Below are 43,711 nucleotides of genomic sequence, written 5' to 3' on the forward strand. Positions count from 1 at the left end.
GTAACTCATGCTGTAACCATTCCACTCCATAGCAATAGCCGAATGATTTTGTGGTGGTGAGGTAAACTCTTTCTAGCAGACTGATGGACAGTGGTGGAATGTCTTGGCCCCAGAGTGGGGAAATGTACCAGCACTCTTCTAAATTCTGAACAAGGTTAGTCATAATGCTTTTGCTCCTTTCAACATGCTTTGTGTGGCCATGAATAACTGGGCGGCAAAACTGGGAGGGACAGAGTAGCCGATAATTGATCCCGCCGTGGCCGCCTCGCTGGGAAAATCGTACCAATCGGGAAATCCTTGTAACTTTGCTGCTCCTTGAATAGATAGGGATTTGACTGTCCCATCAGGCAACCAAATGTCAGCAAATTTACTTCGGTTACAGCCTTTGTGATCTGTGAAGTGCGATCGCAGAATGGTGTTGCAAGGTAAATGCCCAGGCTTGTACTTCAGTCCGTTGCGCCCTCCAACTCTCTCTAGTAGCAATGGTGTGGGTACGCCCGTCGTTAAAAATTATTCTACCGCTTGCTGTTGTTTGGGGAGTAGTTGAGAATCGGTCATCATGGGAATAAGATGAGCGATCGCCTCATACCAACCACAAGATTCACTCTCCCTTGGTAGGGCAACTTGAGAACCCTTACTTGCAATCAGAACTAACCGCCGACGCGCTTGGGGTAGTCCAAAGTCAGCCATATTTACCACACTATAATTAATCAAGTATCTATAACTTCCGAGAGTTTCCAAAATAGCAGCGAAACTCTCACTTTCTTGATAGCGCGGGACATTCTCTAGCGTAAACACCCGTGGCTGCAACTGTCGGATGGCTTCTGCCACAGCAAGCGCAGATGTCAGGTCGTCAGCCGTTTCAATGCCCTTACCCGCTTTTGCTGTGTGGGCTTGACTGAAGTTAGCGCACACCGGGGAGGCATGGAGATAATCGGGGCGGCGCGGAAAACCCAGAAATCCCTCTTGTGCTACTTCTTGAACTATTTGCTGGACGACTTTACAACCGTATTCGCTGAAATTGCGGTGATGGGTAAGGGCGATCGCCTTACTCAAATCTGGTTTTGTGGGGTCGAACTCCACCGCGATGACTGGGCGGATACCAGCTTGCACCATCCCAGCTTCAATCCCACCGCCGCCAGCGAACAGTACTACAGCGATCAGTGCATCATCTGCTAAAACTGGCTTTGAAACTGGAGTATTTTGATTATTGCAGATATCGGATTTGAAAACTGGACTTTTAACTTTTGCTTTCTTGATGAAAGCGATAATATCTTCTTTTGTCGCTCCTTGTTGCTGCAAAGAGCGAATCATGGTAACAGCAGCGCAAGGAATCGAACCAATACTTCGCCCTTTCCATACCCCGTTGTGCTTCTCCTTCCAATTAAAACCCCAGCGCCAGTGAAAAAGGTTATTTGGGTCACGTTCACCTATAACTCGTGGGTAAAAAGCGTTTGAGCCATCGTGTAGCTTTTTGGTTTCTAAGTACGGATAAAGACATCCAACAGAATCATGTAATGCAGGTTTAAGTTCATTCTCTAAGAATTTTTCGGGTATCGCAGTTGACATAATTCTTACCGATTCAGTTCTGCTATGAAGCCCATGAAAAAAGACTGTCGTTATTTGTGGTCATGTTTGGGTTGTGAGCGATCGCTTCGCTGTTGGAGTCATACAGCAGTCGTCCTCCTCACCAAATCATCCGGCACTTCAAAAATCCCCAGTTGCCCAATGTATGGAATCGGTGTGATTTCTCGCGGGTTCTTAAGATGCCAATGGTACTGCCCAGGTATACCCCAACCCGACGCAATTTGTGAAAATTGGCAGTCTACTATTGTGACTACACCGATGACTTGACCACGACGGAGACTTTTTAGCTCTGGTATTGACACACCCAAACTTTGACAGAATATAGAGGCGATTTCATATTCCTTTTTGGTACACTTTTTTGCAGCGTGAATGAGAATATCGCCTCGATAATTGATGGGCCAACCGCGATTTTCTATATCTTTGGTGGAGTAAATGATTCCCCATGCCCAAGGCTGACGAACAGATATCGCTTTCATATACTACCCTCTAAAACTCCAGCGATTAAACATAAAAGTTGTTGATAAGTTTGAGACATATCTTTACTCCTTAAAATCCCCGATATTTAACCCACGACTTCCACACATTCAGCACTGGCTTCCGCTGGGTTTCGGCATAGTTAACACAGTTAGCAGTACCACTTGCTGTACCATCAAAAAGTGCTAGTAATTCATCGCAGTGATCAACCATATACTCGTTACGTTTTTGCATTTTTTCAGCGCTATATCCTATGTGTTCAGTAGAGTATTTTGTAGTCTTGTCTACATAGACAATCTGCTTTGCTCGAAACAGAATATCTTCGTAGCGTTCTTTATCCTGCTGTTGCCATTTGTCGTCTTGCCCTTTGAATGGGATTGCAGCAACTAAAGGAATTTCTAGCTCAATTGCAGCAATAGCTAGTGCTTGGTCAAATCCCAAAGCCATACCACTGATTACTTCTGTGGCTTGCATTTTCTTTAGAGATGCACTACATAAGGCTATCAAGCGGGTGAAGACCTCATCTTTATAGCCTCCAAGCTTTTCAGGTCTATGTCCTGTACCAGCGATGATTTTATTCATGAGATCTGTATCCATTTTTGGCAATTGTCAGCAACTTCTTCAAGGTCTTTAACACCAATTGCGTATTCAACTACTATGCCAACTTTTTGAAAATAAGAACAGTTGTTGAAATAAAGGTCTTCCTGAGAAAGTTGGTCTTTTTGATGTCGTATTTCTTTGCCAAATTCACAATTCAAACACGATTTATTTTTCATGTGATCGCTCATGTTGATGATCTAAATAGAATTCAGGAGTCAGGAGCTAGAATTCAGCATAAATTCTGTACAACTGGCGGATGAATAGGCGGGTTTAAGACCCCCGCTAAATCGAAAATTTAGCGGTCTTCAATTAGCGCAAAGTCTAAGCGGAGGCTTCCTCCGTTGGCGCAGCCCGCCGTAGGCATCAGAACTTTGTAAGAGGGTGGCGGGTTTAAATCCCTCACTCATTGATTCTGACGGATGTATTCTGACTTCTGGATTCTTCTTCAATTCAATTCTCATTCTCCGTTTTTCGGTTCACCATCCTCTGCCAATAGTCGTTTTAGCTCTTTTTGTACCCAGACTTTTGCTGATTCTTTCCAAGGTAGAGATAAGTGCATTCTTAAGTTTTTAATTTGTTCTTGTGAGGTAAGAATGTAAGGAGGGAGAGTGTTGAGGTTAGGGGTTTTCATACAAGCACTTTGTCTTTTTGGTGTTGTATCATCCACGTAGACGCAGCATTAAAAAACTCATCAATTACCTCTGGCGTACCCCAACGCTTCTCGCTTAAATGTTGTACCCATTGGCTCAATCTTTCTTCGGTGAAAATAAATTGTAAAGGGACATCGTAATCAAGCTCAATGTAAACAAGACAAGTCCCTTCAAGCCGCCAGTATTTCATCCTGTTTACCTCGCCATATTCAAAAATCGAGAAGTGGATAAATCACACAGCATAGTTGCAGTGCCGAGCTTACCGTAAAGGCGGTTTTTCTCGACAATCAACTCGATAGTGCGATCGCTGCTGTCATTGCTGTATACCGAGTTGCGATAGAGCATAATTAATTGGTCACAAACCTCGAAGATTTCGCCAGAGTTACGGAGTAAATGACGGTTGGGGCGTTTATCAGCAGAGTTTTGATTCCCGCGGTTAATCTGACAGCCTAGAAAAACGGGAATTTTGTGGGCTTTAGCGATGTCACGAATTTGACGGGTAATCTTGCCCACCTCATGTGCCATATTACCGCCCGATTCCAAAGGAATCTGCTGCAAATAATCAATAAAAACAGCACCAATAGAGCCGCCAAATTCGGCAATGGCACGACGAACGGCAGAGGCAATCATTGTTGGAGTAGGAGAAGAATGCTCGTAAATTTTCCAAGGCATTTCTGCCATCACTCCTACACCCTGTGCTATTTGTTGCCAATGGTGTTGAGCATTAGTTTGAATTGCGGCAGCATCTACACCTGTAATTCGAGCAAGCATTCGGGCATTAACTTGAGTTTTATCCATTTCTGGGGTGACATAAAGTACTGGTAGCCCCAGTTTGGTCATGATTTCGTAGGAGCATGAAATCATGAAATGGGTTTTACCCATGTGAGATTCAGCAGCGACTACGACTAAGCTCGAAGGATAAATACCGCCAGTGATTTCTTCAAGGTCATACCAACCAACTTTTTGTCCTGCCATGTTGCCCAACTCCAATTTTTGGTAAAGTTCAAGAGCCATGTCTTGTGCAGAGAAAACCTTGCAGCGTTCATCGTTTTGATTTTGAGTGACAGTGAAAACTTTCGCTTCAGCTTGTTCGAGGACTTGTGGTAGTTCAGTTTCGGTTTCGTAACCGAGTTTGACAATTTCGTTGCCAGTTTTGATTAATTGCCGCCGTTGGTATTTCTGCATGACCAAATCAGCTAAAGCATCAATGTTGACGGCTGACACAGTGCGGTCTACGAGAGTGGCCAGCTTATTTCTGCCACCAATGCGGTTGAGGAGATCATTATCAGCCAACCAAGCGGTTACTGAAAGTAAATCTGTGGGTTGACCTTGGGCATGAAGTCTGGTGGCAGCTTGATAAATACTTTTGTGGGCGCTGACGTAAAAAGCTTCACTGATTAGGATATCGTTGACCCTGGTTATTGCTTCCGGGTCAAGCATAATGCCACCCAGAATAGCCTCTTCGGCTTCGATATTTTGAGGTGGTAAGTTAACTTGATTGCGGTCAGGATCAAAAGAAATTACGTTGTCAAGATTTGTATACATGGTTACGCTCCAAGAGCTAGTTTCAATTGGGATTCAACTTCTTGCAAGTCAGCAGAAGAAAATCTGGGATTGGGGCGAACTTTTTTTGCATTCACTGCGGCTTGAAGTTTCGCTTTGAGATCAAAAGCAAGAGGTTGAGGGATTGGGACTGACGAGCGTCGTTGTTGTTCCAAGCGGCGGCGTTGTTCATCAGCGGCTATGGCTGTGGCTAGATCATCATTGCTGTTATGACGCGGTTGGTTTGGAAGGGTAAGCTGCTCACGTTCTTTCAACTCGTTGAAACTATCCCAGTGGTTCTGAATTTCTGCTATGCCGGAGTCAGTTTTCGACAGTCGAGTCAGGGCATTTCTAGCCTCGCCTGTTGTTGCCTGACGAACTAACTCTTTGGCATACCTGGGGGTACTGTTCAAATAAAGCCTGTAAGACTCCACGAATTCCGCCTTCCACCCGTTAGGGCCAGCTTTTTCCATCCAAGGGGGCAATCCAGGCTTTCGCAGGGCTTGCTCGGTCTTCTGGGTGGGGTGGACTGTGTAGCAAGCCGAATGGAGCAGCGAGGATTGATTAACACTTTCTGAACTTGGTGCTACTGGCTGATTATTCGCTTGTTCGATAACATCGAACGACCCCGCCGCAATAGAAGATCTGCATGAGAGGTTATCGGTTTGTTGCGAAGACTCGGATTTTTTTAACAACAAAGAAGAAGATTTGAGGGTTAATTCTTCAAGGTACGCAATTTCTACACTCGCGGCTTGTTGTGCAGCAATATCCCAGATTGATTCATCTTCACACGCACATTCTTGGGTGGGGGGTGCGCCGGGAGGTGGGGGCGCTTCTTGTGTTTGTTTTTCTTCTTTTTGGTTTTCTTTATATTGTTCTTCTTTTATATATGTACCCCCTGATCCACCAGTTACCGGATCAACCATCTGCCGGTTTAACCATCTACCGGATGAACCATGCGACGGATTATCAGGGCATGGTGTTGATACATTCTTTTTCTCCGTATTGTCTTGGTTGAGTGAATCAGACTTTTCGTTTTCTGGTAAGCTTTTTTTGAATGCAATCGCGTCTGTGGTGTCTTTGAAAATGTGATATTCCCAATCAAAACAGCCACTTTCGTCATGAACTCTGCGCCGCACTAAATAATTGTGAACTTCGGCAGTTTTCAGAATCTTTCTGAGCTTGTCTCTGCCGTAGCCAAGTGCTTGCTGAATGCTGCTAAAATTCATTTCAAAGCCTTCATCGTGTGAAGTCATCCAACAAATCAACCGAAAGGCTCCATCGTCTATACTGCTTGTGTCTCGGATTAGTAAGTTTGATATTTGAGTGTAGTGACTCCTGGGTGATTTCCCTGCTATTACTTTGCCCATTACTTACTCCTTTAAAGCGTTCGATTGTAGTGGTATTAATAACTTTGCAAAGTCCATATTTTCTCCATAGTTTGTGACAAGTTGAAGACTGATTGATTGCCAATGGCGCTCTTTGTATTTTAAGGTACACTAATAGTTTACAGTGTGTCAACTAGTAGTTTATAGTTTATAGTAAAACTAATAGTTAACGCTTTACTCTAAGGAGGAGGTAGTGTGGTTAGTGCAGGAATGCGGATAAGACAAGTCAAAGAAGTTGAAATTGAGGGATTAGGGGAGCGTATCAAGCAAGCTCGACTAAACTCCACCAAATCTCTAGAGCAAATATGTGAGGAGGTGGAGGTGTCGCGCACTTATTGGTATGACATTGAAAAGGAAACTCTTAAAGGAGCGCTGTCAGTTGAAAATCTTCGCAAAATCGAAGAAGTTTTGGGCGTTGATTTTGGTGTAAGCCTGAAGGGAGATAGCAATGATTAATTCTGTCAATATCAATCATTTTGTTCTATCCTCAGCCCTTCTAAGCGAGCGATCACAATACCGATATCTACCATATATTCCGCGTTCAGCATGACCAGCAACACTCCCCAAACCGAATTTGATTCGCCGTGGAAGCAGATACTAGAACTGTATTTTGCAGATTTTATGCATTTCTTTTTTCCGCAGGCGCACGGAGAAATTGACTGGAGCCGGGGCTTTGAATTTCTTGACAAGGAACTCCAGCAAGTAGTCCGGGATGCCGAGCTAGGAAAGCGATTTGCCGATAAGCTGGTGAAAGTCTATCGGACTGGCGGCGAAGAATCCTGGATACTTGCACATATTGAGGTGCAAAGCCAAGAAGAAACTGATTTCCCCAGGCGAATGTTTGTCTACAATTACAGGATATTTGACCGTTATGATCGTTCAGTTGCATCATTAGCGGTACTTGGTGACGAAAACATCAACTGGCAACCGTCGCAGTTTGGTTACAGCCTTTTCGGTTGTAGGGTTGATTTTCAGTTCCCTGTAATTAAGCTGATAGATTATCAACAAAGGCAGTCTGAACTAGAAGTCAACTGCAACCCGTTCGCTATCGTGGTCATGGCGCACTTAGCGGCGATACGAACTCGTAGCGACAGGTTACAAAGAAAACAATCAAAACTGGCCTTGGTGCGTCGGTTGTACGAGCAGGGGTTTGAAAGGTCAGATATCATTAACTTATTCGGGTTCATCGACTGGGTGATGACTCTGCCAGCCCAATTAGAGGCAGAGTTTTGGCAGGAATATAGAGCCTTTGAGGAGTCTAAAAGTATGCAGTATGTGACTTCGGTTGAACGATTTGGTATTCGCCAGGGATTGTTAGAAGGAATTGAATTAGGCTTAAAACTGAGATTTGGTACTGAAGGTTTAAGCCTACTACCCTCCATTTCAACGATTGAGGATGTCGAGCAATTAAGAGCAGTTCTTGCAGGCTTGGAAACGGCCAGTAACTTAGATGAGTTACGCCAAATAACTCGGCACTCGACAACCGACACCCAGTCAGAAAATTAACGTTGTTTGTTTAATATTTAGTTTTCAAGGTTCAGTTAACTAGCTTCAGCTTTAATAGTTTTACTTGTGTACTAGCACAGGAAATTCTCTGATTCTTAGTTGTTCAGGAAACTCGTCAATTTCTCCATCCTTCCTATCACGGGTTTGAAGTCGCTGTCCCTGGTGGTGAGCATTCGCCCCCAACTGTTTGACAAACACGGGTGTATTTGACTCGGTGCATTGTTGGACAATTGACTCTAACCATTCAATGTGGCATGGTCTAGAGCCGGGGCCAGACTCACCACCCAAAATGACCCAACTCAGTTGGGGTAGTGGATCGATAGTTCCCATTGGTTGCCCCGGATGCCAGCTAAGATTATGTTGCCAATTTGAATCTGCGATCGCTGATAATTGAATGTTTTCAAGCAGCGGTTCACAAGATAAAAACCGAACTGCTGCTGGAATTTGCAAGAGTATAGGTATGCGTTTATCAGCCATCGCTTGATTCTCTGTTGATATTCCTAACCACAGATTCGGCAAAGGAAATGGCTGTTCAATAAAGTACTGTTGAAGATTAATTAAACCGCCAAACTTTTCACCAATTTCGCACCGAAGATGTTCCTTAGCTGCTTCGTACCATTTAACCCATAGTTTGGGTTGGCTAAAATACTCTAATGCCCTCTCTGGTCGCTTTGTAAGAACTTGAAAAGTATGTTGAGGACACAGAGCAACAACAGCCATTACTTGGTCAATCCACTCAAAAGGGACATTGGCATGAAATAAATCAGCCATGCTACAAACGAATATCTTTTTGGGTTTTCTCCAGTGCAGTGGTTTAAGTAATTGGGATTCGACAAATTGCACTGTCCCATCCCATTTGCTAACAGCTTGGTACTGGGAGAATTGTTGAAGTCTTGGAGATTTGGCTGCGGTAGCTGCATAGCATCGCGCACACCCTGGGCTTTCAGGTACTCGTGAACAGCCTACAATTATATTCCAAGTTTCATCTGTCCATTCTATGTTTGTAGCCATAATTATCTCCTCAACTACCTAAATAAGAAACACCACTATCCACACGCCCAGGACGTATTTCAAACACCGCGTCACAACATTGCCGACGACTACGAGGTACACCCTCGGCATCAAGAAACGCCACCCGCCCCATGATGCGATACTCCTTGTGTATGTGTGCATTCAATCGCTGCCAGTGAGCGCCTCTGGCTTTCGAGCAGTTCCAATCAAGGGGTAATAGAAAGATTAACCGTGCTTCGGGATTGTCGGGGTTTAGTAACTCAAGCGATCGCTCAATGTACTCAACACATTTGCTAAAAGGCGGGTTAGTGATAATCAGATCAAATAAGGTGGCTGGCTCAATTTCGTCGCGCAAGAAATCTGCTACAAGCCAATTACAATCTGGAGCATTGTGCTGTCCTAAATTTACTCTTTGCTCGTTAATATCTAAGCAGAGAATATTTCGAGATTCTGGGTGCGGGATATATTTAGCAATCTGACCCGTCCCCGCTGCTGGCTCTAGGATAAAACTATCGCTCGGTATTACTAATTGGGTCATTAGTCGGGCAATCTCGTTGGGTGTTTGCCAATCGTCAGGAGTCCAGTTTATTGTTGATGCTGACTCTATAACAGTCATACATTTTCTCCTTGATATTGAATAATTCGTGCGCTAATTGATTCAAACTCAACTCCACAAATCTCGAAATCGTCATCTAATTCCCCAGCATTGTATTTGTCTACTAAGTATTGTTTAATAGCGTCTCTTTCCAATCCATCAGGAACTTCAACTGGCGTTTGTCGGGCTACTTTTTCTATGACTTCAACGATGACTTGCATGTTTTTAATTAGGCTTGGTGTATAGCGATCGCTCAACTTAATTACTGCATTTGAAATTGTCTGACAACAACTTCCTCTTTCGTATCAAACAATGACATTTGCGATCGCTGACCCTGAATATACGCCTCCGACTCCGCAAGCAGTTTGTTAATGCGTTCTTCCAACTGATTTGAAACTACAGCTTTGGAAATATGAGGCGTGTTCACCACTACAGCCAAATCATTAATCTTGCTCTGCACAGTAATGTTGATGCCTACGCCATCATCGGAGTGTTTGAGAGTTACACCTGTAACTTCTCCTTCTGACCAAGTATCAGGGTCTAACCCACAGAATTCTATTGCCTCATCTAAGAGTGCATTCATGGCATTGAAGAACGATACTCTAGGTTCTTCATCACACAAGAATTTAACTGTTTTACGCTCATTTGAGCTAGATTGTGGTGGTAAATCGTAGATGATTTCTATGTCGTTATCCTTGACTTTTATTTTGTTAATTTCCATAGAGTTGTGGGAAGATATAGAGTTTTGTTGTCACTAGAATTTCTAGATTTTCTCAGCTAAAAGCTGGTAAGTTGAACATGGATAATTACTCTAATTTGTTGCTCTCGGCGATCGCTACTGTCTCGGAAGCGATCGCTCTTACTTCCAGGGGGTAAAATTATTCCACTGGAACCAGCTTGAGCCAGATTGAGGGTATGCTTCTGTGCGATGAACGTCCATTGGATTTCCCCAGTAGCAGCAAGCGTTAATTGCGAAAACGGGTTCTTCTCGGCAAGTGCCATCCTGTAAAAGAACGGTGGAGATATAATCTTCAACCCAAATTTCTATCCACTCTCGCTGCAAGTATTGGGTGTAAAAGTCGCTCCACCTGCTGCAATTCCAGCGCTCGTCAGTTTCACGGTCGTAATGCCACACCTTGAAGACTTGATTCCAGTGAGCAAGGAAGTCAAGAGCCACAGGCTTGGATTGCATGAGAATCTGTTTATCTCCAGGCACACACTTCAAATCCTCATGCAGCCGGGGAAGCTCCGCCGTGATGCCACCGTACTCAACCGTGTACCATTCGATTCCGCTAATTTTCTGCTCTGCCTGAGATGCCCAGACACTCTCTCGTTCTCTAGCGGCTTGCTGCACTTTTCCCATGAACATATCGAAACGCAGGATACCTTCAACTAAGGAGAGGCCGCCGTGAGCTACATGATTTTGAAGAACTGGGTCGTAAGCTGACTCCCAACCGGACGTGTTGATAGAGTCGATTTGTTGGACTATTGCTGCTGCTCTTGGATCTTGGAATTTGGTCATTGTCAACTCCGGCTTGTTTATCTCACATAAATCCGATTTCAGTCTTGTTAGATAATTGCTCAAAGTAGAAGTCGTTTTGTAACAAATGGTGTTGTTAGCTTTCTAGTTGCTTGACTTAAAGAGAAAAAATCTTTTAATGTTACGATTAACAAACGATTCACCAGCAAAAGTTGTGAATTTTTATTGAGCGATCGCCTCTACATCCACAGATGCGGTCGCTTTCATTTAGCTCTGAAATAACTCTGTCACGCCAGGCAACCATCTCAGTTGAAACACTGTTTGGTTAGAACCTCGCGCAACGGCTGACACCATGCGCCCCCACTGCTTACCCGATTCCGTGGGACGATATGGTAGTTTGCGATCATCAGTACGGTATTGCAGTCCGGCTCCCGTTAGCCATTTGTTAACAGCAATCGCACTCTTGCCTACAATTTCCCCTATCTGCGTTGCGTTGAGATACGCATCATCGGAGGGGTCGGTGCAAGCGATCGCACTCTTGAGTTCATCAGCAGCAGGCTTGAGGGCTGGGTTAACTCTGGTGGCGGCGTTGACTGCTAACTGGGCGGTTAGGGATTTCTCTAGTCCGGCGAATTCTCCTAGTAGCAGCGCTAACTGAGCAGCTTCGTGAGCGATGGTTGATTTTGGCTGGTAAGAAGGACGGGTTTCTGCTTCGTGGGTTTTAAGTGAATAACTACCAGTTTTACGAATAGCTGGAAGGATTTCGTGAAATACCCAGCGCTGGAACCGTTTTGCAACTGGCTTACGCGACTTAAAGATGAGGCGGTATAGTCCAGGCTCAGTTACAGTAAGCATTTCTTGCTCCCCACCAGGGGTACGAACATTCTTCGTACCCTTTTCATCTGGTTCCAGAGTCTCTAATGCTTTGCTTGTATCGCTCAATTGTAAACAAGTACATACGTCAGCAGCTACCCATTCCGGTTTTTCTGCTGTGCCAACAAACCTGACTTCATTCCCTTCAAATGCAAAAACTGATAGGTTAGACATGGCTATTCCTCTGCTATGGCTGTGGTTTAGTCAGGCGATCGCACTCTTGGCGGGGGGTGATCGCTTTTAAGTTTTATGGATGAGTTAGGCTTGATCGTCCTTGAAGATTTCATCGAAGCTGACTTCTCTGCCAGCTAAATCGGATGCTAAATCTTTGAGTTTAAATAGTGTGTCAATTTGACATCTATCAAGTAAACCTTTTTTCGCAGATGATAAGGTTCTCCTGTTAAGCCCCGTTTTCTCATGTGCGGTTTCAATGGACAAATCTTTCTCCTCAGTCCAAAACTTTGACAAATCAATGTATTTAACCATTCTGTGAATCGGAATACGCCTAGACTTCTCAAGCATATTCCGATCGGCAGCATATTGATGTACCAACATATTGCTGTATTTCTTTGTTTCATAATCTTATAGTTGATGCGTCCGTATGTCAATATATGAGTATGTTGACATACGGACGCATTCAAGATATTGTTATAAACATAGGGAAAAGGAAAGCGAACCGCCTGCACCTGAACGCAATCAAGGGTTTGCAAATCAACTAAATCGAGCTAACATCCGAGTTTAAAAGTTCAGTGAATTATTTCAGCTAATTAAAATTAAAGTGCCGCCGGGAAAAGTAGCCGGAGCTAGCCCGGAGTGGCCGAAAGTAAACTTGTAACAGCTCAAGCCATCTGGGATGATCCTGATGACCTAACTAAGTCTAAAAAAACTGGTTATACGAATTTTGACCATGTAAAACCAAGGCGATCGCTGCTCCTTAGTAAGCGGTAAGCGGAGCCATGCCGTCAGGCTTATCGCCTTTGGATTCAGTATTGAGATTACGGCTTATAAACCACTGCCGCCGTTGCGGTCACGTAAGATACGCAGGATTTCAGCAACATCGGTTTTGAGTTGATTTAGATCATCTGTATGGTTAGAGAGGACAATTGTATGACTATTGAGAACATCTGTCTGGTTAGCCAGTCGAGTATTCGTAGTAGTTCTGAACTCCCGAAATTCTGAAGAAAGTGTAATCAGCAAGTTAAGAATTTCTGCGATCGCAACTTGACTTGTCCCGATAGTACCTGCTTGGATTTTCAGGGTGTTGACATCTTCAGTTAGGGAATTGAGCCGCCTGTAAATATCTTCGATTGCTGTATCAGTCATGGTTTTTTCCTTTGTAAATCGGCAGCAGGCAGTTGTCTCAATGCTTGTTTCTAATTTAAACCAAAAAAGGGAGAGTAAATTGTCTCACGGCTACACTCCAGGCTTCACCACTCCCTCTAAGGTTTAACGATTCCGGCTGCTTGTCCCGGCGGCGATGAGTTTTGTTGCTCGTCAATTACTCATTCAAGTTAGGGCACGAACATTGACCGCACTCTTTGATTTAGACATGGTTATTTTTCTCCATTAGTTTTGAAGGGATCGCCTATTTCTAGCAATGCGATCGCATTGGCATCTGTTGCTGTTACTACTTAATGTAGACAAAAGATGAACTCTTGTCAACATGGTGTTGATAAAATAGATAAGGATTAGATGACTAAAGAGGTGGTGCTGGTGGACATATCTTACATATCTCGCTTTGCATGGAATGAAAAAATGGCAAAGCGCCTCAAAGAGATGCGTGGGAAGATAAGCCGGGAAGCACTTGCAGCAAAAGCAGGTTGTAGCAGGTCTTTCATCCACAATTTGGAATGGGGAAATGCCGCGAATAGACCAGAGTCTATTGATAAGGAAGATGCGCTCGCTATTTGTAATGCACTGGAAGTACCTATTTGGCAGCTATATCCGGCACTTGCATTAGACATAAATAATCTTCAAAAAATTTGCTCTAATATCTTGACTGATGTCAACACCATGTAGTAAATTACTAATTATAAGGGAGGAAACAAGCGCCAGCCTCCCAGCTAAATATAGAGGTGCTTCAGTAATCTGAACCTTGAAAATGGAGCCAAAAACCAGCGACCTTGAAGTAACGGATGCAGTGGATAGCCAAAGCTGCGGAAGCGAGGTAAGGGTCAAGGAAGGTTCTCAATAAAAATTATCAGCAGGACGACTGCTAGCTTTGGAAACTGTTGAAGCTGTTTGTCGCCTGACACGCTGTGTCTCCTGCTTGGTAGCTCCAGTCACGGGCTAGGAGCATTAAATATGAGGCTTCGCCAAATCTAGATTGAGAGTGTTGTGCCTTCAGCACAACAAGCTGACCAATAAATAGGGCGATCGCTGTGTCGAGCAAACTTAGCGATCGCCCCTATGCCCCCCACTTACTAAAGAAGAGGCAATTTCTAATGATGACACAAGTTTTAGCCCCCGTGCCAACAAAAGATCCGCTGACGAGCCGCGATCGCACCATCATTGCAACCATCGTCAACCAGTCTGACTATCCTCACGATTGCCAGCCGCAGGATGTGGTCACCATCTGGATTAACTCTGATGATATCGTGTGGGTGAAGATGACCCACGGTTATGCTCGTTTCAATAAAGAACAGTTCAAGGCAGCAGTGGCAGAGGTCAAAGCAACGTTACCTGAAACGCCACGAGAACGCAACGAGCGCCTCAGTGTTGAATTAGAAGCAGCTTGCACCAAGTTTGGTCTGTGGCATGGACAGATTGACTGGTTGTCATTTAGCGTGAAAGTCTTTCGGGACAAGCAGTTGATTGCCTTCGTTAGTTGTAACGACGAAGGTTGGTATGTCCGACCCAGACAATACGGACAGAATCGGATTGCTGAAAGTGTAGAAGCTGCGATCGCATTGCTTGGAGTAAAAGTGGCAGTTGCGGCGTAATTGGTGGGCGATGATAGTTTCAACAAGAGCGCTGTTTTTAATCAACCAAATAGATGAAAAGTATGAAACTTAGCTACGACCAAGAAACAAGAAAATTTGTTGTCTCTGAACTGGGACGCATTCTTGACTCGGATATTGATTCAGATGCTCTAGTTGCGAGGTATGGATTTGCCGCTCCAAGGACAAATGAAGAAATGACGGATGAATCAGCGCAAGAGATGGTCGATGATTTCTTGAAGTGCGAGTAGTCAACTACAGTAGCTATCTAATGCTACGCCAATGTGACGTTGAAGTTACAAACAGGAATTTCAACCATGACAAATACTACTGCAAAAACCGCAGAGGAATTGATTGCAGACTTAGAACAATTCACAGGCTCGGAAGTCGTCTACAGACACTCGCTAGGTATGCTCCGATACACAGAGGGAACGAAATATTTAGCTCAAGCAACCCAATGTTACTGGCTGCTGGATGCGATTGGCTCCTATCAGCATCGGCTTGAGTCTAATCCTCGGCTGCGAGATTTTCAGGTGTGGCGGTTGGTGGTGAAGGATGAGTCAGGGGTGCTGATTTGTGAAGAAGATACGGACAAGGAAGTGCTACGACAGGGGATAGAGTATACTGCTTTTCCGCTGTCAGAAATCACGCTGTATTTGGCACAGAAGGTGTTGATGCTGCCAGGTGAGTATTGAGAATGTAGTGAAAACAAAGGTGATTGCATAGACTAAAATCTAATTGCAATCACCAAACAGTTAAATCCATAAGTGTCGTGAGTACTTAACTTCTTGAATAATATCAAATGAGTTTCTCCAATGATACTCATTTGCATCATGTATGCAACGGCATTTCACGTGTTCAACTATTTACTCGAAATCAAATGAGATGATTTACAAAGCGGTTTATTCTGTTTCAAAAATGAAAACCTCGTCATCAAGGTGAGACAAGGCTAATAGGTTAAATATCTACTATCAAGCTAAAACATAGCGCATAACATTCTAACTAATGCTTCCTTGGACAAAAGTAATGACGGGTTAACCGATTGCAAGGTTACAAGTTATACTTCACTTGCTGAGCAAACAAGTTTAACAATTGCTCAAATATTTCTTGAGACAAAACCAGTTAATTCTTGGGGCATTTTTCGGGACTTAAACATTTTTGGGGCATAAACAAGCCTAAAATCCATACAGGGCAAAGGAAATACACCAAAGGCTCAAAAATGCTTGAAACCCAGATATATCAAGCAATTAGGCAAATCGATGTTAAAGTCTCTTTGTATATACATTTGAGACTTTTTTCTGACTACTTTTTGTCTAAGTCTCATTAGACAAAAATAAAAGCCTCATCTCCAAAGCAGAACGAGGCTTGTTGTAAATTGATCATACTAGACTGTTAGTATAAAACCACTAACAGTATAACAAATGTTCTATTAGACAGAATAAACGGCAACACAACACTTTAGATAGTAGCAAATAATACAATCATCCCTCGCCATTATAAATTACTAAAGGCAGGATAGATCACTAAACTTAATAACAATAACCATGGTTACTAGGGCTGCGCCAACACGCTATGAATGTGCTATCTAAATCAAGATCATGACTCAAAAACATCAGAATTACGGTTCTTCGGTAATATGCCAGTTAGAACTACTTTTTAAGATAGTCGCTGATAGCGTAGACGCTTGCGGCTTGTCGTAGACATCGCTTGTCAGCTTTGATAACTGTAAAGCGGTCGCAAAAAAACTTTTACCTTAACTCGCTTGATTCCACTCTAAAAATAAAAACCTCGTCTCACTTTGATGACGAGGTTAATAACCAAAACAGTCCTTGCAAGGTTAATATACTGTATATGACAGCATATTTGATGTTCATTAGGCAGATAAATGGTAGTTTAACCTGTTATAAGGTTACAAGTTATACTTTCATTGGCTAGTAAACAAATTTAACAACTGCTCAAATATTTCTTGAGATAAAATCAGTTAACTTTTAAAGCAGTTCGTTCTAAACAGAAGTAAAAGCCTCATTCCCTCCAAGAGATGAGGCTTAGTGCAATTTATACTATGCAGTTAATATAAAGCAACTAACAGTTTAATAAATGTTCCGCTGGATAGAAGAAATAGCAGAGTAGAGCTTTAGATAGTAGCAAATAATACAACTATCCAGCGGAATTATAAATTATCAAAGGCAGCGTAGATCACCAAATCTAAGAACAATAACCCTGATTGCTGAGGCTGCGCCTAGCGTCGGTGAAATACATTGGTATCAAACGAATGAATTCTCAAGAAACATCAGAATTACTTGCTGCTTTGATGCGCCAAGAAGAATTGCTCAAGCAGTTAGTCGCTTCAATCAATAAGCCGAAACTGGGACTCCACAATGATGCTGGCAATTGCAAGATTTACTGCAATCGTCACAACGGTTATATGTGGTATACCTTATCTAACAGTGAACCAACTGCTGTTGCTGCTACTGCCCTGACTGGATATCTGCGAGAGTTGCGATTCGAGAAGTGCGAGCGGCGGGGCAAAGAAGTACACAAGCTGCTAGCTACAATTCAGGCTGAGCGAACATACATCTTGGAATCCGGGCATGATACTCAGTTTGCCAAAGGGTTATTAGCTGCCATTGCCAGTTTGACTCCACAACAGCTTTATTCACCCATAACTCTACAACCGCAGCCAGGGACAGATGATAGCGTCCTGTTCTGTAGGGTGTGGGTTGGGGCTGAATTCATCATGACATCCTACGGTGAAGAATCGAACTGGCGAGAAATCAGTAAACAAGCTTTGGCTGTTACGAAAGCGGCGGCTTCTATGGTGTTTTAGTCGGTTATGAATAAGGCTTGAGCGACTGATATTTAGTGTTGCTTAAGTCTTATGAAGCAGCTTATTATGCTGTCATTCCAATTACTCACAAATAATCAAATAACTAAAGCAATTGTTCAACCAAACTATGTCTGAAGAAATCATTGACCAAACAATTATTTCTGTGTCTCGTGCTTTAAACAAGCTGGCTCAACACAGCGAGAACAATCAATATGATGAAGATGTCGATAAAGCTTACGAATTAGTCAGCGAATTGAAAGACCAATTGTTGAAATTACGAAAGAAAAAACAGTAATGACCAAACTTAGTTTTAATTCTAAAACCCCAAAAATCATTGTTTCAGATTTGGGACGCATCATTAATTGTGATTCAGATTTTGATGCAATCGCTATTAGACACGAATTTATTAGCGATGACGATAAAGATCAAGCGCAAGAAGTTAATTCAGCTAATCAAAGCGAGGGGAAATAATCATGCAATCCACAGCCATAATGCCACGTACATGGAAGCAACCTCTTTTTGCTATAGGACAACGCACCCAACAAGGGAGAATTATTGGTATCAATTATTCAACTCAAAAGCAGAGCGAAGGTTGGTATTACTCAGTATTGGTCAATGAGACTTCTGGACAAGTAGTACAACTGCCAGAAACTCAGGTTCGTCTACTTTCAAAACAAGAGATAGAAGCAAAAATATTAGCCGAAATCGACTTGCATCTGGCACGATTAACAATTCTCCAACAAGAATTAGACGCAGATTTAGAAATTCGCACTCCCTTTGGTACAGTGACCCCGCCTATTTCTCAAACACCTCGCTCATCGAACGGTACATCCAGATTATCTGAACCCAAGAAAAAGGTTAGCGCTTAAAACTTGGACATTGTATTTACTAGAAAAATGCGGAAACTTCGCTTACTAGAGGTTTCCGCACCCCAAACTATAACCAAAGGTGAAAGTCATTATCGCACAATGTATCGCTACGCTTCAAAGCGATGAATTATTTAGATGAGGACAGTTTAAATGAGTAAAATACAACAGCATCAACAAGCCTGGGATGCGTTGATGTCTCTCAACAAGCAGCATTATATTTCAACTGGTTTTTATGCACTGGGGGACGCTTATTTAATTAGTGGTAAAGACCCAAAACACAAGAATATCATTGTCCTCGTAGAACATCGGCAAAAAACGCAGATTAATCATTGGGATTATCAGTGTAAAAAATCTGAATGCCCTCAACCAACAATTACAACTAACGGTGACGATGGGAACGGGAATTTGAAACGCAAAGCCGTGTCGCTCAAGGTTTACAGTTAGTTCTTTCTCTTCAATAAGGATAGCAAAAATGGAACTAAACTCTGTTTACGATCCCAAATTACTTAATCCAACAAAAGTGTACCAAATTGATGGAGCTTTCTATCAATATTTGCACTCTTCAGGTAGCAATATTCATCCAAAGTACGTGTTTGGTCATTTACCAATCCCAGGGCAAAAACAGAAATCAAACTTGGTGCTCAATCGGGATAAATTAATAATTCGCTGTTCGGAAGTTGTAGGGATAACTTGTAAAACTAGTGCCACTAAATATTGCTCCGAACAACTTCAGTTATTTTGAAGCCAATGTCAATACATAAACCCCCAACCATTAAACGACCCATCAAAATACAAAACAATGGTTCGACCAAAATAGTTTATCGAGTTATTAGGAACGTTCAGCAACTCAAGAATAGTTCCGAGTTGGGATCTGTAACTCTTAAAGGACAATCCTACATGGTTCGCAATCAAGGTGTTTATTGGGTCGTTGTTTGATTGTTACTTTTAGGTAATCAAAAGGTGTTCACACTGTTATTCGTGTGAGCGCCTTTGATTATATTGCCCTACAAGAACGCTACGCTCTCTTGAAAATGAAAATTAATAGTGAGTTAACTGAACATGATACAAGCGATCGCTTCTCCCCAAACTGAAACTTTTCTCCAAAATGCTACAATCGAACGCCTAAACTTCTCGAAACTAAATAAAACCCGTATTCGCTTCCGTATTCAACTGAAAAATAGTACTAAAAGTGCTGCCCCCAAATGGGCAGACGTCTTAAAATCTGAAACATCTGAAGTAGAATCTGACCTAATTAAAGTTACTAATTCCGAAGTCGGGTTGAGAGGGGTTAAGGTTTTCAAAAAGCTAGATGAAGCTGCTGCACAATTACGTCAAGAAATCTCATCTGTACAAGAGTGGATGTCTCCTGACACTGGCGATTGGGTTTGCCCAATTGACTTAGCACCACTTGTGTGGAACCAGTTAATCAATATTAGAGACAATGTAGCTCCTGCTCTCCGCAATCAATTGAAACTTGACTATGAAACTGGATTAATTGATTATCAAGAGCGGATTGACAAATTCCTCTCATTGAATGCCTGGGAACTTTCACTAGATAAGCAGGAGTCAGTCAAAGCCAACTTGTTAAAAGCTTTCCCCACCCTTACAGACTTAGAAGATTATCTACAAGTAATCATCGGTCGTCCGGTGATTATCCCGGCACTGTCCGAACAACTTAACCAGCAGCAAGCTAAGTGCCTAGATCAGATTACCAAGTTCATTCAACAATATGACCAAAATCTAGAGCAGCGGTTAAGAGAATCGGCTCTCGCTGGTGGTGAACAACTCGCCGCGCAGTTGCTTGAAGAACTTAGTGATTGGGAACCGGGGCGTAGGCCAGTGCAGTTCAAAAAGAAGATGGAACGACATCTGATGAAAGTTCAGGTGTTGCTGGCGAATGCTGACTCCCAAGCTGGCAGCAGCTTAGAGGCGATGATGACGCATCTTGACTCGATTGTGAATGATCCGGCAATTGAGTCTAAGAATCTGGGTAGTGATGGGCGATCGCAATTGCAACAAAAGATGAACGATATCCGCGCCAAGCTCCTGAACGAACAACGCAACCTCCAACAGCTAGCAACTGGTGAGGTTGGATTGGCGAAAGCTACTGTCAACGCGTTTAGGTTCAGGTAAAAAATGGTCAAGGGCGAGGGTGCATCGCCTTTGACTTAGATAATCACCGAAATTAAAAGTGTAATACCCACATTAGCAGTTCACAGGCTTACATCCACAAAATTATTGAGGTTAACTATGTCTCATTTCACACAAGTCAGAACCAAATTAATCAATCGAGAGTGTTTGGTACAAGCCCTCACTGATCTGAACCTCTCGCCCCAGGTTCACGAAATTCCGCAGCCACTTACTGGTTATTACGGGGGTTCTCAAGGTCAAAGTGCAGAGATTATAGTCAGTGGTCAGACAATTAAAACTCGTGCAGACATCGGCTTCAAGTGGAATCAGTCGAATGGCGCGTATGACGTGATACACGATAGCTATGAGACAGACCCTCGACTAGGAAAGGATTTCTTCACTCACTCGCTAATGCTGGCATACGGACAGCGGATGGTTCGTGCTAAAGCTACCCAGCTGCAAGAACAATTTGGCGAGTGCAATATCACCGAATCAACCAACGGCACTGTGCAAACTTTACGGCTGACTTTTGCTGGACATCAGCAACAACAACAATACACCAGGAGATAACAGATGGAACGCGCAATACTTATACACTTTGACAAAACTACAGGTTCAGTGAAAGTAGAAGCGGAGGGATTCGAGGGGCTAACTTGTTTGGCTGCGACCCAACCGTTTGAAGAGGCGTTGGGGGTTGTGGAGGACGAGCGCATTTATAAAGACGAATCAGCACCACAACTGAGGACTACGAACAGTAGTCAAACACGTTTGCGTCAGTAACCAGTAATCAGTAGTCAGTGAGCATCTCTAACTGATTACTGATTACAGAATATCGGCTTCGCCATTTGATAAATGAAGTAATTGAATAATTGACATGAAACTCTCAAATCTGCTCTCCACGCTCGATTCACAAATCCCCATTGCTGCTGTTGATGTACTGTCTCCTGATGAGGCAACGATTATTCAGTGGCTAACAACAGAAGCCAACAACAAGCTCTCTTGTACAGTCTATTTCTGGAACCTGGGCGTATCCAGCTTAGAGCAATGTCTGATTGCATCTGATGGTGGCTTGGTATTCAAAGTCGTAGCGGAGTACAAGAAGCCGCCCCAGGCTGATCCACTGTTATATGTATTTGACTATATTGCTAATTTTAGTGGGAATGGTGTATTTATTCTGGGAGACATTCACCCATTTGTTGCTAAGAACTCACCACAATTGAGCTGGGAAATTATATCGAAAGTTAAAAACCTTTACCACCGCCTCAAGCCGACTGATAAACGCATTGTGTTGCTGGGGCAAAATATCCAGTTGCATGAAGCACTTGTACGGTTAATTCCTTATTGTGAAATTCCTCTACCGGGAGTTGAGCAAATACTTGAACATATCAATTCTTATTTGCATGACCTACAACAGTCTGCCACAGAACAAGAATTAACTTTCACTATTTCATTGCCGGAAAGTGAAATTGAATCTCTTTCTCGTGCAGCGTTGGGATTAACCCTGGAGGAGATTAGTGATTTCCTCCGGTTAACAGTCAAAGAGAATCTCACCTCGGATGGTATCGTTGTTGATGCCGATTTTATACCCAAGGCTGTCGAATACAAAACCCGACTGCTGTCTCAAATGGGAATTGAACTAGGTAAACCCGCGACAATCCCATTCGGCGGGCTTGACAATTTGCGCGAGTGGCTGATGAGGCGGCGGCGGCTGTTCACACAAGAGGCGCGAAGCTTGAGTTTACCGCAGCCTAAAGGTGTGCTGCTGGCTGGGCCACCCGGAACAGGTAAAAGTCACTGTGCTAAAAACATCGCCAGTATACTCAATTTACCACTGCTGCAACTCGACATTGCCTCAATGCTAGGTTCACTAGTTGGCGAATCCGAAGGTAATGTCAAACGTGCCTTGAAAACAGCCGAAGCGATCGCGCCTTGCGTTTTGTTCATTGATGAAGTCGAAAAAGCACTTTCAGGTCAGGGCGATACAAGCGGTGTTTCCCAACGCATCCTTGGAACCTTGCTCACGTTCATGGCTGAATGCATTAGCGGCGTTTTCATAGTTGCAACTTGCAATGACCCATCGGTGCTGCCCAGTGAGTTTAAGCGTAAAGGTCGTTTCGACGAAATGTTTTTCGTTGACTTGCCGACAGAACCGGAGCGAGTTCAAATCCTCAAAATTCACCTAGAGCGATTCGGTATTACTGTCGAGTCCGAATATCTCGAAGCGATCGCAGCTAATACCTCTCAATTCTCCGGCGCTGAACTCGAAACCCTCGCTGCCGAAGCCGCTCTGTTGGCATTTGACGAAGCACGACCGCAACAAGTCACGCTTGGGGATTTAGAAACCTGTCGTCAAACTATCACCCCGCTTGCAATAACTGATGCTGCGGCAGTTGAGCGTATGCAGTCTTGGGCTAGCACTGCCCGGCCTGCTAGTAGTCCTGTTGTGCAGACGGCGAAAACTCAATCGCTACGTGCTGCCAAATTTCGGAATATGAACTGATGATAAGGCGATTGTCTCCTGATTTTATGGGGACAATCACTCTTTTCTTTAGTAATAATTAGTAGCTTTTTAATATTTCAATAGACCAAGGAAAATGACAACAGACTTAGTTACATACTACGGACAAACAGACTTGATCGACCAGTTGGTTGATAATTATGGCGCACACTTAGAAAAGTTAGACAGAGAAACAAAATTGTTATTACGGGCAACTTTATCTACTTACATTATCATGCAGCAAGAGTGCAGCCCAATTGAGTATCCAGTGTCTACAGCCTTAGAAGATTCATTGTATGAGCTAGTAATTCCTGATTCTATTCCCCAAGTTTTGTATAATGTCTGCTCTGTCCTGGAAGGCTTAACAGCTTCGGAGGCTGAAAGCATACTTGAAGCATTACAACATCAAATCAGGTGGGGCAATGCCCGGAAATCAACGGGTTAATTCGGTTCAGAAACATGGAAATTTACCTAGTCTTTGTAGACACAATTCAAAACAGCAATAAGTTCTGGTCTGCCAAGATTGAAGGCAGTAATCTAACTGTTGAATGGGGCAGAGTCGGGTACAAGTCCCAGACTAAAGTTCACTCATTTAGCGATCGCTCTGCTGCTGTCAAGAAATTTTACAGTCTCATAGCTGACAAAAAAGCTAAAGGCTACCGAGAAAGCCAGCCGCAAATGGACAGTAGTTGTAATATTTCCGAAATAGAGAGAGCAATTCAACTACTCAATGCCTTGCGTTCTTATGTTGTTAATAGAAATTTTGATGAGCATTACATACTCATCCTGAATCAATATCTGAAGATTGTTCCCACACCTTTGGGGATGCAAATTGATCCCTACAGAGTGTATCGCACTGTAGCAGATGTTGATTATCAAAAAGAGTTGCTCAATTCTTTGTTAACTACCTCTACACCACAACCTGCTGTCGTGGCTGTTGCTCATACTCCAGAATCAACTGTAGAGAAAGTGGTTAGCCTCAAGACTATCAGTAAGAGCTTTTGGCGGCATTTGTAAATGAATTACCACAAATCTTGTTTAATAGTTTTGTGGTAATTTTCACCGCTTTGAGAAATATATTTTCAGAAAAATAAAAAGGAGTAAAACTGTGGAAAAGATAATCGTTAGTTCTTGGAAAACAGTAGGATATGGACACTATAACTGTACTGAGCAAGAGATAACTTATCAAGAGAGAAAAATAAGAGAAATATGCGACCAGTTAGGCATTGATTGTCCAGAAGTGGCTACAAATGTCACAAGTCTTAGCACACGAACAGAGATTATCGCTGATGAATCTGTATTGGAACATGTAGAGCCGATTTACTATAGCGATGCAGATTGATTAAGTGTATCCCCCAGTGTCGGATGAGATTGGGGGATATTTTTAGCGTTTGATAAATTATTTCCAAAATGTTATGAAACAACCATGCTTTGATTGCCCCTTTCAAAACTCTGTGAAATATGCGCTTTGTCAGGCGAAAGCGCATGATATCCTCCACAGAATTACACATGATAAAGCTTTCCACTGCCACAAAACAGTAAATTATTCTCAATCTCATGAAGGTCAAGTTACTTCTGAGTCAAGACTATGCTTTGGTGCAGTTTTGTTCTTAGAGAATACCGTTAGAGGTGGTTGTCGCTCAAATGTAATGTTTCGCTTTGCTCTAATGCGTAAAGAATTTAAACTTGATGATTTACGTCAGGATGAAAATGTCTATCAAAGTTTCGAGGAGTTTATTGAAGGAGTTAGTTATTAACCTGAAATCAAATCCCTGAAAAACAACAAAACTGCTCTCTTCTTAATAGCAGTTAATTTACTGCGTTCGCTTCATCTGTGTGGTGATTCTACTCAGGAGCATGGTTTTTAGCCGACAAGCAAATAAGGATGTAGAAATATGTACAGAGTTTCAATTCAAGTTGTCAATGAATCTGACAGTTTAATTGAAAAATTTCCCACTCATGTTGTGAGAGTTCCTTGTATCGGAGAGTATATTTATCTGAGTATTTGTCGTTGTGACATCCCTGACTATCAAGTTCTTGAAGTGACTCATTACACTTTTGCATTTGATAATTCCAAAGGATTGATAGAGAACAACAATTTTAAAGGATTAGCAGTAGCAGAAATCAAGGTGAAAAAGTTGCGGTAGTCTAGATTTGACTTGCAATCTCAATTAAAATACCGTCTAAATCTCTGACGTATCCAACCTTTTGTCCCCACGGCTTTTGTTTTGGCACAACTAAACTAACTGCACCAGCCTCGACAGCGCGACTGAAGGCTGCATCAACATCATCTGTTGTAAAAGCAATTTCGACTCCAGCAGGTTGATTTTTTAAATTGTTTTCTTGAAATCCGTTAGTCAGATTTGAGCTAGCTAGTTCATTCGATGCAAAGGCAAGCTTTGTTGAACCTGTTTCCATCTGTGCATACTGTCCACTTTCATGAATAAAATCTTTTTGTAATCCAAATGCTTTTTCGTAAAAAGCAACAGATTGGGTAACATCTTTTACGTAAAGGATAGTGTAAGAAAATTTCATAGTTTTCCAGTTCAACCCAAGAATTACTGAGGATCAAACTAGTACATTTGCTCTAATTAGTCAAGTTTACCGTGCAACAATAGCCTCATGTGACCATTTTTCCAAATTTACAATCAAAAGGCAGCGCGGAAACTTCGCTCTCATTATTGGCTTTCACTTTTTCTCTACGAGACGTTTTGCGAGCACTTTCACCAACGGCAAAGAAATAACGGTAGAGATAGCATGGCGTTGGGAATGGGAACGAGTATTGAATTATGCCAGTAGTTGAAAGCGATAAGCAAAGGCGACATGGCTATGCTTACCGCTACTCTTTCCATTCAACCAGCGCACCATCAATAATTGCAATCCCCCACAGCGGAAACTTTGCCAGCAGTTTTTTGATCACGATTTGCAAAGCTGGATCATTGTTCCAACATTCCGCAAGAAACTCAAAATTAGATTTTTCCCCAAGTATCCTTGCCAGCTTCAGTTTCTCCATACGCAGAGGTCGCATTTTTGAACGAATTGCGATGCCTTCGGCGGTAAACAACGCCTCACTCGACCATTTATCAACACTGGAAGTAGGCGCGGCGGAACTTTGGTCAACGTTATCCGCTTTAACTTCTACACGAGAAACCGAATTTTCAGATGTTAACGAAGCGGAAAAGATGGGTGTTTTTGTACAGACTTAACACTTTGGCAAAGTCCTAACACTATAGGATAGGATACCGCCGCATCATCTCCCGCATCTCCACCGCTTCACTTGACGGCGTGTAAATCACTCCCCCCGACATCGCTAGCACAATCCTTTCTTTCCTAGCCCACTCGAACCAAGCAATGGTATCAGATACTACTTGTGCAACCTCTGGTTTTCTAGCCTCTTTACAGGCTGCCACAAACACAGCTTCCGGTGACTTAACCCCTTTCCAAGTACGGAGAGCCTCTTTAAGATAAGCGATCACCCCCGGTACATTGTCCCAACAACGCTTGACTGTGCGCTGAATCTCTGCATTGAGTTGGAACTGTAAATTACAGGGTATTTTTATTAACAATTTTTTAGGATTATCCTTTAAGCCCAAGGAACAGTTTGAATATTTTCATATTCAATTTTCTTACGAGTTACACGGCTTAAATATTTACCCTTGTAGCCAAAAATATTTAATAAAACAAGTTCTAGATACCATAAACCAAGGTTAACAATATCTATTTTTTCATAAAAGGAACGATTAAGAAGTCTTTTACGTTTTTTGGGGTTTGCATGAATTAAAGCATTACGCGTTTCTGTTAATGCTTGTACTCCGTTATTCCATTTTAATTCTTCTGCGGCTTTAAGTAAATCTGTTAATGTCTCAGGAATATCTAAAGAAATACCACACTCTAAAAGAAGATATTTTAGTTTCTCGGTAGCAGGATATTTCCTAGTATTATCAAATTCTTCTTGAGTAATTTTTTTTTTATCTTCTACCAGAAGAGTTCCAGCGAGAAGTTCAAATGCAGCTTGCAATAAAATAATAGAACCTTGTACTGCTCCAGCTTGAGCATTACTCTCTAAATACCAGTGAATTGCTAGCCTTATTGAATCATTCCAAGTGTTGGTTTGCCACAAGGTAAGGAAACCTGCAAAAAATTCATTCATACTTTGAGTATTTAATGCAGTTGAATCAATAAACCAAGAGTTAACTCCTTTCCAGGGTGATATTAGTTGATTGCTATGCCATTTCTCCCAAACTTTTTTCCCTCTACTGTTTTGTCCAACTAACAGGATGGGAGAAATTCTAAAACCTCTACAAAATGAGAGAAACCAATGCAAAACCTCTAAAATTTCCTCAGCTTCTTTTGAAGAAAAAGTTTTTTTATCAAAACGTTCAAGTTTTCCTACATGAGTTATGGCATAGCCTCCTTCCAACTTAAGAGATTTAATAATATATTCAAGATTTTCTACGTTATCAATACAAATTCTCCAACCTTCTGCTTCTAATATAAGTCTATCTGAAGATATACTATTGCTCCTCGATATTTGAGTCCCTCTAAAATTATGAAAATTAGTCAAATGGAAATTTACACTAAATAAATCTGCATTTGAATTTAATTCTACAGGCTCACTTAAACAACCTAAAATTTCTAAATTTTCATCAAAAATAGTAGGAAGACTTAAAATATTAACTTTTGCTCTAGTTTCTAAAAACTTTAAATAAGTTTGATCAAAATTAAGTCGATGCGGAAAACTAGCTTGAGTTGAAAAATCAAATTTGATATCAGGAGATGGCAACCATTTAAAGACAACAGATCCTTTTCCTTGATATACTGTTTCTCCCTGAATAATTTCTAATAAACCTTCATAAAGCTGAATGTCATGGTTAGCTTCACTAGTTTGGTAACTTGATACAATTGCAGGAAGATATTGATTTAACAACGACTTGAAATCTTCTATTGACATCTAGTTTTATGAGAATTTAAGTTTTTTACAAAAAGTATATTTCAACATTTTATCCAATCACTTTCATCTTCAGATATTTGAAAGTGAAAAGTCTTTTCTCCATAAAATTCATTTCATTGAAGAGTTACTTTCGCAAATCTATTATATACACGTTGAGTGCTACATTCTGATTCTTACTCTTTAAGAGTATAGCTATACCAGAAACACTGTAGAAACAGCATGGCGTTGAGAATGGGAACAAGTTCTGAAATATGCAAGTAGTTGCAATAGCGATCGCTACCCCTCCCACTTCACCAGTACCCCATTCACACAAGCAATCCCCCATTGCCCAAACTTCGCCAAAAGCTTCTTGATCACGATTTGTAAAGCCGGATCATCATTCCAGCATTCCATCAGAAACTCAAAACTAGGATTTTCACCCAAGACCCCCGCCATTTTCAGCTTCTCCATACGCAGAGGTCGCATTTTGGAACGAGCAGCGATCGCTGAACTTGACCATTTTTCATTTTCAGTAACGGGCGCGGCGGAACTTGTACCTTCATGATAAGCTTTCATCTCCTCACCAGAAACTTGGTTTTCAGTTATCAGCGAAGTGCAAGGACTTTCTACTTGCTCTTGAAACATTGGTTGCTGTGAGCATTCTTCGTCTGGGGCAACAGGCGGCGCGGCGGAAGATGTGTCTTCATGAGGGGCGATCGCATCTTCGCCAAAGACTTGGTTTTGTGTTGACAACAAAGCAGATTGACTTTGTGTAATATCCACTAGCGTTAGCGAAGTACAGTCTGTTACCGCAGGTAACTCTTTTTCTTTCTCTGACACGCTTTCAACAGACTGAGGCGACGCGCCCCCCAAAGGCGCGATCGCCGTCTCCTCACTTTGCGTATTTTCGTTTTTCGTGTCAGAGACACACCTCACGATCTCTTTTGAAGAGTTCGTGAGGTGTTTTTGAGGAGTTCGTGAGGGTTTCTGGAACCCTTGCTCTGCCTGGGTTTGATCTGAGATAGATGCTCTGTACAAAGCACCTATTTCTCCAGCGGCAGCATCCATCTCTGTATTTTCAGAATTTGGTGCTTGTTTTTGGGCATCTGGTTCTTGTGACGCAGAATCTATTTGCTCCCAAAATTCCTTTATCCGACTACCGTGTAAATTCTTTACTGTCCAGCCAACAGTCTCCCTTCCGTCCTGAATCGACTTGTCGGGTTTGAAAATAAACAGCCCACTGTCAGACAAAACTTTCTTAGCAGCGATGAAAGTACTGTAACCAAGTCCAGTGGACAGAGGCATCCACCGGGAACCGTAAGGGTCAGCTGTCCAACATTCTTGCCATAATTGTGTAATTGAGGATTTCTGTTGGGAAGCCCACAGCATATCTTCTATTGGAATAATCACATGAAACCTCTTGTATGGGGATTCTTGTTTGCTAGCTGTAGACTTTTTGGACTTGGGACGAGCGATAGTTGCGATCATTATACTTACTCCTGTTTGTGTTGACGCACGGAAATTTCCCCCACTGTGATGCGGGGCTTGGTACTTGCACTTATTTGTCTAAAAAGTTACCGATACACTGGAAACCTATTGAGGTTGCCAAAATCGCAATTCATCTCGGAAATACCTGTCAGTCTTTTTCGATTGCTCCTTCCAACAATCCCAGGCAACTAACACTTCTTCGCCCAAATCTTGCACCACCTCGCCTCTCTCGACATACAAAGTGCGGTAAGGGTCAGCATGGGCAACGATAGAGCCGACTTGGATGGTGTCCGGTTCAATAGATGCGTTCTGGAGTGCAGTAATTAACTCTGTTTCCTCACTGGTCAGCTCCACCCAATAGTCTGATTTAATTACCTCATACTCTTGCGCCACTGCCCAATAGTCCTGCCACCTACACTCAGGCTTGGCCAACACTGTTCTAATGTCACTAACCGCCCGTGGTAACAGCTGCAATTGCTCGGCTCGCAGGGCGATCGCCTGCGGTGTGGGACTACTCCCTAGAATTATCGCCGCAGCTTCGAGCGCTTGGGTGCTGTTCATCGCACTGGCCAGATTCCCCAAAGCCATACCCATCAAGCGCAAGCATTCTTGGGCATTCTCCTTGGGTGGCTCAGTGGCAAGCGATCGCAGATCAATAGTTTCTAAGAGCGCAAGTTTGACCTGCTTGTTCAACGCCTTGGTCGCCTGGGTCGTCATGGTATTTCCCCACTCTTGGTCAGGACGTTGTTCAACGGCGCGTTCTAATTCCTTCAGACGTTGCTGTAATCGCTGATTCTCCACTTCTAGTTGCCGCAGACCTTCAATTTCTTGAATGTACTGCCGCAACTGAATGATTTCTGACTTCTGCTGCTGGTACAGTTTTTGGGATGATTCAAGTTGCTCTCTTGCTTGTGCTTCCGCTCTGGCTGTGGCTTCTGTTTGTAAACCAATTCTCAACTCCTGCTCCAGACGCTCTAGTTCTTGCCTATGCTGTTCTTTGATTTGGGCGATCGCTTCGGTGTATTCTGGTGGATAATTTCGCTCTCTGGGGAACGGGACGCTAGCGGCATCTAGATCCTCATTATTGATCAGCAATTTTTCACCATCAGCAAAAGTGACAATCTGCTGCCAATTGTTTGGCGCGTCTGCTGAGATCACTCCCGACTCCCCATATCTGGGATGTGATTGTGATGAAATCATGACCGAATTACACAATTGCGCTTGACTTTTTTCTTGTTTTGTGGTGCGTTTAGTTGTTGGTGCAACCTGTTGTACTGCTTTGGCGAAGTCGGCAGCTGTAGGAAAGGGTTTTTCTTTGGCTGCGATCGCTACGGCTTGTTGAAGCTTGCCGGGAGTCTTGACCAGTTTGAGTAATGGGCGAGTCTGGGAAGGTTTGGTGATCTTATCTTTCAACTCGTCGGGTAGAATATCAACTACTCGCTTTGCCGCAAATAGATCCTTGACCCGTCGATATCCTCCGTGTTTGGTCAATTCATTTTCGCAGTAGTCTTCAAAGCTGGTGTATGCGCCATGTTGGTAATAGTCGTTATCTCGCATCAGCCGCAGTTCGTCAGATGCTTGCCACTCGAATCGGTCGATGGCGGCGAAGGTTTCCTGGATGCTGATGTTGAGATTGGTGTAGTCGAGTGCTGTTGTTTGTTCTCTGTCTAGTGTCAGCATAGCTCTCTCCTGTTCTGATAGATAGGAGAGGTGTTTAAAATCGCTTTCACTTTATAAAAGACTTTTTCTCGTCTTGGCTTTGCTTGGGGAAGGCAGTTAATAGACTTGTTGCCACTACACAGCAGATGTATGCGGTGGTTAGAATTGATTCCTATGCATAATGCAAGAAAATCTGCTAATGTTTGGTTGATCATAAACTTTGTAGTTTGTGAAATTTCCCCAAAAGCGATGTTTTCGAGGCAGACGCTTTTGGGTTTTAGTTTTTAGATGAAGTTTAAAAAGCAGAAGGCATACTGTGGGCGACAGAAAGATTATTTGAGTGACCCACAATATGCCTGAACCTAACTGTTGTCATCCCTGGTACATATCAATTGCTCCCAAGTGATAAACGGTTACTTTTATAAAGAGATGCTTGTTATCCCAAATAGTAACACATTATTATCACAATAACTCCAACACATAAAAAGTAGCAAACCCGCCTAATGGTCGGCGGGTTTTTCCCTGAGCATCTGTTTTAGGTTTTCTAATAACTGCCTGAGAGAATCATTTTCTTCTCTCAGGCGGCGGTTTCCCCCAGTACTACCTCTTCCAATTTTGCAACTCTGTGTCTTAACTCTAAAATCTCGCCTGAATCGGCTTTGTTTCCAAGGTATTGGTCAATTAAATCGAGCAGAACATCAGTAGCGTTCTTCCCCTCTTCTTTAACCTTTTGGTAAAAAGCATCCTTCTTGTCTGGTGAAATCCTGATGTTTAGCCTTGATTCAGTCATAGTACTTTCCTCTTTTATTGATCAACGCTATCAGCGAAAGCCTTGTATTAACAAGTGTACTCCCAGATATTTAGAATTTGTTATCCCGCTGTGTTGACATTTGGGATAACAGATTCTATACTATATTTATAAGCCTAAACAAAAGACGACCGCCGCAGTCTGGACAACGAAGCGATCGCCTTTTGACCTTATATTCAAGGAATCTTCATTATGACGCAATCAGTTTACACACAGCAAGCGCCTTCAAGCTTCAAGCTCAACACCTTAACCACAGTTGCTAATCCTTCCTTTCAAGATGAACTAGCGCTAGCCCAAGCCGAAGCTGTAGCCCCCACCCAAGACCCCCTCACTTCACGTGACCGTCGCATCATTGCCGAGATTATCCAAGCACAGCCTGAAACCATCCGCACCATTTGGATTGAAGGCGGTATTACAGTATGGGTGCAGTTCTTCGATGGCGGACGGCTTGCTTTCGACCGGGACTGGTTCGCTATAAGAGTTGCATCCGTTAAGGCGACTCTGCCCGAAACCCCACTGGAACGAAACGAGCGCCTGCATGAGGAACTGTCAATAATTTGCAACAAATTTGGGATTCAGACAGGACAAATTGATTGGCTATCGTTCAGCACTAAACTTTATCAAGACCGACAGTGCATTGGATTGGTTGGGTGTAATGCTCAAGGGTTGTGGTATGCCAGACGAACTCAACTGGGCTGCAATCAGTTTGCCCACTCCGCAGAGATAGTGGTGGCATCCTTGGGAGTCAGACTTACAGTCGCGGCTTAGTTCTGAAAGCGAGAAAGGCAAGCGCTTACCCGAATGGAAATGCGCTTGCCCACCAAACTGGAATCATAAATATTTATCATGGCACAGACTACAATCATTACACCTGTTCAAGAGCAATCTGACGAATCCCAAGAGAAAATACTTCTGTCTCCAGCAGACCCGAATGCAGAGGTTATGGAAGTTCCTGGCTACAAACTTGTATATATCAATGGAGCTTGCCCCAGAACTTATCGCGTGTACAAAGATGATTCAATGCTGGGGTTAGTCTTTCAACACATCACCCACTGGTCTAACGCTGTAGATAAGATTCGCTACGCCAACCCGGAGGATGCAACTGTCGGGCTGGATGAGTTCATGGAGATGGCGAAGATATCAACAGCGATTGTACAACAACCACCCACACAAGAGGAATTACTCGATAAAGAATTTGATGCCCTGACTTTTGATGAGTGGGAGCAGTTGAAGAAATACGTGCCAACCCCAGAAATTAGAGATTTGTTAGCAGCTTAAAGAAAGAGGTGGGCGTTGTTGCTCACTTCTTCAATCAAACTGTTTTACTTAGCTTCACAAATATAACAATGTCAGCAATAGAAATACTCAAACAATTTAACTCGTGTTACCTGAAGATTCAGGCGATTGCCCAAGATGAAAATTGGCTCTTGTTAATTGCGGACAAGAAGATTGATCCAGAAGCGGCAACTCACTTGGGCGATGTCCTGCATTACTTAGGTGAGGCGATGGGGTGCGTCGAGCCGTTAATTGACCCAGATTAAAGAAGAATGCATTCTGACAGCTACGCCGAATCTTTTTGAGTTAGCTACTAAGTCTATCTCTCTAGTACAAAATACCCAATAGTGAAAAATATGACAGTTACACTTGATACATTCAAATCTCCTGAATTCCGTGGTAACTTCTCTAAATTGCCTATTTGTCAATTACTGAATGGGAAAAATATCTTGTTCATCAAATCTGACAATATTAAACTATCAGGTTGGATTAAACGAGCAGAAGTTGAAAATTTATTAGCTCAACTACAAGCTACACCCAAGGGTAAGAAATTCACTTTGCCAGAAGGGTACGATATTGCTTGTGGTACTCCTTTTGTTCACACTTACCGCAATGGTAATGCTGAATCAGGCTTGGCTTTTGAATGTCCTCGGATTCATGTACTTGCTAGCAGTCCCAGAATGATTGAGGTGAACGATAAAGGTGCTGAAGCAGGGATTGGACGCAAGGGAGATATTATCGCCAACTTCGAGACTTGGCATGGTCAATCAGTTAGAGAATCACACCCAAAAGAGTTCACCACACTCCGAACTTTGCACATGATTTACTTGGTTGACACCAACGGCAGCTTTCTCCATAAAGTTCCTTTAGTTTTGACAGTTCATGGCGGTGCAGCCGCATTTTTTGGACAACAGCTTGAGAACTTTTATAAGCTTGTGGAGATTGCTTACTCTGATAGTCAGGGTGATTCATTCTACACCCTAAACGAACAAGCAAGAGCCGTTACTATATTTCAACCAACATTCGATACAGAGCTTGTAGGTACAGATGCTCGTGCTGAAGTATGCGCTGTCGTAGGATTTAACGAACCATCAGCAGAGAATGTGAAAGAGTTTTTCAATCTCCCCAATGCTGAAAAGATTTGGGGAACACAGCAGTCATTATCGGGGTTTGCTTCTAGATACCTAAAGCAGTTTGAGAAGTTTCATCAGATTGCACCTGGAGTTGAGGTTGATGAATTTCCAGAAGAACAATTTGGTGAAACTATGCCAAAGAATCAAGTTGATAGTCTTTACCATCAAGTGAAGCAGGAGAATTTAACAGCTTTGCAGCAGGATGAAGATCCCGATAATTTCTAACTTCAATGGGGTGTATCTATTACGCCCCAGAATAATTAACATTGTAGGCAATATTATGTTTGAAACTCACACCTCAAAAGACGGAATTACGGTACTCATTTGTCAGATGGATGACAGACATTTGAGTAACACGATTAAGGCTTACTGTCGAGAAATCGAAAAGTGCAGAAAAGTGGTCACTCAACCATCTGCGGAAAATCAGATGATTGCAATTTTTAATAGCAATTATAGCCAAGCCAATATTAAAGAGCAGGCAGTGAATCAACTGAAAATTTACCACCAAAGATTGCAACCATATTTAGGAGAAGCATTGTTGCGTGGTTTAAATCTCAGCAACGAATTAAAAATAGCTTATGGCAGAACAGGGCAAATTAAAAATGCTTTTGGTATCACCCTTGAATTAGTAGAAGGTGATCATGACCACGACTACGAAGATGATTATTCTCATCCAGGTCATCCAAGCCACTACGGTGACAGATAAGAAGTTCTACTGAAGACAGAATTCAGAATACCCTATGCTTGTCCTCGCAGCTTCCCGCAGAACTAAATAACTTTAAGGCAAAGACGCATGAAACAACTCACAGGTTCTATACCCATCGCAGCATTACCAGAATCTACTGATGTTTCTGCTAAAGAACAGCTAATAGCAACAATTGAATGGCTCCAAAAAGAGGGTGCAGCAAGTGAAACTAATCTCAAGCTTTTAACTGCAATTACCGAATCAATTCTCTGGTCTGAAGAATCATACACAAGATTCTTACAATGCGGATTTGATGCAGCTATTGAGCTATTTGATATCAGTTCTCAAAACTGGGAGTTTAAAGAATCAATGTCATCACCTCATAATCCCAGGAATTGGGATGAGTACAAACAGCTTGCGACTTGCACGGACATTGTTCTGCCATCAACATGATTGCTTTGTCAACGCTCAAGAGCCATCACACAAACCATAAATCGCAAGGAGAATAACCTATGTCAAGAAAATCCACCGCTGCCCCTGCTGATCACTCTTCTCAATGCCTACAATATCTCCGACGTTGTGGCGGCAGCGCTCGATTGTGCAACATCAGCTTTAGCCTGGGAGTGATTCAAACGCTGGTTAATCGCAGGCTGGTAAAGGTCAGCAATAATGGTGCAGGGTTTTATGTGGAGTTGAACGAAACACGATGACCAACCGCAAACAAATTCTTTACCCCCAAGTTCAGTTAGACCGCAACAATAAATTGGTTCTTCGCCGGGGCAGAAGAGTTTTCAAGATGAAGAAATTTATTGACCGCACTCTAGAAACGGCAGTAATTGCCTCTTTACTGTTCACAGGATTTGCGGGAGTGGGAGCGATAGGATGCTGGGGAATGGAAATAATCGAGCTAAATACTAATGCCAAAATAATTTTCTCTAGCTGGTACTATCAGAAAAACGCTTGTTTGGGAGGTATGTTAGTAAGTTTTTCAACCTTTCTAGGCAGTTCTTTGCTTGGTGCAAGTTTTAGTATTATCAGAGACGATTTTCATAAATAATTAGGAGAAATAATGTCCAAACTGAAGTACTTAAATATTTGTGCTGGAGCAATGGGAGTAACAGCAGCGCTCATTGGAGGCACAATTCTAATCAAAGGAACTAACGAGGCGAGTGTCAAAAGTGTACTTGCTGGTTCATGGTTGTTATCCGGTGGAAGTCTTTTAGCTGCTACCCGTTTGTATCAAGTCAAAGTCGAGTCAGACATCGACAACATATTATCAGAAAGACGCAAAGCAATGCCAAAAGCTTGTAGGGGTTGCAGGAACTTTCACGGGATTAAATATGGGGGAGTGATGCTCGTTTGTGGAATACATCCTCATGGCGTAGAGAGTGATACCTGCCCAGATTTTGAAAAGTTTGCTCAAAAAGGAAAGCGGTAATGGAAATCATACTAACTACATCTGAAATACGGGCAATTCTCCAAGGATGTCAGCAGACACTAAGACTCATCAGAAGTACAACTGAGTACCGTCAAATAGAACGTTCTCAGTATTTCTCAACGACAAATGAGGTTGTGCTTGGGGATGCTATTGGTACTCTTAATGAGATAGATGAGGCGATTGAAGAGTACGAGTCTATTACACAAAAAGTAAAGGTCTAGATGGAACAAGAAATCACAGAAGCCATCGGGCTGGGTAGTTCTCAACTCCAACCAGAGCCGAAGCCAATACCGGAGCCAGAGCCGCAAGTTACCATTTACGACTTTGCAGATTTATTAACAAAGAATGAACCACCGAAAAAGTCAAAGTAGAAAGAACTCGTAAACTTACATGGGAGCAACAAGATGACATTAACTCTGGACAATCAATCTCAAATCAGAGAATCGTCCTTGACCAAAGCATTACGGCAGGTACAGCAATTGAAATCCAAGATTGCCGAACTAGAGCAGCAACATCAAGACTATGTGCGTTCTCAACAAGAACTAATTCCAGCGATCGCCGAAATTTGTATGTCTTCAATGCAGGAGGTTGAGGCTTTCCGCATTCTGATATACAAGGGCGAGGCGGAATGTCGGCGGTACTTGCGCTCGTTGCTGGTGAATCAAAGGAAGGCTTCTTGAAAATGCAGCACTACGCTGGGGGACTACTACCACCGTTACGGTCGCGCAAGTACTGTAGAATCTGATTGACCTTGCGTTCGTTAGATAAAGCGATTTGGAGTAAATCAGCAGTAGTTCTCGACAAGCTAAGGATAGTGTCACTATTTATCCTTGTCTCTTGCGTGGAAGTTGCCAATTGTTCTCTAATTGTGGCTACCTCCGTCTCTAGTACATCAAGTCTGGCTTCGATGTCGGGTTGTTCAGTTGAATTTGTCATTTTTCTGCCTTTGTGCCTCGCTCGTTCAAGCCAAACATTTCAATTATATTTCAGACGGCATCTTCAAGATGAATCTAGTTTATTCAGAAGTAGGGTCACTTTCTTGCAGCCATCTTAAAATAGTCAGCACCAACTCCCAGGATTTTTGTCTATCCCAGTGCGGCAGATGGTTAAGTATACGAGATTGAAGTATCTGCGGATCTTCTAATTCTCCACTGCGAGATGCAACAGCCTCTCTAAACATTTGCCCCAAGGTGGCAGCTTGATTACCTTTATAGTCAGGTTGCCTTTTAATTTCCTCAATAATCCAGTCAGGTACGGTGATCGTTTTAAATCCTGGTTTCGGCATACATAGTTGAGAATTAATTTTTTGATATTACGGCACTTTACGTCATAGATGCAAACCTTAGTACGGTATAGTATGGTAATAGAATTACGATTTGTTTAATATTGCTGTAAAGCCTTAAAGCAATAACATTAGCCAAAGACTCAATTTTTCTCAACCACTATAGTTATTAATATGACTCCAAACACCAAAATGATTGAAGAGTTAGACCCATTAGTTTTTTGCCAAATCTGGGGTTTGACTTATGAGGAAGGTTCAAAGTACCTCAAAATAGGGTCTAGAACCTTAGCTGCTTATGCTTGTCAAGGAAAAGTAACTCACCGCGAACCTTCGTCTAGAGTAAAAACCTTAGCAGCCATGCGACACAATCAATGGCTTAAAGAAGGTAGAAAGCCAGATAAGTTGTTCGGACTGACTTAATCAACAAAGTTGTCAACAAAGTTGTCAACAAAGTACATTGCCCACCAAGCGTGGGTATTTTATTATTTAAATAGTTCAACAGTTCGACCAGCCAATGGAGTATTTAACCGTTAAAGAATGCCGAGGTTTATTAAGGATTCAATCGAAAGACACGATAAATAAATATCTGAAGACTTTGAACTTATTTGGACAAGCTTACCTAAGTTGGTCAGAGATTAAACAAGTTTTAGAGCTACAGATTTTTCTGGGTCTAAAACATGGAAGAAACAGCAAATCACGCTTCTGTCAAATGACACGCCAGCAACTAGACGAGACATTTAAAAGCTATGGAGTCGATGTAGATGCCAGGCTAGCAACCTTACAAAAAATACATAGAGGCTCAGTACAGCAAAAACCAGTTTATGCGTCGAGTTGCTCAAAAAAATGAACTACTAATTTCCTGGTGATTACAGCCTAATACAACTACAGTGCAAGCATTTAATAGCTTTTTGCCTTTAATGACAGACTACATTCATTCTGCTGATTTTACCGAAAAATAGGCTTGTCAGAGATTGCCAAGAATCATCAAGTAATGTGTTACTGTAATACTACAAAGCTGAAATCTTTACCAGGAGACGATTCAGCAGAACGTTAGCAAATGAAGTGTAGATAATTCGATTCTCAAGTGCCGAAAATTAAGTACATTTTTTCCCACAGAGGCAGCAAGTGTAGTATTAGGCGAATAAATGTAAGTGTTAATCTATACGGATGTAGCGCAATGTGTACAAGAAAGAGAAATACACCAAAACATCTTTTGATGGAACAACTGAAACAATAGAAAAGGAAGAAAGAAATCCATCAGGTTTGTTAGAATTTTGTACAGCCGTTATGGCAATTACTCTTTCAATTTTGACAGCCACTTTGATTTTGCACTCGTTTAACCATGCCAGTAGTATTAGAAGATTGGATAAGCCTATCAATCAATCTGAGAAATATATGTCAGAAGATTCGGGGAGCCAAAATTAGCGATCGCACATGGTACGAATGGGAGCGATTAGCGGGGGCCTGTTATGCACAGGGTAAGAAAGTCTGCGCTCGTCAATATACCCATGAGCAGACAAAGATGCTGTTGTGTTTGGCGAATTTAAGAAAGCATCACCCACGTATCAAAGTGACTTATCGGAGTTTGAGAGATTATTTCCAAGCCAATGAATACAAATTGGAGGAGGTGTTTGACAAGTACTGTAATCAGGTAAACTCCGGTGAGGCTTTTGTCGCGGATGAAGTTAAACAACAACCCCCCAAGATAGCGTTAAGTGAGGTAAAAAAGTGCTGTGACCGGATTATGAATCGTGAGATATCCAGGAATTGTTGGGCGAGTTGGAAACAGTATTTGGGAATCCCGAAATATGAACGGTTTATAGATGAGGGGAAAGCCTCGTTGTTGACGTATATGGCTTGTTGGAGGCATGACAATCCCACAAAAAAGTTTCCCTCAATCAATCGTCTAATAACCATGATGAAAGATTGGTCACGTCGGGCGATGACAATGGAAACAGCATCTAGCGCCAAGATGTGGCACTCTTGGCGGATGAGAGGGTGCTTGGGGAAAGATTTAGCTAGATATTTGGCGATGTGTGGCTATAAAATTTCGATTCGCACTTTGTATAAGTGGGGAGATTTTAGCCAAAGAAAGCATTATTCGGTGTCAGAGTTGCAAGAGTGGAAAGAAATAGCATCACAAAAGAGGTGTGCGTGATTAGACTATTGGACGGATTCAACAACTTTCTAGCCTTCACGGTTAATTTTGTGTTGTGCGGAGAATATTGTAACTATTGCTAGGGAGAAAAATATGACACGTAAGAGTTCTGAAATAGTACACTCAACAGAGTCAACATCAGTACAGACCCAGAGTAAAAGCCTTACCAGAAGCAAAAAGCCAGAGAGCATTACTCATCAAGGACAAGCATCAGGACAGGCTATTGAGGAGTTGGAGATTGCTTTTGACTTTGATTTAAGGATGGCAATTATTCAAAGATTGGTGCGAGACAGAGAGTTTATTCTCGAACACAAGGACAAAGAACGCCAAATCACAGAAGCATTAGAATTAGCTAGGTTAGAGGCTGTTGAAATAGCGCGCTTAGAAGGCAAACAGCAAGCAAGAGCCAAGATGGCGAAAAAAAAGGCCCAACAATTAGCCGCAACCCAACAACACTTTATAGATGTTGAATTATCCCAACTTATAGATAGTTGCGACTATTTGCCCTTTGAAACGATGAAGCAGACTATAAACGGGCTAGCAGCCCGTGTAGGCGTGAAATTGGAGTGGAAGGATTTAGATGATGGACAATTCGAGTGCATACCTTGCATCGCCTGAAGAAGAAAGCAAGGGGGGCAGGGGGAGAAGAGAAGCAGGGGTAGAAGAGGAGCTATTCTATAATAATTTTCTTTCTCCCAATTCCTCCCCTGCCTCCCCTGCTTCCCCTGCCTCTTCTCTCTCCCCTGAAGTAATTGAGTTTATCGACACAGTAAATCAGGGGCGAGGATTTGCTGAAATTACCCAAATCATCAGCGAAGAAGTACAACGACAAATTGAAACCCAGTTGATGGAATTTCAAGCAGCGATCGCGGATTCAAATTTAGCTGCGATAGATGCAATGAGTGAGGAATTGCAGAGGATAAAGTCGGAGTCTGCAACACTTAGCGGGGTGATGGAAAGATTAACCGCAGCTGTTGCTCCGGATCTGACGGCGACCGAGGATGAAGTTGTGAGCTTCCAGCAAGCGATTAACAACCTGGAGCGATATGGCAGTATCATCCCGTCGCAATCAGACATTTTAGCTGCTCAATTGAGGATGCGAAATGGACGCGCTTGGTCATTGGTTTGGCAGTCACTAGCAAAGATGTTAATTAAAAAGTTGGAGAAAAAGTTTTGCAAACAGCCTACTTCCACAGAGCCTACTGGTGCTACGAAAACAATCTTGGAATAGCCAAAATTCATTACGAACCACTGGGAATTTTTGCAATTTTATTTGAAGCCTGCATACCCCGAATTAACATCAACTTCCTAGATGAAAAAGAGTTTTCCTACTATTGGCAACAATACAAAAAAGCAGGAGTGACATTGAGCGCAGGGATGCAGATTGACCGCGATGTGGATTTAACCAGAGTAGTTGAGAGGGATAACGTTTTTGAGTTTCCTGAGATTAACCTGCAAATCAAGCTAGAGAATAATATACGTTGGTTCCGTCCAGTAAATGGTGAGTGGATCAAGTTTGAAGATGATGTGTTTGTAAATTACAAACCTTGCAAATCACTAATACACGTGTAGGAGATAGCTATGCCTAAAACATTAAAGCCGCAACCGGAACCGCCCAAAAATGAAGGATTGAATCTTTCTGACTTAAACGGCGATGTCAGTAAAGCTCTAGTCTTTAAAGATTCCCATTTTGGTTTGGAGTCAGCAGTCTGGGAGAATGCCCAGCGGATTGCTGATATGTTGCCTGTGAATGTCAGAACTTTTGGCGACCTTACAGACGAGCATATAGCCTTAGCGGCGGAAAACGCTAAGGGCGCAGAAATCCAACTCAAAAATTGGACTGAGTATGATGCCCTGATATCTCGTTATTTGAAGGCCCTGATCAAAAACAGAGAGAAACAAGCATCTGTTGCTGAAAACGTTGGCGAGGCCAGGGTTACTCTTGCACAGATGGAAAAGAACTTAGGGGTGTCTCTTGCTAATCTCGAATCAAAATTCAGACAAATAGTTGGTGGTTCTCGTTCAGCCCTAGCAGGAGTCCAAGATGACTTGGAAATTAGCTTAGGCAAGATTGCTTCACAGTATTCAGAAGGTAAAGCTAAGAAGCAAGAGAAACTACAAGCTGAAAAAACTAAGAAAGAACCAACTCCTTACGAAGAACAAACTAGCAATTTGGTTACTCGGTTCCAAGAGCTTAGAAATGCCCGATATTCGGGAACACCAGGAATTACACAACGAATTAGGAAGGAGTGAGGGCAGGGGGCAGGGAGCAGGGAGAATAGAAACAAATAGATAAATGAAGGCTTTTGGTACGAATAATGGAAAAGCAACCTATTAAAAGTCACGAAGACTTGGAAGCATACAAAATAGCATTTGATACAGCTATGAAAATATTTGAACTCTCAAAAAATTTTCCTGTTGAGGAGCGATATTCTTTAACTGATCAGATTCGTCGCTCATCTCGTTCTGTTTGTGCAAATCTTGCAGAGGCGTGGAGAAAACGCCGTTATGAAGCTGCTTTTATTGCCAAATTAAATGACAGTGAAGCTGAGGCAGCAGAAACTCAAACTTGGATAAAATTCACGGTTAAATGCAGTTATATGGATGTTAATACAGGCAGAGAACTGTATGGAAATTACAATCGAGTTTTGAGTATTTTGGTAACCATAATTAATAACCCGCATCCCTGGCTGATAAAACGCTAATTATCAATCATCTCTTTTCCCCCTGCTCCCTGCCCCCTGCCCCCTGCCTCTTTAAATATGTCACAAATTTGTAAGATTCTAATCTGGATGTGCGGGTTTATTATTGCTACTGCGATCGCTCAATTAATTAGTTTGTTGCCCTACAATGCCTTAGTTGTAGGAGTAGCCGCAGTAATTATTTACTCCCAGGGGAAAAATAGTAACTCGATGCTGTTACAAATCATCGCTGTTGGATTAGCTTTTGGATGGGGCAAATGTTATTTCCTTGGTTAAGAATCGGGGGCAGTGGGTTAGCTGCTCTAGTGTTAGTGTTAACGTCTAACCCCAAAGACATAAAACTGTTTACACCTGCTAATATTACAGCGATCGCACTCTCCAGTTATGCGGGGTTGGAATTGCGGAAGCTGCAAAAACACTACGAGGATAAAGAGCGAGAAGAAGATATGCTTGCCGCCATGAAAGATACTCAGGCTACTGAGCAGTTACAGTATCTTTCATCAGCAGCCGAGCGCAAACGCTCTACAGCAGATGCAGACAAGGAAACAGAAAGGCAACTGAAATTACTCCAGCAGACAGCACCTCTGTTCAGTGAAGTTTTGACGGTTACTGGACAGAATGGGGCAGTTAGTCGTATGGCTTTGGGCATGATTCAGAACGGGGAAAGCCTGGGCAATGTTCTGCTAGCAACATCTGAAGCAGAAATGCAACTGGAGCAGGCTAAACTGCAAGCCCAAATTCATCAACGACAGTTGGAATTGCAGGCACAGCAAACACAGCAGGCGCTTAAAAGTGCTAATACTGAGGTTGTAAATGTCACTCCGACCAATAGCGTAAATGCGACCACAGTTACAAATTCATTAAAGATTGAGGGATTAAAAAAGGCGGCAACAGTTGTCGGACTTCAAACTGAGTGTTTACGAGTGGACAAAGCGCCAAGTTACGAAAGGTTAATTTTTTCGGTAAAAACAGAGGATTTTAATTCTCTACCTAAACTCAAAGCAGCAACTAAATTGGCGTTAGGGATAAGTGAGAAAAGTGATTTACCTTTTTACATTTATCAATACTCCGGACAAAATTAGGCGGTAATAACGCCGTAAGACCGTAGGTTTTGGTAGTTAGGATGGGATTTAATTATAGTCGGCGAGAGTCCTAACGTTGAAATAAAGGTGTCGAGCAAATGGT

72 protein-coding genes are annotated in these 43,711 nt (G+C 42.4%); 44 read left to right on the forward strand and 28 right to left on the reverse strand.

All coding sequences use genetic code 11. The annotated features are described in order from the left end of the window. The 10 genes from FNW02_RS30570 to FNW02_RS30610 all read right to left on the reverse strand — a co-directional run. A partial coding sequence (locus FNW02_RS30570) for a DUF1392 family protein (protein WP_191761211.1) occupies positions 1-163 on the reverse strand: 163 nt, incomplete at its 3' end. Continuing rightward, positions 160-483, reverse strand: coding sequence for a DNA cytosine methyltransferase (locus FNW02_RS39080; RefSeq protein WP_225226017.1), 324 nt, complete (start codon positions 481-483; stop codon positions 160-162). The genes FNW02_RS39080 and FNW02_RS30570, both read right to left, overlap by 4 nt. Positions 484-510: 27 nt before the next feature. Continuing rightward, entirely contained in the window at positions 511-1,569 is a 1,059-nt protein-coding gene (locus FNW02_RS30575) for a DNA cytosine methyltransferase (RefSeq protein ID WP_225226018.1), read from the reverse strand. Between the two features lie 98 nt (positions 1,570-1,667). Continuing rightward, positions 1,668-2,063, reverse strand: a complete 396-nt coding sequence (locus FNW02_RS30580) for an ASCH domain-containing protein (protein ID WP_191761212.1) — start codon at positions 2,061-2,063, stop codon at positions 1,668-1,670. Positions 2,064-2,133: 70 nt separating this feature from the next. Beyond that, positions 2,134-2,643: an SLOG family protein gene (locus FNW02_RS30585; protein WP_191761213.1), complete on the reverse strand. Its 510-nt coding sequence runs from the start codon at positions 2,641-2,643 to the stop codon at positions 2,134-2,136. After that, entirely contained in the window at positions 2,640-2,837 is a 198-nt protein-coding gene (locus tag FNW02_RS30590; RefSeq protein ID WP_225226019.1) for a hypothetical protein, read from the reverse strand. The genes FNW02_RS30585 and FNW02_RS30590 overlap by 4 nt, the downstream gene beginning before the upstream one ends. A 281-nt stretch (positions 2,838-3,118) precedes the next feature. Continuing rightward, positions 3,119-3,292: a hypothetical protein gene (locus FNW02_RS30595; RefSeq protein ID WP_191761215.1), complete on the reverse strand. Its 174-nt coding sequence runs from the start codon at positions 3,290-3,292 to the stop codon at positions 3,119-3,121. After that, positions 3,289-3,501 (reverse strand): hypothetical protein, encoded by a 213-nt coding sequence (locus FNW02_RS30600; RefSeq protein ID WP_191761216.1) that lies wholly within the window; start codon positions 3,499-3,501, stop codon positions 3,289-3,291. Before FNW02_RS30600 ends, FNW02_RS30595 begins: the two co-directional genes overlap by 4 nt. Positions 3,502-3,506: 5 nt before the next feature. Continuing rightward, positions 3,507-4,856 (reverse strand): replicative DNA helicase, encoded by a 1,350-nt coding sequence (locus FNW02_RS30605; protein WP_191761217.1) that lies wholly within the window; start codon positions 4,854-4,856, stop codon positions 3,507-3,509. 2 nt (positions 4,857-4,858) lie between these two features. Beyond that, positions 4,859-6,223 carry a hypothetical protein gene (locus FNW02_RS30610; RefSeq protein WP_191761218.1) on the reverse strand — a complete coding sequence of 455 codons (1,365 nt, stop codon included), beginning with the start codon at positions 6,221-6,223 and terminating at the stop codon, positions 4,859-4,861. A gap of 228 nt (positions 6,224-6,451) precedes the next feature. Between FNW02_RS30610 and FNW02_RS30615 the strand changes: the two genes are divergently transcribed. Both FNW02_RS30615 and FNW02_RS30620 read left to right on the forward strand, forming a co-directional pair. Next, complete coding sequence (locus FNW02_RS30615) at positions 6,452-6,697, forward strand: helix-turn-helix domain-containing protein (protein ID WP_191761275.1); 246 nt, start codon at positions 6,452-6,454, stop codon at positions 6,695-6,697. 90 nt (positions 6,698-6,787) lie between these two features. After that, positions 6,788-7,747 carry an RpnC/YadD family protein gene (locus FNW02_RS30620; protein WP_191761219.1) on the forward strand — a complete coding sequence of 320 codons (960 nt, stop codon included), beginning with the start codon at positions 6,788-6,790 and terminating at the stop codon, positions 7,745-7,747. A 60-nt stretch (positions 7,748-7,807) separates the two neighbouring features. On the opposite strand, the gene FNW02_RS30625 is transcribed toward FNW02_RS30620, so the two are convergent. The 7 genes from FNW02_RS30625 to FNW02_RS30660 all read right to left on the reverse strand — a co-directional run bounded on the left by FNW02_RS30625 (position 7,808) and on the right by FNW02_RS30660 (position 12,261). Further along, complete coding sequence (locus FNW02_RS30625; RefSeq protein WP_191761220.1) at positions 7,808-8,758, reverse strand: DUF5131 family protein; 951 nt, start codon at positions 8,756-8,758, stop codon at positions 7,808-7,810. Positions 8,759-8,768: 10 nt separating this feature from the next. Then, positions 8,769-9,374 carry an N-6 DNA methylase gene (locus FNW02_RS30630; protein WP_191761221.1) on the reverse strand — a complete coding sequence of 202 codons (606 nt, stop codon included), beginning with the start codon at positions 9,372-9,374 and terminating at the stop codon, positions 8,769-8,771. Continuing rightward, a complete protein-coding gene (locus FNW02_RS30635; RefSeq protein WP_225226020.1) occupies positions 9,371-9,610 on the reverse strand; it encodes a hypothetical protein in 240 nt (79 codons plus the stop codon). The genes FNW02_RS30630 and FNW02_RS30635 overlap by 4 nt, the downstream gene beginning before the upstream one ends. A 5-nt stretch (positions 9,611-9,615) precedes the next feature. After that, the gene (locus FNW02_RS30640; protein ID WP_191761223.1) at positions 9,616-10,074 is read right to left on the reverse strand and encodes a hypothetical protein; all 459 of its coding nucleotides are present in this window, start codon (positions 10,072-10,074) and stop codon (positions 9,616-9,618) included. 138 nt (positions 10,075-10,212) lie between these two features. Next, positions 10,213-10,875: a hypothetical protein gene (locus tag FNW02_RS30645; protein WP_191761224.1), complete on the reverse strand. Its 663-nt coding sequence runs from the start codon at positions 10,873-10,875 to the stop codon at positions 10,213-10,215. 225 nt (positions 10,876-11,100) lie between these two features. Next, entirely contained in the window at positions 11,101-11,880 is a 780-nt protein-coding gene (locus tag FNW02_RS39085) for a BRO-N domain-containing protein (RefSeq protein WP_225226021.1), read from the reverse strand. 84 nt (positions 11,881-11,964) lie between these two features. Next, complete coding sequence (locus tag FNW02_RS30660) at positions 11,965-12,261, reverse strand: hypothetical protein (RefSeq protein WP_225226022.1); 297 nt, start codon at positions 12,259-12,261, stop codon at positions 11,965-11,967. Positions 12,262-12,519: 258 nt separating this feature from the next. Between FNW02_RS30660 and FNW02_RS39700 the strand changes: the two genes are divergently transcribed. Beyond that, a complete protein-coding gene (locus FNW02_RS39700) occupies positions 12,520-12,654 on the forward strand; it encodes a hypothetical protein (RefSeq protein ID WP_263627838.1) in 135 nt (44 codons plus the stop codon). A gap of 54 nt (positions 12,655-12,708) precedes the next feature. Here the strand turns inward: FNW02_RS39700 and FNW02_RS30665 are convergent, their stop codons facing one another. Beyond that, positions 12,709-13,029, reverse strand: a complete 321-nt coding sequence (locus FNW02_RS30665) for a hypothetical protein (protein ID WP_191761225.1) — start codon at positions 13,027-13,029, stop codon at positions 12,709-12,711. Between the two features lie 369 nt (positions 13,030-13,398). On the opposite strand from FNW02_RS30665, the gene FNW02_RS30670 reads away from it, so the two are divergent. Then, positions 13,399-13,725, forward strand: a complete 327-nt coding sequence (locus FNW02_RS30670; RefSeq protein ID WP_191761226.1) for a helix-turn-helix transcriptional regulator — start codon at positions 13,399-13,401, stop codon at positions 13,723-13,725. Between the two features lie 196 nt (positions 13,726-13,921). Here the strand turns inward: FNW02_RS30670 and FNW02_RS30675 are convergent, their stop codons facing one another. After that, positions 13,922-14,098 carry a hypothetical protein gene (locus FNW02_RS30675; RefSeq protein WP_191761227.1) on the reverse strand — a complete coding sequence of 59 codons (177 nt, stop codon included), beginning with the start codon at positions 14,096-14,098 and terminating at the stop codon, positions 13,922-13,924. 52 nt (positions 14,099-14,150) lie between these two features. Between FNW02_RS30675 and FNW02_RS30680 the strand changes: the two genes are divergently transcribed. From FNW02_RS30680 to FNW02_RS30770, 18 genes are all read left to right on the forward strand, one after another. Then, on the forward strand, positions 14,151-14,648 hold the full coding sequence (locus FNW02_RS30680) for a hypothetical protein (protein ID WP_191761228.1): 498 nt from the start codon (positions 14,151-14,153) through the stop codon (positions 14,646-14,648). 62 nt (positions 14,649-14,710) lie between these two features. After that, positions 14,711-14,896, forward strand: a complete 186-nt coding sequence (locus tag FNW02_RS30685) for a hypothetical protein (RefSeq protein ID WP_191761229.1) — start codon at positions 14,711-14,713, stop codon at positions 14,894-14,896. 66 nt (positions 14,897-14,962) lie between these two features. Then, positions 14,963-15,340 (forward strand): DUF6876 family protein, encoded by a 378-nt coding sequence (locus tag FNW02_RS30690; RefSeq protein ID WP_191761230.1) that lies wholly within the window; start codon positions 14,963-14,965, stop codon positions 15,338-15,340. Positions 15,341-16,917: 1,577 nt separating this feature from the next. Further along, positions 16,918-17,472, forward strand: coding sequence for a hypothetical protein (locus FNW02_RS30695; RefSeq protein WP_191761231.1), 555 nt, complete (start codon positions 16,918-16,920; stop codon positions 17,470-17,472). Between the two features lie 127 nt (positions 17,473-17,599). Beyond that, complete coding sequence (locus FNW02_RS30700; protein ID WP_191761232.1) at positions 17,600-17,767, forward strand: hypothetical protein; 168 nt, start codon at positions 17,600-17,602, stop codon at positions 17,765-17,767. Beyond that, a complete protein-coding gene (locus FNW02_RS30705; protein ID WP_191761233.1) occupies positions 17,767-17,943 on the forward strand; it encodes a hypothetical protein in 177 nt (58 codons plus the stop codon). Before FNW02_RS30700 ends, FNW02_RS30705 begins: the two co-directional genes overlap by 1 nt. 2 nt (positions 17,944-17,945) lie before the next feature. Further along, positions 17,946-18,341: a hypothetical protein gene (locus tag FNW02_RS30710; protein ID WP_191761234.1), complete on the forward strand. Its 396-nt coding sequence runs from the start codon at positions 17,946-17,948 to the stop codon at positions 18,339-18,341. A 150-nt stretch (positions 18,342-18,491) separates the two neighbouring features. Then, positions 18,492-18,785 (forward strand): hypothetical protein, encoded by a 294-nt coding sequence (locus tag FNW02_RS30715; protein WP_191761235.1) that lies wholly within the window; start codon positions 18,492-18,494, stop codon positions 18,783-18,785. A 28-nt stretch (positions 18,786-18,813) separates the two neighbouring features. Continuing rightward, positions 18,814-19,083, forward strand: coding sequence for a hypothetical protein (locus FNW02_RS30720; RefSeq protein ID WP_191761236.1), 270 nt, complete (start codon positions 18,814-18,816; stop codon positions 19,081-19,083). Positions 19,084-19,400: 317 nt separating this feature from the next. Beyond that, the gene (locus FNW02_RS30730; protein WP_191761238.1) at positions 19,401-20,474 is read left to right on the forward strand and encodes a hypothetical protein; all 1,074 of its coding nucleotides are present in this window, start codon (positions 19,401-19,403) and stop codon (positions 20,472-20,474) included. Positions 20,475-20,591: 117 nt separating this feature from the next. Continuing rightward, positions 20,592-21,041: a DUF1257 domain-containing protein gene (locus tag FNW02_RS30735; protein WP_191761239.1), complete on the forward strand. Its 450-nt coding sequence runs from the start codon at positions 20,592-20,594 to the stop codon at positions 21,039-21,041. A 3-nt stretch (positions 21,042-21,044) separates the two neighbouring features. Beyond that, entirely contained in the window at positions 21,045-21,251 is a 207-nt protein-coding gene (locus FNW02_RS30740) for a DUF2997 domain-containing protein (protein WP_191761240.1), read from the forward strand. 94 nt (positions 21,252-21,345) lie between these two features. Continuing rightward, positions 21,346-22,971, forward strand: a complete 1,626-nt coding sequence (locus tag FNW02_RS30745) for an AAA family ATPase (RefSeq protein ID WP_191761241.1) — start codon at positions 21,346-21,348, stop codon at positions 22,969-22,971. A gap of 94 nt (positions 22,972-23,065) precedes the next feature. Beyond that, on the forward strand, positions 23,066-23,413 hold the full coding sequence (locus FNW02_RS30750) for a hypothetical protein (protein ID WP_191761242.1): 348 nt from the start codon (positions 23,066-23,068) through the stop codon (positions 23,411-23,413). A 14-nt stretch (positions 23,414-23,427) separates the two neighbouring features. Further along, complete coding sequence (locus FNW02_RS30755; RefSeq protein ID WP_191761243.1) at positions 23,428-23,985, forward strand: WGR domain-containing protein; 558 nt, start codon at positions 23,428-23,430, stop codon at positions 23,983-23,985. A 91-nt stretch (positions 23,986-24,076) separates the two neighbouring features. Beyond that, positions 24,077-24,310, forward strand: a complete 234-nt coding sequence (locus tag FNW02_RS30760; RefSeq protein WP_191761244.1) for a hypothetical protein — start codon at positions 24,077-24,079, stop codon at positions 24,308-24,310. Between the two features lie 73 nt (positions 24,311-24,383). Further along, the gene (locus FNW02_RS30765; protein WP_191761245.1) at positions 24,384-24,725 is read left to right on the forward strand and encodes a hypothetical protein; all 342 of its coding nucleotides are present in this window, start codon (positions 24,384-24,386) and stop codon (positions 24,723-24,725) included. 138 nt (positions 24,726-24,863) lie between these two features. Next, positions 24,864-25,115: a hypothetical protein gene (locus tag FNW02_RS30770; protein ID WP_191761246.1), complete on the forward strand. Its 252-nt coding sequence runs from the start codon at positions 24,864-24,866 to the stop codon at positions 25,113-25,115. Between the two features lies 1 nt (position 25,116). Here the strand turns inward: FNW02_RS30770 and FNW02_RS30775 are convergent, their stop codons facing one another. Continuing rightward, positions 25,117-25,503 carry a VOC family protein gene (locus FNW02_RS30775; RefSeq protein WP_191761247.1) on the reverse strand — a complete coding sequence of 129 codons (387 nt, stop codon included), beginning with the start codon at positions 25,501-25,503 and terminating at the stop codon, positions 25,117-25,119. A gap of 304 nt (positions 25,504-25,807) precedes the next feature. Continuing rightward, positions 25,808-25,981, reverse strand: coding sequence for a hypothetical protein (locus tag FNW02_RS30780; protein WP_225226023.1), 174 nt, complete (start codon positions 25,979-25,981; stop codon positions 25,808-25,810). Positions 25,982-26,012: 31 nt separating this feature from the next. Between FNW02_RS30780 and FNW02_RS30785 the strand changes: the two genes are divergently transcribed. After that, positions 26,013-26,174 carry a hypothetical protein gene (locus tag FNW02_RS30785; RefSeq protein WP_191761248.1) on the forward strand — a complete coding sequence of 54 codons (162 nt, stop codon included), beginning with the start codon at positions 26,013-26,015 and terminating at the stop codon, positions 26,172-26,174. 21 nt (positions 26,175-26,195) lie between these two features. Here the strand turns inward: FNW02_RS30785 and FNW02_RS30790 are convergent, their stop codons facing one another. From FNW02_RS30790 to FNW02_RS30810, 5 genes are all read right to left on the reverse strand, one after another. Next, positions 26,196-26,534 (reverse strand): hypothetical protein, encoded by a 339-nt coding sequence (locus FNW02_RS30790; protein ID WP_191761279.1) that lies wholly within the window; start codon positions 26,532-26,534, stop codon positions 26,196-26,198. A 17-nt stretch (positions 26,535-26,551) separates the two neighbouring features. Further along, the gene (locus FNW02_RS30795) at positions 26,552-27,919 is read right to left on the reverse strand and encodes a hypothetical protein (RefSeq protein WP_191761249.1); all 1,368 of its coding nucleotides are present in this window, start codon (positions 27,917-27,919) and stop codon (positions 26,552-26,554) included. Between the two features lie 276 nt (positions 27,920-28,195). Then, the gene (locus FNW02_RS30800; RefSeq protein ID WP_191761250.1) at positions 28,196-29,386 is read right to left on the reverse strand and encodes a hypothetical protein; all 1,191 of its coding nucleotides are present in this window, start codon (positions 29,384-29,386) and stop codon (positions 28,196-28,198) included. 105 nt (positions 29,387-29,491) lie between these two features. Further along, on the reverse strand, positions 29,492-31,066 hold the full coding sequence (locus FNW02_RS30805; RefSeq protein WP_191761251.1) for a DUF4670 domain-containing protein: 1,575 nt from the start codon (positions 31,064-31,066) through the stop codon (positions 29,492-29,494). A gap of 556 nt (positions 31,067-31,622) precedes the next feature. Further along, entirely contained in the window at positions 31,623-31,835 is a 213-nt protein-coding gene (locus FNW02_RS30810) for a hypothetical protein (RefSeq protein ID WP_191761252.1), read from the reverse strand. Positions 31,836-32,045: 210 nt separating this feature from the next. Here FNW02_RS30810 and FNW02_RS30815 point away from each other — a divergent pair, with 210 nt between their 5' ends. The 12 genes from FNW02_RS30815 (at position 32,046) to FNW02_RS30870 (ending at position 37,064) form a co-directional block, all read left to right on the forward strand. After that, entirely contained in the window at positions 32,046-32,621 is a 576-nt protein-coding gene (locus FNW02_RS30815; RefSeq protein ID WP_225226024.1) for a hypothetical protein, read from the forward strand. 78 nt (positions 32,622-32,699) lie between these two features. Then, positions 32,700-33,131, forward strand: a complete 432-nt coding sequence (locus tag FNW02_RS30820; protein ID WP_191761253.1) for a hypothetical protein — start codon at positions 32,700-32,702, stop codon at positions 33,129-33,131. 68 nt (positions 33,132-33,199) lie between these two features. Next, positions 33,200-33,394 (forward strand): hypothetical protein, encoded by a 195-nt coding sequence (locus FNW02_RS30825; protein ID WP_191761254.1) that lies wholly within the window; start codon positions 33,200-33,202, stop codon positions 33,392-33,394. Positions 33,395-33,484: 90 nt separating this feature from the next. Next, complete coding sequence (locus FNW02_RS30830; protein ID WP_191761255.1) at positions 33,485-34,486, forward strand: DUF5895 domain-containing protein; 1,002 nt, start codon at positions 33,485-33,487, stop codon at positions 34,484-34,486. Positions 34,487-34,541: 55 nt separating this feature from the next. Beyond that, positions 34,542-34,967, forward strand: a complete 426-nt coding sequence (locus FNW02_RS30835) for a hypothetical protein (protein WP_191761256.1) — start codon at positions 34,542-34,544, stop codon at positions 34,965-34,967. Between the two features lie 87 nt (positions 34,968-35,054). Continuing rightward, positions 35,055-35,399 carry a hypothetical protein gene (locus FNW02_RS30840; protein WP_191761257.1) on the forward strand — a complete coding sequence of 115 codons (345 nt, stop codon included), beginning with the start codon at positions 35,055-35,057 and terminating at the stop codon, positions 35,397-35,399. Between the two features lie 59 nt (positions 35,400-35,458). Beyond that, entirely contained in the window at positions 35,459-35,656 is a 198-nt protein-coding gene (locus FNW02_RS30845; RefSeq protein WP_191761258.1) for a hypothetical protein, read from the forward strand. Beyond that, on the forward strand, positions 35,653-36,003 hold the full coding sequence (locus tag FNW02_RS30850) for a hypothetical protein (protein ID WP_191761259.1): 351 nt from the start codon (positions 35,653-35,655) through the stop codon (positions 36,001-36,003). Before FNW02_RS30845 ends, FNW02_RS30850 begins: the two co-directional genes overlap by 4 nt. A 12-nt stretch (positions 36,004-36,015) precedes the next feature. Beyond that, positions 36,016-36,384, forward strand: a complete 369-nt coding sequence (locus FNW02_RS30855; RefSeq protein ID WP_191761260.1) for a hypothetical protein — start codon at positions 36,016-36,018, stop codon at positions 36,382-36,384. Continuing rightward, positions 36,384-36,605 carry a hypothetical protein gene (locus tag FNW02_RS30860; RefSeq protein ID WP_191761261.1) on the forward strand — a complete coding sequence of 74 codons (222 nt, stop codon included), beginning with the start codon at positions 36,384-36,386 and terminating at the stop codon, positions 36,603-36,605. The genes FNW02_RS30855 and FNW02_RS30860 overlap by 1 nt, the downstream gene beginning before the upstream one ends. Continuing rightward, positions 36,606-36,755, forward strand: coding sequence for a hypothetical protein (locus tag FNW02_RS30865; RefSeq protein ID WP_191761262.1), 150 nt, complete (start codon positions 36,606-36,608; stop codon positions 36,753-36,755). Between the two features lie 33 nt (positions 36,756-36,788). Continuing rightward, complete coding sequence (locus FNW02_RS30870; protein WP_191761263.1) at positions 36,789-37,064, forward strand: hypothetical protein; 276 nt, start codon at positions 36,789-36,791, stop codon at positions 37,062-37,064. A 10-nt stretch (positions 37,065-37,074) separates the two neighbouring features. Here the strand turns inward: FNW02_RS30870 and FNW02_RS30875 are convergent, their stop codons facing one another. Continuing rightward, positions 37,075-37,320: a hypothetical protein gene (locus FNW02_RS30875; protein ID WP_162400135.1), complete on the reverse strand. Its 246-nt coding sequence runs from the start codon at positions 37,318-37,320 to the stop codon at positions 37,075-37,077. Positions 37,321-37,399: 79 nt separating this feature from the next. Continuing rightward, positions 37,400-37,669, reverse strand: a complete 270-nt coding sequence (locus FNW02_RS30880) for a hypothetical protein (protein WP_191761264.1) — start codon at positions 37,667-37,669, stop codon at positions 37,400-37,402. A 171-nt stretch (positions 37,670-37,840) separates the two neighbouring features. Here FNW02_RS30880 and FNW02_RS30885 point away from each other — a divergent pair, with 171 nt between their 5' ends. From FNW02_RS30885 to FNW02_RS30930, 9 genes are all read left to right on the forward strand, one after another. Next, entirely contained in the window at positions 37,841-38,086 is a 246-nt protein-coding gene (locus FNW02_RS30885) for a hypothetical protein (protein WP_191761265.1), read from the forward strand. 922 nt (positions 38,087-39,008) lie between these two features. After that, complete coding sequence (locus FNW02_RS30895) at positions 39,009-39,824, forward strand: hypothetical protein (RefSeq protein ID WP_191761267.1); 816 nt, start codon at positions 39,009-39,011, stop codon at positions 39,822-39,824. 93 nt (positions 39,825-39,917) lie between these two features. Beyond that, on the forward strand, positions 39,918-40,442 hold the full coding sequence (locus FNW02_RS30900) for a hypothetical protein (RefSeq protein ID WP_191761268.1): 525 nt from the start codon (positions 39,918-39,920) through the stop codon (positions 40,440-40,442). Further along, positions 40,405-41,055: a hypothetical protein gene (locus FNW02_RS30905; protein WP_191761269.1), complete on the forward strand. Its 651-nt coding sequence runs from the start codon at positions 40,405-40,407 to the stop codon at positions 41,053-41,055. Before FNW02_RS30900 ends, FNW02_RS30905 begins: the two co-directional genes overlap by 38 nt. Next, positions 40,998-41,396, forward strand: coding sequence for a hypothetical protein (locus FNW02_RS30910; protein ID WP_191761270.1), 399 nt, complete (start codon positions 40,998-41,000; stop codon positions 41,394-41,396). The genes FNW02_RS30905 and FNW02_RS30910 overlap by 58 nt, the downstream gene beginning before the upstream one ends. 9 nt (positions 41,397-41,405) lie before the next feature. Further along, entirely contained in the window at positions 41,406-42,077 is a 672-nt protein-coding gene (locus FNW02_RS30915; protein WP_191761271.1) for a hypothetical protein, read from the forward strand. Positions 42,078-42,142: 65 nt separating this feature from the next. Then, the gene (locus FNW02_RS30920; RefSeq protein ID WP_191761272.1) at positions 42,143-42,529 is read left to right on the forward strand and encodes a four helix bundle protein; all 387 of its coding nucleotides are present in this window, start codon (positions 42,143-42,145) and stop codon (positions 42,527-42,529) included. 57 nt (positions 42,530-42,586) lie between these two features. Next, the gene (locus tag FNW02_RS30925; protein ID WP_191761273.1) at positions 42,587-42,802 is read left to right on the forward strand and encodes a hypothetical protein; all 216 of its coding nucleotides are present in this window, start codon (positions 42,587-42,589) and stop codon (positions 42,800-42,802) included. Further along, positions 42,784-43,608, forward strand: a complete 825-nt coding sequence (locus FNW02_RS30930) for a hypothetical protein (protein WP_191761274.1) — start codon at positions 42,784-42,786, stop codon at positions 43,606-43,608. Before FNW02_RS30925 ends, FNW02_RS30930 begins: the two co-directional genes overlap by 19 nt. Positions 43,609-43,711 lie beyond the last annotated feature (103 nt).

The sequence above is a fragment of the Komarekiella delphini-convector SJRDD-AB1 genome, from assembly GCF_014831675.1.
Taxonomy (GTDB): Bacteria; Cyanobacteriota; Cyanobacteriia; order Cyanobacteriales; family Nostocaceae; genus Komarekiella.

What these genes read in the sequence shown, in the direction of transcription:
- FNW02_RS30785 (WP_191761248.1), top strand. Translation starts at nt 26,013, where the DNA reads ATGCCTTCGGCGGTAAACAACGCCTCACTCGACCATTTATCAACACTG.
- FNW02_RS30820 (WP_191761253.1), top strand. Translation starts at nt 32,700, where the DNA reads ATGGCACAGACTACAATCATTACACCTGTTCAAGAGCAATCTGACGAA.
- FNW02_RS30645 (WP_191761224.1), bottom strand. Translation starts at nt 10,875, where the DNA reads ATGACCAAATTCCAAGATCCAAGAGCAGCAGCAATAGTCCAACAAATC.
- FNW02_RS30875 (WP_162400135.1), bottom strand. Translation starts at nt 37,320, where the DNA reads ATGACAAATTCAACTGAACAACCCGACATCGAAGCCAGACTTGATGTA.
- FNW02_RS30680 (WP_191761228.1), top strand. Translation starts at nt 14,151, where the DNA reads ATGATGACACAAGTTTTAGCCCCCGTGCCAACAAAAGATCCGCTGACG.
- FNW02_RS30615 (WP_191761275.1), top strand. Translation starts at nt 6,452, where the DNA reads ATGCGGATAAGACAAGTCAAAGAAGTTGAAATTGAGGGATTAGGGGAG.
- FNW02_RS30805 (WP_191761251.1), bottom strand. Translation starts at nt 31,066, where the DNA reads ATGCTGACACTAGACAGAGAACAAACAACAGCACTCGACTACACCAAT.
- FNW02_RS30590 (WP_225226019.1), bottom strand. Translation starts at nt 2,837, where the DNA reads ATGAAAAATAAATCGTGTTTGAATTGTGAATTTGGCAAAGAAATACGA.
- FNW02_RS30925 (WP_191761273.1), top strand. Translation starts at nt 42,587, where the DNA reads ATGTCACAAATTTGTAAGATTCTAATCTGGATGTGCGGGTTTATTATT.
- FNW02_RS30670 (WP_191761226.1), top strand. Translation starts at nt 13,399, where the DNA reads ATGACTAAAGAGGTGGTGCTGGTGGACATATCTTACATATCTCGCTTT.
- FNW02_RS30745 (WP_191761241.1), top strand. Translation starts at nt 21,346, where the DNA reads ATGAAACTCTCAAATCTGCTCTCCACGCTCGATTCACAAATCCCCATT.
- FNW02_RS30735 (WP_191761239.1), top strand. Translation starts at nt 20,592, where the DNA reads ATGTCTCATTTCACACAAGTCAGAACCAAATTAATCAATCGAGAGTGT.
- FNW02_RS30840 (WP_191761257.1), top strand. Translation starts at nt 35,055, where the DNA reads ATGAAACAACTCACAGGTTCTATACCCATCGCAGCATTACCAGAATCT.
- FNW02_RS30755 (WP_191761243.1), top strand. Translation starts at nt 23,428, where the DNA reads ATGGAAATTTACCTAGTCTTTGTAGACACAATTCAAAACAGCAATAAG.
- FNW02_RS30600 (WP_191761216.1), bottom strand. Translation starts at nt 3,501, where the DNA reads ATGAAATACTGGCGGCTTGAAGGGACTTGTCTTGTTTACATTGAGCTT.
- FNW02_RS30865 (WP_191761262.1), top strand. Translation starts at nt 36,606, where the DNA reads ATGGAACAAGAAATCACAGAAGCCATCGGGCTGGGTAGTTCTCAACTC.
- FNW02_RS30800 (WP_191761250.1), bottom strand. Translation starts at nt 29,386, where the DNA reads ATGATCGCAACTATCGCTCGTCCCAAGTCCAAAAAGTCTACAGCTAGC.
- FNW02_RS30850 (WP_191761259.1), top strand. Translation starts at nt 35,653, where the DNA reads ATGACCAACCGCAAACAAATTCTTTACCCCCAAGTTCAGTTAGACCGC.
- FNW02_RS30730 (WP_191761238.1), top strand. Translation starts at nt 19,401, where the DNA reads ATGATACAAGCGATCGCTTCTCCCCAAACTGAAACTTTTCTCCAAAAT.
- FNW02_RS30715 (WP_191761235.1), top strand. Translation starts at nt 18,492, where the DNA reads ATGAGTAAAATACAACAGCATCAACAAGCCTGGGATGCGTTGATGTCT.
- FNW02_RS30795 (WP_191761249.1), bottom strand. Translation starts at nt 27,919, where the DNA reads ATGTCAATAGAAGATTTCAAGTCGTTGTTAAATCAATATCTTCCTGCA.
- FNW02_RS30860 (WP_191761261.1), top strand. Translation starts at nt 36,384, where the DNA reads ATGGAAATCATACTAACTACATCTGAAATACGGGCAATTCTCCAAGGA.
- FNW02_RS30845 (WP_191761258.1), top strand. Translation starts at nt 35,459, where the DNA reads ATGTCAAGAAAATCCACCGCTGCCCCTGCTGATCACTCTTCTCAATGC.
- FNW02_RS30710 (WP_191761234.1), top strand. Translation starts at nt 17,946, where the DNA reads ATGCAATCCACAGCCATAATGCCACGTACATGGAAGCAACCTCTTTTT.
- FNW02_RS30610 (WP_191761218.1), bottom strand. Translation starts at nt 6,223, where the DNA reads ATGGGCAAAGTAATAGCAGGGAAATCACCCAGGAGTCACTACACTCAA.
- FNW02_RS30660 (WP_225226022.1), bottom strand. Translation starts at nt 12,261, where the DNA reads ATGTTGGTACATCAATATGCTGCCGATCGGAATATGCTTGAGAAGTCT.
- FNW02_RS30580 (WP_191761212.1), bottom strand. Translation starts at nt 2,063, where the DNA reads ATGAAAGCGATATCTGTTCGTCAGCCTTGGGCATGGGGAATCATTTAC.
- FNW02_RS30765 (WP_191761245.1), top strand. Translation starts at nt 24,384, where the DNA reads ATGAAACAACCATGCTTTGATTGCCCCTTTCAAAACTCTGTGAAATAT.
- FNW02_RS30665 (WP_191761225.1), bottom strand. Translation starts at nt 13,029, where the DNA reads ATGACTGATACAGCAATCGAAGATATTTACAGGCGGCTCAATTCCCTA.
- FNW02_RS30750 (WP_191761242.1), top strand. Translation starts at nt 23,066, where the DNA reads ATGACAACAGACTTAGTTACATACTACGGACAAACAGACTTGATCGAC.
- FNW02_RS30885 (WP_191761265.1), top strand. Translation starts at nt 37,841, where the DNA reads ATGACTCCAAACACCAAAATGATTGAAGAGTTAGACCCATTAGTTTTT.
- FNW02_RS30915 (WP_191761271.1), top strand. Translation starts at nt 41,406, where the DNA reads ATGCCTAAAACATTAAAGCCGCAACCGGAACCGCCCAAAAATGAAGGA.
- FNW02_RS30740 (WP_191761240.1), top strand. Translation starts at nt 21,045, where the DNA reads ATGGAACGCGCAATACTTATACACTTTGACAAAACTACAGGTTCAGTG.
- FNW02_RS39085 (WP_225226021.1), bottom strand. Translation starts at nt 11,880, where the DNA reads ATGTCTAACCTATCAGTTTTTGCATTTGAAGGGAATGAAGTCAGGTTT.
- FNW02_RS30620 (WP_191761219.1), top strand. Translation starts at nt 6,788, where the DNA reads ATGACCAGCAACACTCCCCAAACCGAATTTGATTCGCCGTGGAAGCAG.
- FNW02_RS30870 (WP_191761263.1), top strand. Translation starts at nt 36,789, where the DNA reads ATGACATTAACTCTGGACAATCAATCTCAAATCAGAGAATCGTCCTTG.
- FNW02_RS30585 (WP_191761213.1), bottom strand. Translation starts at nt 2,643, where the DNA reads ATGAATAAAATCATCGCTGGTACAGGACATAGACCTGAAAAGCTTGGA.
- FNW02_RS30780 (WP_225226023.1), bottom strand. Translation starts at nt 25,981, where the DNA reads ATGGAGAAACTGAAGCTGGCAAGGATACTTGGGGAAAAATCTAATTTT.
- FNW02_RS30695 (WP_191761231.1), top strand. Translation starts at nt 16,918, where the DNA reads ATGAATTCTCAAGAAACATCAGAATTACTTGCTGCTTTGATGCGCCAA.
- FNW02_RS30720 (WP_191761236.1), top strand. Translation starts at nt 18,814, where the DNA reads ATGGAACTAAACTCTGTTTACGATCCCAAATTACTTAATCCAACAAAA.
- FNW02_RS30815 (WP_225226024.1), top strand. Translation starts at nt 32,046, where the DNA reads ATGACGCAATCAGTTTACACACAGCAAGCGCCTTCAAGCTTCAAGCTC.
- FNW02_RS30930 (WP_191761274.1), top strand. Translation starts at nt 42,784, where the DNA reads ATGTTATTTCCTTGGTTAAGAATCGGGGGCAGTGGGTTAGCTGCTCTA.
- FNW02_RS30690 (WP_191761230.1), top strand. Translation starts at nt 14,963, where the DNA reads ATGACAAATACTACTGCAAAAACCGCAGAGGAATTGATTGCAGACTTA.
- FNW02_RS30685 (WP_191761229.1), top strand. Translation starts at nt 14,711, where the DNA reads ATGAAACTTAGCTACGACCAAGAAACAAGAAAATTTGTTGTCTCTGAA.
- FNW02_RS30880 (WP_191761264.1), bottom strand. Translation starts at nt 37,669, where the DNA reads ATGCCGAAACCAGGATTTAAAACGATCACCGTACCTGACTGGATTATT.
- FNW02_RS30770 (WP_191761246.1), top strand. Translation starts at nt 24,864, where the DNA reads ATGTACAGAGTTTCAATTCAAGTTGTCAATGAATCTGACAGTTTAATT.
- FNW02_RS30920 (WP_191761272.1), top strand. Translation starts at nt 42,143, where the DNA reads ATGGAAAAGCAACCTATTAAAAGTCACGAAGACTTGGAAGCATACAAA.
- FNW02_RS30855 (WP_191761260.1), top strand. Translation starts at nt 36,016, where the DNA reads ATGTCCAAACTGAAGTACTTAAATATTTGTGCTGGAGCAATGGGAGTA.
- FNW02_RS30905 (WP_191761269.1), top strand. Translation starts at nt 40,405, where the DNA reads ATGATGGACAATTCGAGTGCATACCTTGCATCGCCTGAAGAAGAAAGC.
- FNW02_RS30900 (WP_191761268.1), top strand. Translation starts at nt 39,918, where the DNA reads ATGACACGTAAGAGTTCTGAAATAGTACACTCAACAGAGTCAACATCA.
- FNW02_RS30595 (WP_191761215.1), bottom strand. Translation starts at nt 3,292, where the DNA reads ATGAAAACCCCTAACCTCAACACTCTCCCTCCTTACATTCTTACCTCA.
- FNW02_RS30575 (WP_225226018.1), bottom strand. Translation starts at nt 1,569, where the DNA reads ATGTCAACTGCGATACCCGAAAAATTCTTAGAGAATGAACTTAAACCT.
- FNW02_RS30825 (WP_191761254.1), top strand. Translation starts at nt 33,200, where the DNA reads ATGTCAGCAATAGAAATACTCAAACAATTTAACTCGTGTTACCTGAAG.
- FNW02_RS30705 (WP_191761233.1), top strand. Translation starts at nt 17,767, where the DNA reads ATGACCAAACTTAGTTTTAATTCTAAAACCCCAAAAATCATTGTTTCA.
- FNW02_RS30625 (WP_191761220.1), bottom strand. Translation starts at nt 8,758, where the DNA reads ATGGCTACAAACATAGAATGGACAGATGAAACTTGGAATATAATTGTA.
- FNW02_RS30810 (WP_191761252.1), bottom strand. Translation starts at nt 31,835, where the DNA reads ATGACTGAATCAAGGCTAAACATCAGGATTTCACCAGACAAGAAGGAT.
- FNW02_RS30630 (WP_191761221.1), bottom strand. Translation starts at nt 9,374, where the DNA reads ATGACTGTTATAGAGTCAGCATCAACAATAAACTGGACTCCTGACGAT.
- FNW02_RS30700 (WP_191761232.1), top strand. Translation starts at nt 17,600, where the DNA reads ATGTCTGAAGAAATCATTGACCAAACAATTATTTCTGTGTCTCGTGCT.
- FNW02_RS30640 (WP_191761223.1), bottom strand. Translation starts at nt 10,074, where the DNA reads ATGGAAATTAACAAAATAAAAGTCAAGGATAACGACATAGAAATCATC.
- FNW02_RS30835 (WP_191761256.1), top strand. Translation starts at nt 34,542, where the DNA reads ATGTTTGAAACTCACACCTCAAAAGACGGAATTACGGTACTCATTTGT.
- FNW02_RS30775 (WP_191761247.1), bottom strand. Translation starts at nt 25,503, where the DNA reads ATGAAATTTTCTTACACTATCCTTTACGTAAAAGATGTTACCCAATCT.
- FNW02_RS30605 (WP_191761217.1), bottom strand. Translation starts at nt 4,856, where the DNA reads ATGTATACAAATCTTGACAACGTAATTTCTTTTGATCCTGACCGCAAT.
- FNW02_RS30895 (WP_191761267.1), top strand. Translation starts at nt 39,009, where the DNA reads ATGCCAGTAGTATTAGAAGATTGGATAAGCCTATCAATCAATCTGAGA.
- FNW02_RS30830 (WP_191761255.1), top strand. Translation starts at nt 33,485, where the DNA reads ATGACAGTTACACTTGATACATTCAAATCTCCTGAATTCCGTGGTAAC.